This is a genomic window from Streptomyces sp. NPDC086077 (assembly GCF_040686175.1).
GTDB lineage: Bacteria > Actinomycetota > Actinomycetes > Streptomycetales > Streptomycetaceae > Streptomyces.
This window is the reverse complement of the sequence record NZ_JBFBJT010000047.1, coordinates 1-48,710: the sequence shown is the minus strand read 5'-3', so window position 1 is coordinate 48,710 and position 48,710 is coordinate 1. Positions and strand designations below refer to the sequence as shown.

At 71.4% G+C, this 48,710-nt stretch carries 35 protein-coding genes, 1 tRNA gene and 2 pseudogenes; 27 read left to right on the top strand and 11 right to left on the bottom strand.

Going from position 1 to position 48,710, the window contains the following annotated elements; genetic code table 11:
- The first annotated feature begins 7 nt into the window (after nt 1–7).
- The 3 genes from AB0O67_RS16280 (at nt 8) to AB0O67_RS16270 (ending at nt 2,285) form a co-directional block, all read left to right on the top strand.
- Nucleotides 8–916, top strand: a complete 909-nt coding sequence (locus AB0O67_RS16280) for an NUDIX hydrolase (protein WP_365450439.1) — start codon at nt 8–10, stop codon at nt 914–916.
- On the top strand, nt 913–1,743 hold the full coding sequence (locus AB0O67_RS16275) for an MBL fold metallo-hydrolase (RefSeq protein WP_365450437.1): 831 nt from the start codon (nt 913–915) through the stop codon (nt 1,741–1,743). Before AB0O67_RS16280 ends, AB0O67_RS16275 begins: the two co-directional genes overlap by 4 nt.
- 77 nt (nt 1,744–1,820) lie before the next feature.
- Nucleotides 1,821–2,285 carry an SRPBCC family protein gene (locus AB0O67_RS16270; protein ID WP_365450435.1) on the top strand — a complete coding sequence of 155 codons (465 nt, stop codon included), beginning with the start codon at nt 1,821–1,823 and terminating at the stop codon, nt 2,283–2,285.
- On the opposite strand, the pseudogene AB0O67_RS16265 reads toward AB0O67_RS16270, so the two are convergent.
- Together AB0O67_RS16265 and AB0O67_RS16260 are read right to left on the bottom strand one after the other, a co-directional pair.
- Nucleotides 2,280–2,712: pseudogene (locus AB0O67_RS16265) on the bottom strand (nucleotidyltransferase); the annotation flags it as partial. The gene AB0O67_RS16270 and the pseudogene AB0O67_RS16265 sit on opposite strands and share 6 nt — an antisense overlap.
- A 188-nt stretch (nt 2,713–2,900) precedes the next feature.
- Nucleotides 2,901–3,575 (bottom strand): Crp/Fnr family transcriptional regulator, encoded by a 675-nt coding sequence (locus AB0O67_RS16260; protein WP_351138581.1) that lies wholly within the window; start codon nt 3,573–3,575, stop codon nt 2,901–2,903.
- Nucleotides 3,576–3,905: 330 nt separating this feature from the next.
- On the opposite strand from AB0O67_RS16260, the gene nth reads away from it, so the two are divergent.
- The 3 genes from nth (at nt 3,906) to AB0O67_RS16245 (ending at nt 6,985) form a co-directional block, all read left to right on the top strand.
- Complete coding sequence (nth, locus tag AB0O67_RS16255; RefSeq protein ID WP_365450433.1) at nt 3,906–4,931, top strand: endonuclease III; 1,026 nt, start codon at nt 3,906–3,908, stop codon at nt 4,929–4,931.
- A gap of 81 nt (nt 4,932–5,012) precedes the next feature.
- Nucleotides 5,013–5,708 carry a CoA pyrophosphatase gene (locus tag AB0O67_RS16250; protein ID WP_365450430.1) on the top strand — a complete coding sequence of 232 codons (696 nt, stop codon included), beginning with the start codon at nt 5,013–5,015 and terminating at the stop codon, nt 5,706–5,708.
- Nucleotides 5,709–5,785: 77 nt separating this feature from the next.
- Entirely contained in the window at nt 5,786–6,985 is a 1,200-nt protein-coding gene (locus AB0O67_RS16245) for a MarP family serine protease (protein ID WP_365450427.1), read from the top strand.
- A 36-nt stretch (nt 6,986–7,021) separates the two neighbouring features.
- Here the strand turns inward: AB0O67_RS16245 and AB0O67_RS16240 are convergent, their stop codons facing one another.
- The 6 genes from AB0O67_RS16240 to AB0O67_RS16215 all read right to left on the bottom strand — a co-directional run bounded on the left by AB0O67_RS16240 (nt 7,022) and on the right by AB0O67_RS16215 (nt 16,242).
- Nucleotides 7,022–7,201 (bottom strand): hypothetical protein, encoded by a 180-nt coding sequence (locus tag AB0O67_RS16240; RefSeq protein ID WP_365450424.1) that lies wholly within the window; start codon nt 7,199–7,201, stop codon nt 7,022–7,024.
- 187 nt (nt 7,202–7,388) lie between these two features.
- Complete coding sequence (locus tag AB0O67_RS16235) at nt 7,389–8,327, bottom strand: alpha/beta hydrolase (RefSeq protein WP_365450422.1); 939 nt, start codon at nt 8,325–8,327, stop codon at nt 7,389–7,391.
- Nucleotides 8,324–8,830: a phage holin family protein gene (locus AB0O67_RS16230; protein ID WP_365450420.1), complete on the bottom strand. Its 507-nt coding sequence runs from the start codon at nt 8,828–8,830 to the stop codon at nt 8,324–8,326. The genes AB0O67_RS16235 and AB0O67_RS16230 overlap by 4 nt, the downstream gene beginning before the upstream one ends.
- Nucleotides 8,831–8,919: 89 nt before the next feature.
- Nucleotides 8,920–10,341 carry a Na+/H+ antiporter NhaA gene (nhaA, locus tag AB0O67_RS16225; protein WP_365450417.1) on the bottom strand — a complete coding sequence of 474 codons (1,422 nt, stop codon included), beginning with the start codon at nt 10,339–10,341 and terminating at the stop codon, nt 8,920–8,922.
- A gap of 216 nt (nt 10,342–10,557) precedes the next feature.
- A complete protein-coding gene (gene acs / locus AB0O67_RS16220; protein ID WP_365450415.1) occupies nt 10,558–12,516 on the bottom strand; it encodes an acetate--CoA ligase in 1,959 nt (652 codons plus the stop codon).
- A 321-nt stretch (nt 12,517–12,837) separates the two neighbouring features.
- Nucleotides 12,838–16,242 (bottom strand): SulP family inorganic anion transporter, encoded by a 3,405-nt coding sequence (locus AB0O67_RS16215; protein ID WP_365450413.1) that lies wholly within the window; start codon nt 16,240–16,242, stop codon nt 12,838–12,840.
- A 296-nt stretch (nt 16,243–16,538) separates the two neighbouring features.
- Here AB0O67_RS16215 and AB0O67_RS16210 point away from each other — a divergent pair, with 296 nt between their 5' ends.
- The gene (locus AB0O67_RS16210; protein WP_365450411.1) at nt 16,539–17,801 is read left to right on the top strand and encodes a hypothetical protein; all 1,263 of its coding nucleotides are present in this window, start codon (nt 16,539–16,541) and stop codon (nt 17,799–17,801) included.
- A gap of 5 nt (nt 17,802–17,806) precedes the next feature.
- Here the strand turns inward: AB0O67_RS16210 and AB0O67_RS16205 are convergent, their stop codons facing one another.
- Nucleotides 17,807–18,787: an ATP-binding protein gene (locus AB0O67_RS16205; protein WP_365450409.1), complete on the bottom strand. Its 981-nt coding sequence runs from the start codon at nt 18,785–18,787 to the stop codon at nt 17,807–17,809.
- Between the two features lie 101 nt (nt 18,788–18,888).
- On the opposite strand from AB0O67_RS16205, the gene AB0O67_RS16200 reads away from it, so the two are divergent.
- On the top strand, nt 18,889–19,713 hold the full coding sequence (locus AB0O67_RS16200) for an oxidoreductase (RefSeq protein ID WP_365450407.1): 825 nt from the start codon (nt 18,889–18,891) through the stop codon (nt 19,711–19,713).
- Between the two features lie 357 nt (nt 19,714–20,070).
- Here the strand turns inward: AB0O67_RS16200 and AB0O67_RS16195 are convergent, their stop codons facing one another.
- Complete coding sequence (locus AB0O67_RS16195) at nt 20,071–20,904, bottom strand: HAD family hydrolase (protein WP_365450405.1); 834 nt, start codon at nt 20,902–20,904, stop codon at nt 20,071–20,073.
- A gap of 591 nt (nt 20,905–21,495) precedes the next feature.
- Here AB0O67_RS16195 and ssd point away from each other — a divergent pair.
- The 7 genes and pseudogenes from ssd to AB0O67_RS16160 all read left to right on the top strand — a co-directional run.
- Nucleotides 21,496–22,599, top strand: coding sequence for a septum site-determining protein Ssd (ssd, locus tag AB0O67_RS16190; protein ID WP_365450403.1), 1,104 nt, complete (start codon nt 21,496–21,498; stop codon nt 22,597–22,599).
- The gene (locus AB0O67_RS16185; protein ID WP_365450401.1) at nt 22,596–23,840 is read left to right on the top strand and encodes a TadA family conjugal transfer-associated ATPase; all 1,245 of its coding nucleotides are present in this window, start codon (nt 22,596–22,598) and stop codon (nt 23,838–23,840) included. Before ssd ends, AB0O67_RS16185 begins: the two co-directional genes overlap by 4 nt.
- Nucleotides 23,833–24,693 (top strand): type II secretion system F family protein, encoded by an 861-nt coding sequence (locus AB0O67_RS16180; RefSeq protein WP_365450399.1) that lies wholly within the window; start codon nt 23,833–23,835, stop codon nt 24,691–24,693. Before AB0O67_RS16185 ends, AB0O67_RS16180 begins: the two co-directional genes overlap by 8 nt.
- Complete coding sequence (locus AB0O67_RS16175; RefSeq protein WP_365450398.1) at nt 24,690–25,478, top strand: type II secretion system F family protein; 789 nt, start codon at nt 24,690–24,692, stop codon at nt 25,476–25,478. Before AB0O67_RS16180 ends, AB0O67_RS16175 begins: the two co-directional genes overlap by 4 nt.
- 124 nt (nt 25,479–25,602) lie before the next feature.
- Nucleotides 25,603–25,812 carry a DUF4244 domain-containing protein gene (locus AB0O67_RS16170; RefSeq protein WP_365450396.1) on the top strand — a complete coding sequence of 70 codons (210 nt, stop codon included), beginning with the start codon at nt 25,603–25,605 and terminating at the stop codon, nt 25,810–25,812.
- Nucleotides 25,799–26,188 (top strand): TadE family type IV pilus minor pilin, encoded by a 390-nt coding sequence (locus AB0O67_RS16165; protein ID WP_365450395.1) that lies wholly within the window; start codon nt 25,799–25,801, stop codon nt 26,186–26,188. Before AB0O67_RS16170 ends, AB0O67_RS16165 begins: the two co-directional genes overlap by 14 nt.
- Before the next feature lie 47 nt (nt 26,189–26,235).
- Nucleotides 26,236–26,607, top strand: a pseudogene (locus tag AB0O67_RS16160) (Rv3654c family TadE-like protein); the annotation flags it as partial.
- On the opposite strand, the gene AB0O67_RS16155 reads toward AB0O67_RS16160, so the two are convergent.
- Entirely contained in the window at nt 26,585–29,248 is a 2,664-nt protein-coding gene (locus AB0O67_RS16155; protein WP_365450392.1) for a DEAD/DEAH box helicase, read from the bottom strand. The pseudogene AB0O67_RS16160 and the gene AB0O67_RS16155 sit on opposite strands and share 23 nt — an antisense overlap.
- Before the next feature lie 79 nt (nt 29,249–29,327).
- Here AB0O67_RS16155 and bldG point away from each other — a divergent pair, with 79 nt between their 5' ends.
- The 12 genes from bldG to AB0O67_RS16095 all read left to right on the top strand — a co-directional run bounded on the left by bldG (nt 29,328) and on the right by AB0O67_RS16095 (nt 48,478).
- The gene (gene bldG, locus AB0O67_RS16150) at nt 29,328–29,669 is read left to right on the top strand and encodes an anti-sigma factor antagonist BldG (protein WP_024885807.1); all 342 of its coding nucleotides are present in this window, start codon (nt 29,328–29,330) and stop codon (nt 29,667–29,669) included.
- A gap of 102 nt (nt 29,670–29,771) precedes the next feature.
- Entirely contained in the window at nt 29,772–30,212 is a 441-nt protein-coding gene (locus AB0O67_RS16145; RefSeq protein WP_365450390.1) for an ATP-binding protein, read from the top strand.
- 312 nt (nt 30,213–30,524) lie between these two features.
- Entirely contained in the window at nt 30,525–32,939 is a 2,415-nt protein-coding gene (locus AB0O67_RS16140; protein WP_365450388.1) for a sodium-translocating pyrophosphatase, read from the top strand.
- A gap of 191 nt (nt 32,940–33,130) precedes the next feature.
- Nucleotides 33,131–33,721, top strand: a complete 591-nt coding sequence (locus AB0O67_RS16135) for a small secreted protein (protein WP_365450386.1) — start codon at nt 33,131–33,133, stop codon at nt 33,719–33,721.
- Nucleotides 33,722–33,751: 30 nt separating this feature from the next.
- Entirely contained in the window at nt 33,752–35,281 is a 1,530-nt protein-coding gene (locus AB0O67_RS16130) for a methyltransferase (RefSeq protein ID WP_365450384.1), read from the top strand.
- 594 nt (nt 35,282–35,875) lie between these two features.
- Entirely contained in the window at nt 35,876–36,073 is a 198-nt protein-coding gene (locus AB0O67_RS16125; RefSeq protein WP_365450382.1) for a hypothetical protein, read from the top strand.
- Nucleotides 36,074–36,339: 266 nt separating this feature from the next.
- On the top strand, nt 36,340–39,162 hold the full coding sequence (topA, locus tag AB0O67_RS16120; RefSeq protein ID WP_365450379.1) for a type I DNA topoisomerase: 2,823 nt from the start codon (nt 36,340–36,342) through the stop codon (nt 39,160–39,162).
- A 172-nt stretch (nt 39,163–39,334) separates the two neighbouring features.
- On the top strand, nt 39,335–42,568 hold the full coding sequence (gene tmk, locus AB0O67_RS16115) for a dTMP kinase (protein ID WP_365450377.1): 3,234 nt from the start codon (nt 39,335–39,337) through the stop codon (nt 42,566–42,568).
- A gap of 109 nt (nt 42,569–42,677) precedes the next feature.
- Nucleotides 42,678–43,883: a DNA polymerase III subunit delta' gene (locus AB0O67_RS16110; protein ID WP_365450374.1), complete on the top strand. Its 1,206-nt coding sequence runs from the start codon at nt 42,678–42,680 to the stop codon at nt 43,881–43,883.
- A 167-nt stretch (nt 43,884–44,050) separates the two neighbouring features.
- Complete coding sequence (locus AB0O67_RS16105) at nt 44,051–45,658, top strand: alpha/beta hydrolase (RefSeq protein WP_365450371.1); 1,608 nt, start codon at nt 44,051–44,053, stop codon at nt 45,656–45,658.
- A 107-nt stretch (nt 45,659–45,765) separates the two neighbouring features.
- Nucleotides 45,766–45,839, top strand: a tRNA-Thr gene (locus tag AB0O67_RS16100).
- 1,760 nt (nt 45,840–47,599) lie between these two features.
- Complete coding sequence (locus AB0O67_RS16095; protein WP_365450369.1) at nt 47,600–48,478, top strand: RimK family alpha-L-glutamate ligase; 879 nt, start codon at nt 47,600–47,602, stop codon at nt 48,476–48,478.
- Nucleotides 48,479–48,710: the final 232 nt, after the last annotated feature.

Sequence of the window (48,710 nt, the reverse complement as noted above, 5' to 3'; positions counted from 1 at the left end):
CGCGCCCATGGCGAACGGTCAGTGGTACCCCCCGGAGTGGCCGGACCGGATCCGCGCGCTGGCGGCGGGCTCGCTCACGCCGGTGACCCCCAAGCGCGCGGCCACGGTCATGCTGCTCAAGGACACCGGCTCGGGCCCCGTCGTCCACATGCTGCGCCGCCGTGCCTCCATGGCCTTCGCGGCGGGCGCCTACGCGTACCCGGGCGGCGGAGTCGACCCACGGGACGGGGGCTTCTCCCTGCCCGAGCGGAGCCGCGAGGCCGGGGCAGAGCGCCACGTCGGCTGGGCGGGCCCCACGCGCGCGTGGTGGGCGGACCGGCTCGGCGTCGACGAGACGGCGGCCCAGGCGATCGTCTGCGCGGCCGTACGCGAGACGTACGAGGAGGCAGGCGTCCTCCTGGCCGGGCCGGACGCCGACTCGGTCGTCGGCGACACCACGGGGCCGGACTGGGAGGCGGACCGCGCCGCCCTGGTCGCGCGCGACCTCTCCCTCGCGGAGTTCCTGGACCGCCGCGGCCTGGTGCTGCGCTCCGACCTCCTGGGCGCCTGGACGCGCTGGATCACCCCCGAGTTCGAGGCCCGCCGCTACGACACCTGGTTCTTCGTCGCGGCCCTCCCCGAGGGGCAGCGCACGCGCAACGCCTCCACGGAGGCGGACCGCACGGTGTGGATCCGGCCGGCCGAGGCGGCGGCGTCCTACGACAAGGGCGAGCTGCTGATGATGCCGCCCACCATCGCGACGCTGCGGCAGCTGACGGCGTACGGGACGGCCGCGGACGCGCTCGCGGCGGCCCCGGGCCGCGATCTGACGGCCGTCCTGGCACAGGCCCGTCTGGAGGGCGACGAGCTCGTGCTCTCCTGGCCGGGGCACGACGAGTTCACCAAGCACATCCCGACCGGGGGAGCCCCCGCATGACGGACGCAAGCGCCCTGCCCGGCCAGCCACGGGGCGGGGTCCTGACCGGACCCGCCACCCCGCGCGCGGTCAACGTCCTGGCGCCCAACCCCTCGGCGATGACCCTGGACGGCACGAACACCTGGCTGCTGTCCGAGCCCGACTCGGCGGTGGCCGTCGTGGTCGACCCGGGCCCGCTGGACGAGGGGCACCTGCGCAACGTCGTCGACACCGCCGAACGGGCCGGCAAGCGTGTCGCCCTGACCCTGCTGACCCACGGTCACCCGGACCACGCGGCAGGCGCGGCCCGCTTCGCGGAGCTGACCGGCACCAAGGTACGGGCGCTGGACCCGGCGCTGCGGCTGGGCGACGAAGGGCTGGGCGCGGGCGACGTCGTCAAGGCCGGCGGCCTGGAGCTGAGGGTCGTACCGACGCCCGGCCACACCGCGGACTCGCTGAGCTTCCACCTCCCGGCCGACCGGGCGGTGCTGACGGGCGACACCGTGCTGGGCCGCGGTACGACGGTCGTGGCGCACCCCGACGGTCGCCTGGGCGACTATCTGGGCTCCCTGCGGCGCCTGAGGTCTCTCACGGTCGACGACGGCGTCCACACGGTCCTCCCGGGCCACGGGCCGGTCCTGGAGGACGCCCAGGGGGCCGTGGAGTACTACCTCGCCCATCGCGCGCACCGGCTCGCCCAGGTCGAGACGGCCGTCGAGGACGGCTACCGGACGCCGTCCGAGATCGTGGCCCATGTGTACGCCGACGTGGACCGCTCCCTGTGGCCGGCGGCGGAACTGTCGGTACGGGCCCAGCTGGACTACCTCGTGGAGCACGGGCTCATCTGAGGCCGAGGTGCGTCCGCGCCGCGCCGCCCGCACCCTGGAGGACATGTCCTGCGTCCTGCGGAAGGAGCGTGGCCGGCGTGGCCCGTAACCGCCGTCTGATCCCCACCTCGCCGTCGGAGGTCTGGAGCCTGCTGTCCGACGGCCGCCGCTACGGGGAGTGGGTGACGGGGACCCAGCAGATCCTCGCGACGGACCCGCACTGGCCCGAGGTGGGCGCCCGCCTCAAGGTCCGCGTCGGTGTCGGCGCCCTGACCGTCGACGACACCTGCGTCGTCCGGATCTGCGAACCCGAGCGCCGCCTCGAACTGGAGGCGCGGGCCGACCCGTTCGGCGCGGCCCGCATCGCCATGACCCTGCTCCCCTGGGGCGACGCCACCCTCTTCACCATCGACTGGCACCCCCTGCGGGGCCCCGGCATCCGGATGCACGGACTTCCCGTGGACTATGTCGTCAAGGTCCGCAACGGCATGATGCTGACGAAGCTGGCGCGCATCGCGGTGAGCGAGGGCCGACGCCCGCTCAGCAAGGCCTCGGCGCCTTGACCCGTGCACGCGCGCGTACTCCTCGGCGAGCCAGGGCCCGAGGTCGTCGACGTACGCCTGGAGGACGGCGCGCTCGCCGGTCGGCTCGTACCCGAGGGCGGCCGCCGCACGCATCTGCTCCGCGCGCGAGAGGCAGCGCGCGCCGAAGACCGAGGCCATCCGAGCCAGATCACTTGGCCAGCCGCCCCAGCGGGGCATCACGAGCGTGTACCCCGTCCGCACCAGGTGTCGCGGCACGAACCGCACGAGCGGCCGCCGGCAGGCATCGCTGTCCACGGCACCGGCGATCTCGCTCACGCCAGTGGGGGAGCAGCAGGGCGAGGTCGCCGTTGGTCTGACGCGTGATGAGGCTGTCGGGCCGGTAGCGCGGCAGCAGCTCGGCGAGGTCCGTCCCGGTGAGCGGCGTACTCAGGCAGGCGACAAACCATTCGCCGAACACGTCCGGAAGCCGTTCCCGGGCGGCGACGACGGGACGGAAGGGGGCCTGCACGCGCGCGAGCCCCCGCGCACGAGCAGGCTCTCGCGCACGAGCAGGCCCTCGGAGTCGAGGCCCTTGGCGGGCGTTGTCAACGCGGTGCCGGTTTCTCGGACCCGGTTCCTCGGTCCTGGCAGCCCTCAGCGCGAGCGCTTCGCGAGGCGCTCCACGTCCAGGAGGATCACCGCGCGGGCCTCCAGCCGCAGCCAGCCGCGCTGGGCGAAGTCGGCCAGTGCCTTGTTGACCGTTTCGCGGGACGCGCCGACCAGCTGGGCCAGCTCCTCCTGCGTGAGGTCGTGGACGACGTGGATGCCCTCCTCGGACTGCACGCCGAACCGGCGGGACAGGTCCAGCAGGGCGCGCGCGACACGGCCGGGCACGTCCGAGAAGACGAGGTCGGACATCGCGTCGTTGGTCTTGCGCAGCCGCCGGGCTACGGCACGCAGCAGCGCGGTGGCGACCTCGGGGCGGGCGTTGAGCCAGGGCTGGAGGTCACCGTGGCCGAGACCGAGCATCTTGACCTCGGTCAGCGCGGTGGCGGTCGCCGTACGCGGGCCCGGGTCGAAGAGCGACAGCTCACCGATGAGCTCGCTGGGACCGACCACGGCCAGCATGTTCTCGCGGCCGTCCGGCGAAGTGCGGTGCAGCTTCACCTTGCCCTCGGTGACCACGTAGAGCCGGTCACCCGGGTCGCCCTCGTGGAAGAGGGAGTCACCTCGCGCGAGGGTCACCTCACTCATGGAGGCGCGCAGCTCCGCGGCCTGCTCATCGTCGAGCGCCGCGAAGAGCGGATTGCGCCGCAGAACGTCGTCCACGAGTTCTCTCCTTGTCGACCTGCTCAGGGGATCTTTCTCCCCCGGTGCACCAAGGCACCCTGGTGCCCATTTTGCCGGACCGTCCAAACAGTGTGATCTGTCACAAGGATGCCGCACCGGTGTCCAGTGGTAAGCGGCAGGGGTCCAATTGGGCGCTGATCTTCAGGGTCCGGGGCGGATGTCGGTGCCGGGGCTTAGGCTGGCCGGGTGTCCAAAACGCCGGTGAGAGCACAGGCCTAGGGGGCTGCGCGGGTGGTTGTACGTCGAGATTCCGCTGTGGGCGAACAGGATTCCGGCGGCGGAGAGAAAGCGACAAAGGCGGCAGGACGGGTGGCTTCGAAGGAGGCCGTTCCGGCCGAACGGCCCGCTGCGAAGAAGGCCGCCCCCGCGAAGTCGTCGACTGCCGGGAAGGCCCCCGCGAAGAGTGCCGCCCCCGCCAGGAAGGCCACCGCCAAGAGCGCCGGCCCGGTCAAGAAGGCCACCCTCGGCCGTAAGAAGCCCGCCGTCGCCCCCAAGAAGACCTCCGCTCCCGTGAAGAAGGCCGCGCCCGCCAGGACGGTGACCACCCCGCAGGCGCCGAGCGGCGAGTCCCGTACCGCCCTGGTCCGCCGCGCCCGCCGGATCAACCGTGAACTCGCCGAGGTATATCCGTACGCCCACCCGGAACTCGACTTCGAGAACCCCTTCCAGCTCCTGGTCGCCACGGTCCTCTCGGCCCAGACCACCGACCTGCGCGTCAACCAGACCACCCCCTCGCTCTTCGCGAAGTACCCGACGCCCGAGGACCTGGCCGCCGCCAACCCCGAGGCGGTCGAGGAGATCCTCCGGCCGTGCGGCTTCTTCCGGGCCAAGACCAAGTCGGTGATCGGGCTGTCCAAGGCCCTCACGGAGGACTTCGGCGGCGAGGTCCCGGGCCGCCTCGAAGACCTCGTCAAGCTGCCCGGCGTCGGCCGCAAGACCGCCTTCGTCGTGCTCGGCAACGCCTTCGGCCGCCCCGGCATCACCGTGGACACGCACTTCCAGCGGCTGGTCCGGCGCTGGCGGTGGACCGAGGAGACCGACCCCGACAAGATCGAGGCCGCCGTCGGCACGCTGTTCCCGAAGAGCGACTGGACCGACCTCTCGCACCACGTGATCTGGCACGGCCGCCGCATCTGCCACGCCCGCAAGCCCGCCTGCGGCGCCTGCCCCATCGCCCCGCTCTGCCCGGCGTACGGCGAGGGCGAGACGGACCCCGAGAAGGCGAAGAAGCTGCTCAAGTACGAGAAGGGGGGCTTCCCCGGCCAGCGTCTGAAGCCTCCGCAGGCCTACCTGGACGCGGGCGGCAAGCCGGCCCCGCCGCTGGGGTCCGGATGACGGAAGCAGTGAGGCGTACGCCCCGCCCGGAACGATCTCGGTGCCGTGCCGCGTTGGACCATCAGGACGACGGGGGTGGCGATGGCACGGGCGAGTGAGACACGCGGTGGCTCGGTGGCGCTCAGCAGGGACGGGCTGCCCGACTGGCTGGACTCCGTGGTGCGCGCCGTCGAGACGGTCGAGCCGCGCCAGCTGAGCCGTTTCCTGCCGCCGAAGGACGGCGCCGGCCGTCAGTCGGCCGTGCTCATCCTGTTCGGCGAGGGCGAGCGCGGACCCGAGCTGCTGCTGATGGAGCGGGCGAGCTCGCTGCGCTCGCACGCCGGGCAGCCCTCCTTCCCCGGCGGCGCCCTGGACCCGGAGGACGGCGACCCCAAGGCCGACGGCCCGCTGTGGGCGGCTCTTCGCGAGGCCGAGGAGGAGACGGGCCTGGACCCGGCCGGTGTGCAGTTGTTCGGCGTGCTCCCCAAGCTCTACATCCCGGTGAGCGGCTTCGTGGTGACGCCCGTGCTCGGCTGGTGGCGGGAGCCGAGTCCGGTGGGCGTCGTCGACCCGAACGAGACGGCCCGCGTCTTCACGGTCCCCGTGGCGGATCTCACGGACCCCGCCAACCGCGCCACGGCCCTGCATCCCAGCGGCCACCGAGGTCCGGCATTCCTGGTCGAATCGGCCCTCGTCTGGGGCTTCACGGCCGGGATCATCGACCGGCTGATGCACTACGCGGGCTGGGAGAGACCGTGGGACCGCGACAAGCAGGTCCCGCTCGACTGGCGGTCATGACAGGGTGACCTAGTGCTGTTGCCGGGTCCCCGGCCGACCAGGTGTGATCGCGGAGTGATGAGGCGAGGCTTGAAGCGGTGAACGTGCTGGACATCCTGTTGCTGGTCGCCGCCGTGTGGTTCGCGATCGTGGGCTACCGCCAGGGCTTCGTGGTCGGCATCCTGTCGGTGATCGGATTTCTCGGCGGTGGCCTCGTCGCCGTCTACTCACTGCCCGTCATCTGGGACGCGGTGACCGCCAACGCGGAGGTGAGCACCACCGCCGCCGTCGTCGCGGTGGTCGTGGTGATCGTCTGCGCCTCCGTGGGCCAGGCTCTGACGACCCATCTGGGCAACAAGCTGCGCCGGTACATCACCTGGTCCCCGGCCCGCGCCCTGGACGCGACCGGCGGCGCCCTCGTCAACGTCGTCGCCATGCTTTTGGTGGCGTGGCTGATCGGCTCGGCACTGGCCGGCACCACCCTGCCGACGCTCGGCAAGGAGGTGCGCAGCTCCAAGGTGCTGCTCGGCGTCTCCCGGGCGTTGCCCACGCAGGCCGACACCTGGTTCGCGGACTTCTCCGCCGTCCTCGCGCAGAACGGCTTCCCGCAGGTCTTCAGTCCGTTCGCCAACGAGCCCATCACCGACGTGAAGCCGCCCGACCCGGCGCTCGCGGGCAGCGCCGTGGCCGCCCGGGCGCAGCGCTCCATCGTCAAGGTGATGGGCACCGCGCAGAGTTGCGGCAAGGTTCTGGAGGGCACCGGCTTCGTCTTCGGCGAGCGCCGCGTGATGACCAACGCGCACGTGGTGGGCGGCGTCGACGAACCCACCGTCCAGATAGGCGGAGAGGGCCGGCGCTACGACGCGACGGTCGTCCTGTACGACTGGCAGCGCGACATCGCGGTACTCGACGTACCCGATCTGGACGCGCCCGTCCTGAAGTTCGCCGGCGAGGACGCGGTGAGCGGCGACAGCGCGATCGTCGCGGGCTTCCCGGAGAACGGCGCGTACGACGTGCGCTCCGCGCGCGTGCGGGGGCGCATCACGGCGAACGGCCCGGACATCTACCACCGGGGCACGGTCCGCCGCGACGTCTACTCCCTGTACGCGACCGTCCGCCAGGGCAACTCCGGCGGCCCACTGCTGACTCCCGACGGCGAGGTCTACGGTGTGGTCTTCGCGAAGTCCCTCGACGACGCCGAGACGGGATACGCGCTGACCGTGGACGAGATCCGCGAGGACATCACCAAGGGGCGTACGGCGAACCAGCAGGTGGGCAGCGACAGCTGCGCCCTGTAGCTCGTGGGAGTGCCCGGCCGTGGGGCCGCCGGGGTATCAGCCGCGCGGGTGACGCAGCCGTACCGAGACCCAGCGGGCCCGGCGGCGCAGAATGCGCGGGATGCCCACCCGTGGATCCGTGGCCGCCAGTTGGGGGGTTCCCCGGCGGTGGGTGCCCGGACCGTTGGCCGAGCGGCGAGTGCGTGCTGCGTCACTGTAGTCGTGCGTCCAGCCCATACCCCGACGTCTGCCCCGTCCCAAGGTCCATAACCGCCCCCGCGGCCCCCAATTGGCTTATGCGCCAGGCAATTGGCAGTTCGTAGTACAGGCGTACCGCTCGGCATACCGGGCGCATCGGTTCGCCGCGCCGCCGGTCCGGAACCCTTCGCCGGGACGGGTGTGGCCCAGGCCCGCTCAGGAGGCCTCAGCGGTCCGGCTCGGGGTCCTTCAGCCAGCTGATCAGCTCGTGGGAGAACGCCACCGGGTCCTCCTCGTGCGGGAAATGGCCCAGACCGTCGAACAGGCGCCAGCGGTAGGGGGCTTCGACGTATTCGCCGGAGCCGGCCGCGCTGCGCGTGCGCATCACCGGGTCGAGGGAGCCGTGCAGATGCAGGGTCGGCACCCGGACCGGACGCTTCATCCGGCGGTTGAACTGGATGCCGTCAGGACGCGCCAGCGAGCGGACCAGCCATCGGTACGGCTCGACCGAGCAGTGCGCCGTGGACGGGATGCACATCGCGCGCCGGTACGTCTCCACCGTCTCGTCCTCCGGCAGCCGCGGCCCGGCCCAGTCCCGGATCAGCCGGCCCACCAGCGCCCCGTCGTCCGCGACGAGCTGCCGCTCCGGGATCCACGGCCGCTGGAACCCCCAGATGTGCGAACTGGCCGCCGTCTGCCGCGCGTCGGCGAGCATCGCCGAGCGCCAGCGCCGGGGATGCGGCATCGACGACACCGCCAGGCGGCGTACCAGCTTCGGCCGCATCACGGCCGCCGTCCAGGCCAGATAGCCCCCGAGGTCGTGCCCGACCAGCGCCGCGTCCGGCTCGCCCAGCGAGCGGACCACGCCGGTGATGTCGAGGGCGAGGTTGGCCGGGTCGTAGCCGCGAGGCGTGCGGTCGCTGCCGCCGACGCCCCGGAGATCCATGGCGACGGCCCGGAAACCGGCATCGGCGAGCGCGACCATCTGGTGCCGCCAGGCCCACCAGAACTGCGGGAAGCCGTGCACCAGCATCACCAGTGGCCCGTCGCCCAGCTCCGCGATGTGGAAGCGCGCGCCGTTCGCCGCCACGTCCCGGTGCGTCCAGGGGCCTTCGGGCCGGACGACCGAGGCGGGATGCGCCGAAGGGGTGTCGGGTTCCGTCATGACGACGAGCGTGCCACAGCCTCGATGGCTTGCGGTGCGCGGTCCCGGGGAAGCGCGGGCTGCTCGGTCCGCTCGGGACGAGGGTGCGGCTTGGCCTTCTGCAGGACGACCGCCGACTCCTTCACCGACGCGGCGACCTTCTGCGGGCCCTTGCTCTTCTTGGCCTTCTTCGCGAACACCACACCGATCAGCGCCAGCACGAGGGCGATCAGGACGTTGGCCGCGAACGACAGCAGGAAGCAGACCGCGAGGTTCCACCCGCTCCAGGTCCGGATGCCGTACGCCAGCGCGAAGTTGAGCATCGGCAGGGAGAACAGGAGCAGCCCGCCGGCCGCCGTGAACGCGCCACCGCTCGTCGCACCGCGCTTGACGTCCTGCCTCAGTTGGGCCTTGGCCAGCGCGATCTCGTCGTGCACCAGCGCCGACATGTCGGCCGTCGCCGAGGCGAACAGCTGGCCGATGCTGCGTTCGGCGCCGACCGGGCTGCCGTCGGGTGCGCTCATCGCGGTCTCCCTCTTCTGCGTACTGCTGTGTACGGGGTCCGTCGGTGTCTGACTGTGTACGGTCCCGTCTTTTGTACCGTCTCGTCAGATCATGCCGGACCGTCGCCCTCATCGCCTGCCCCGCCGCCCACTTCGGCAAGCTCGGCTGCCCTGATTTCGGCGAGCTGGCGGTGCTCGGCGGCCTTGCGGTCGTGGATCTCCGCCATCCGCAGGTGGTAGGCCGGGTCGTGCTCCTCGTAGATGTCCGGGATGCCGTCGAGGTCGTCGTCGCGCTCCTCGTCCTCGCAGAGCCTGCGGTACTTGACGTTCCGCAGCTTCAGCAGCACCGTCGCGATCAGCGCCGCGATCAGCGAGCCTGCCAGTACGGCGGCCTTGATCTCGTCCGTCAGCGCCGCGTCGCCCTCGAACGCCAGCTCGCCGATGAGAAGCGAGACGGTGAACCCGATGCCGGCGAGCGAGGCGACGGCGAAGACGTCCGCCCACTCCAGGTCCTCGCTCAGGGAGGCGCGGGTGAAGCGGGCGGTCAGCCAGGTGCCGCCGAAGATGCCGACGGTCTTGCCGACCACGAGACCGAGGACGACGCCCAGCGTCTCCGGCTTGGTGAACACGTCCCCCAGGACACTGCCCGAGACCGAGACGCCTGCGCTGAACAGGGCGAACAGCGGTACCGCGAGGCCCGCCGACAGGGGGCGCACCAGATGCTCGACGTGCTGGCCGGGCGAGTGCTCCTCGCCCTTGTGGGTGGTGCAGCGCAGCATCAGGCCCATCGCGACGCCGGCGATCGTGGCGTGCACGCCGCTGTTGTACATCAGCGCCCAGATCACCAGCGCCAGCGGGACGTAGACGTACCAGCCGCGGACGCCCTTGTGCAGCAGCCACCAGAAGACGACGAGCCCGACGAGTGCGCCGCCGAGCGCGGCGAAGTTGAGGGAGCTGGTGAAGAAGGCCGCGATGATCAGGATCGCGAACAGGTCGTCCACGACGGCGAGCGTCAGCAGGAAGGCGCGCAGGGCGCTCGGCAACGACGTACCGATGACAGCGAGCACGGCGAGCGCGAAGGCGATGTCTGTGGCCGTGGGCACCGCCCAGCCCGCCAGGGAGCCACCGCCGAGACCGTTGGTGAGGGTGTAGACCAGCGCCGGTACGGCCATCCCGCACAGGGCGGCGACCACCGGCAGGACGGCCGCCCTGGGGTCACGCAGATCGCCGGCGACCAGCTCACGTTTGAGTTCGATACCGGCGACGAAGAAGAAGACCGCCAGCAGACCGTCGGCGGCCCAGTGCGCGATCGACAGGTCGAGGCCGAGGGCGGCGGGGCCCATGTGGAAGCCCGCGACGGTCTCGTAGCTGTCCCCGAGACCGGGTATGTTCGCCCAGATCAGCGCGGTGACCGCGGCGACGAGGAGCAGCACACCGCCGACCGTCTCGGTGCGCAGCGCGTCCGCGACGAAGTTCCGCTCGGGCAGGGACAGCCGGGCGAAAACCTTGCGGGCGGGGCGGGCGACGGTCACGGGAAGACCTCCGGTCGGTGGGCAGCACGAACGACATGCCGACCAGACTTCCCGGCGCACCTTTGACCACTGTCGCGTTGTTGACGCTTTCCTTAGCTTACCTAAGATGCGGCGGGCCGGTCAGGTGATCTTCACGTTACGTGCAAAAGGGGCACCCGGCACGACCGTCGCCCGCCTCGCGCGCGCCAGTCGCCGGATGCCCCTTGCCTGCCGGGCTCAGTCCTCGCCGGACGCCGTCGGGAGCTTCGCCTGGATCAGGTCCATGACCGTGGAGTCGGTCAGCGTGGTGACGTCACCGAGCTGGCGGTTCTCCGCGACGTCGCGCAGCAGACGGCGCATGATCTTGCCGGAGCGGGTCTTCGGCAGCTCCGCCACCGGCAGGATCCGCTGGGGCTTGGCGATCGGGCCGAGGGTGGCGCCGACGTGGCCCCGCAGCTCGGCGACCAGGTCCTCGGTCTCCGCCGCGCTGCCCCGCAGGATCACGAAGGCGACGATGGCCTGCCCGGTCGTCTCGTCCGCCGCGCCCACCACGGCCGCCTCGGCGACCGAGGGATGGGAGACGAGCGCGGACTCGACCTCAGTGGTGGAGATGTTGTGACCCGAGACGAGCATGACGTCGTCGACGCGGCCGAGCAGCCAGATGTCGCCGTCGTCGTCCTTCTTCGCGCCGTCACCGGCGAAGTACTTGCCCTCGAAGCGCGACCAGTACGTGTCGAGGAACCGCTGGTCGTCGCCCCAGATCGTGCGCAGCATCGACGGCCACGGCTCGGTGAGGACCAGATAGCCACCGCCGCCGTCGGGCACCTCGTTCGCCTCGTCGTCCACGACGGTGGCGGCGATGCCGGGCAGCGGCGTCTGCGCCGAACCGGGCTTGGTCTCGGTGACGCCGGGCAGCGGCGAGATCATCATCGCGCCGGTCTCGGTCTGCCACCAGGTGTCCACGACCGGGGTGCGGTCGGCGCCGATGTGCTTGCGGTACCAGATCCAGGCCTCGGGGTTGATCGGCTCACCGACCGAGCCCAGCACCCGCAGGCTGGAGAGGTCGAACTTCGCGGGGATGTCGTCGCCCCACTTCATGAACGTACGGATCGCGGTCGGCGCGGTGTAGAGGATCGTGACCTTGTACTTCTGCACGATCTCCCAGAAGCGGCCCTGGTGCGGGGTGTCCGGGGTGCCCTCGTACATCACCTGGGTCGCGCCGTTGGCGAGCGGGCCGTACACGATGTATGAGTGCCCGGTCACCCAGCCGACGTCGGCCGTGCACCAGTACACGTCCGTCTCCGGCTTGAGGTCGAAGACCGCGTGGTGGGTGTACGACGTCTGGGTCAGGTAGCCGCCGGAGGTGTGCAGGATGCCCTTCGGCTTACCCGTCGTACCGGACGTGTAGAGGATGAACAGCGGGTGCTCCGCCCCGAACGCCTCCGGGGTGTGCTCGGCGGACTGACCGTCGACGATGTCGTGCCACCACACGTCCCGGCCCTCGGTCCAGGCGACCTCCTGGCCGGTCCGGCGCACGACGAGGACGTGCTCGACGTTGCCCGCCTTGTCGGCCGCCTCGTCCACGGCCGGCTTCAGGGCTGAGGGCTTGCCGCGCCGGTAGCCGCCGTCGGAGGTGATGACGACCTTGGCGTCCGCGTCCTGGATACGGGTCGCGAGCGCGTCGGCCGAGAAGCCGCCGAAGACCACGGAGTGCGCGGCGCCGATCCGGGCGCAGGCCAGCATCGCGACCGCGGTCTCGGGGATCATCGGCATGTAGACGGCGACCCGGTCGCCCTTGCGAACGCCCAGCTCCAACAGGGCGTTGGCGGCCTTGGAGACCTCGTCCTTGAGCTCGGCGTAGGTGAGGGCGCGGGTGTCGCCGGGCTCGCCCTCGAAGTGGATGGCCACGCGGTCGCCGTGCCCGGCCTCGACATGCCGGTCCACGCAGTTGTACGCGACGTTGAGCTCGCCGTCCTCGAACCACTTGGCGAACGGCGGGTTCGACCAGTTCAGCGTCTGTGTCGGCTCCTTGGCCCAGGTCAGGCGGCGGGCCTGCTCGGCCCAGAAGCCGAGCCTGTCAGCCTTGGCCTGTTCGTACGCCTCCGCCGTGACATTGGCGTTGGCGGCCAGGTCGGCGGGTGGCGCGAACCTGCGCTCTTCTTTGAGCAGGTTGGAGAGGGAAGGATTCTCGCTCACTGTCCCATCTCCTCGCTCAGCAGGTTGGCCAGGCTCTCGTTGCTCACGACATCTCCCTCTCGAAGGGTGTCCGTTGTGTCCCAGGCCACAGCTCATCAGACCTGGTGGCCCGATGACAAGGGTCGACGGAATATTGGTTTAGACCTGTCGAAGGGCTGGTCATGGCATGCCCCGGCGTGGCCAGGCGGGCTCCGGACCGTTTACGTCACCCGGTCACCCCTTCCCACGGACCGCGCTCGGAGCCGGTTCAGCCGTGTCGCACCCCTCACATCCCGGACCGCCCACCCGTGCACGCTCACGGATGGGCGGTCCGGGTTCCGCTCAGGCGGACAGGCCCGCCGCACGGACGGTGTCGAACACGAGCCCGTCAGCCGTGTCGGTGAGCAGATACGACTGCGCCTCCCCGACGTGGAAGTACATCCCGTGCAGCTCCAGCGCGTCCTCGCGCAGCGCCCGGGACACCGACTCGTGAGCGCGCAGGTGCTCCAGTTGTTGCACGACGTTGGTCAGGCACAGCTGCTCGGCCACGTCGGCGGGCGGGCGGCCGGCCAGCCGGGGCCAGGACCGGCCGTCACCGGCGATGCGCTCCAGGCTGGGCTGTCCGTGCCGCAGCCATCGGCGCAGGGGCGTGCGGGCGGTGCCCGGCTCGGAGTCGAGCAGCGCCTGCATGGCTCCGCATCCCGAGTGGCCGCACACGGTGATGGACCGTACCTTCAGCACGTCCACCGCGTACTCGATCGCCGCCGCCACCGAGTCGTCGCCGCTCTCCTCGCCCGGCCGTGGCACCAGGTTGCCGACGTTGCGCACCACGAACAGGTCGCCCGGACCACTGGAAGTGATCATCGAGGTGACCAGGCGGGAGTCCGCGCAGGTGAGGAACAGCTGATCAGGACGCTGCCCCTCGCGGGCCAGCCGCGCGAGTTCGCCTCTGACCAGCGGGGCCGTGTTGCTCTGGAACGCGCTGATTCCTCGGGCCAGTTGGTGGTTGCCGGAAGTGTCGGTGAGGGGGTCGGTGGGGGTGTGGGGGTTGGCTGGGGTGGTGGTGGGTTGGGCGGGGGTGAGGGGGGCGCCCGAGGCGCCGGGGGCGTTCGAGCTGCCGTGATTGGTGGCGCCGTGGGAGCCGACGGTGTCGTACGAGTCCTGCGGGCCGGCCAGGCCCGTGGAGCCCGCCGGGCTCTTCGTGCCCTTGGAGAGGATTGGGCTTGCGTAGCCCGTCGAAGCCTCCCAGCTCATCGGGATGTCGGAGCCGTCCGGGGCTGTGGAGCCGGTCGGGCTTGCGGGGCCGTCCGGATTCGCGGGGCTGCGGGGGTTTGCGGGGCCGTCCGGGTTTGCGGGGCCCTCCGGGGCCGCGGAGCCCTCTGGACCTGCGAAACCCTCGGGAGCGGTAAAGCCCTCGGGTGCAGTGGAGCAGGCGTATGGGCCTGCGGAGCCTTGGGGGGCAGCGGAGTCGTTCGGTCCTGCGAAGCCCCCTGGGCCTGCGGAGCCCTCTGGGCCTGCGGAGGCCCCTGGGCCTGCGGAGCCTTTTGGACCTGCGAAGCCCTCGGGTGCAGTGGAGCCGTATGGACCTGCGAAGCCCTCCGGAGCCGCGAAGCCGCCCGGACCTGCGGAGTTCTGCGGAGCCGCAATGCCGCCCAGACCTGCGGAGTCCTGCGGACCCGCGAAGCCGCCCAGGCCTGACATGCCCTCTCGGACCGCGGAGCCCTCTGGGACCGCGGAGCCCTCCGGCCCCACGGAACCGTTCCAGCTCACCGAACCGTTCCAGCTGACGGGGCTCAGGGGGCCCTCCGTGTGCGCGGACCTCTTCCAGCCCACGAAGGCCTTGGCGCCCTCGCTGCTCGCGGAGGCCTTCCAGCTCGCGAGCCCCTTGGAGTGCTCGGTGCTCGCGGAGGCCTTCCAGCTCGCGAGCCCCTTGGAGTGCTCGGCGCTCGCGGACGCCTTCCAGCCCACGAAGCCCTTGGCGCGTTCCGAGCTCACCGAGCCCGTGGCAAGCGCCGGGCCACCGGAACTGTCCGGCTCTCCGTGCCTCCGGGCACCCATCGGTGCCTCGAGCAGCGTCGGCTGCACCTCGCACTGGTGGTTGCGCCACGGTGTCCACGGGCTGCAGCGGCAACCGGCGGCGGGGTCCGGGTCATCGGCCCAGACGTCCCCGTGGTGACCGGGGATGCCCATGGGCTCGGCGATGCGGACACCGGCGCGGCGGCCCGTCAGCTCGACGGCGCCGCCCGTCGCGGTGTGGGTGTTCTGCCAGTCCTGCAGGGTCTCGTAGGCCGCGTGGTCCATGAACGAGCCGTCCAGCTCGACCAGGACGTCGGCCCCTTGGGGCACGAGATGCAGGGCCCGGCTGAGCCGTGGCACCGCGAGGAAGGTCAACTGGCCTCGTACCTGTACGTGATGGACTCCCTCCGTCACTTCATGGGTGATCCGGGTGCGGGTGAGGCGGTGCAGGGCGACGCCGACGGCCACGGCGATCCCGAGCGCCACGCCCTCCAGGACGCCGAGGATCACCACGCCGAGGGTGGTGACCACGTAGACCAGCACCTCACGGTGGCGGGTCACCGTGCGGATGTGGTTCAGCGACACCATCTGGATGCCGACGGCCATCACCAGGGCGGCCAGCGAGGCGAGGGGGATGAGCTCTAGGATCGACACCATCAGCAGCGCGGCGATCACTACGAGAACGCCGTGCAGCATCGTGGAGTTCCGGCTCATGGCGCCGGCTTGCACGTTCGCGGAACTGCGCACCGCCACGCCCGCGACCGGCAGCCCGCCGAGCCCGCCGGAGACGATGTTGGCGGCGCCCTGACCGAGCAGTTCGCGGTCCAGGTCGGAACGCGGGACGCGGGCGGCCAGGCCGGGCCGGGCGGCGGCCATCTTGTCGACGGCGACCGCGCCGAGCAGCGACTGCACGCTGCACACCAGCGTGGTGGTGAGGACGGCCGCGACCAGGCCGAGCACGGGGCCCTCGGGCAGCCCGGCCAGGGCGTGGCTGCTCCAGTTGGGCAGCTCGACCTTGGGCAGGGTGAGGCCGACCACCGAGGCCGCCGCGGTGGCGCCGGCGACGGCGACGAGCGCGGCCGGCGCCTTGCGCAGCAGGCGGCCCGCCCGGCCGGGCAGCCGGGGCCACGCCAGCAACAGGGCGAGAGTGAGCGCGCTCGTCGTGACGGCGGCCGGATGCAGGTGGGCCAGTTGTGCGGGCAGCGCGCGCAAATTGTCCAGGACGGCGCTCTGCGGGGTGCCGCCGAGCACGATGTGCAACTGGGCGACGGCGATGGTGACACCGATACCGGCCAGCATGCCGTGGACGATCGCGGGGCTGACGGCGAGCGCGGAGCGGGCCACGCGCAGGCAGCCCAGCCCGAGCTGGGCGAGCCCGGCGAGGACGGTGATCGCGCAGGTCGTACGCCATCCGTAGCGATGGATGAGGTCGGCGGTGACGACCGTGAGGCCGGCCGCCGGGCCGCTCACCTGGAGCGGGCAGCCGCCGAGCCGGCCGGCGACCAGACCGCCCACGGCCGCGGCGACGAGCCCGGCCTGGAGCGGTGCGCCGGTGGCGAGCGCGATGCCCAGGGACAGCGGCAGTGCGATCAGGAAGACGGAGATGGAGGCCGACACGTCGGCGCCGGCGATACGGAACCGGAAGCGCCGGTCGGGCGGCGGACTGTGGGGCGGGTGGACTTGCTTGGGTCGGTGGGGGTCGGGGGCGCGAGTGGGGACGCAGGCTGACATGTTTTCCCGTCTCCTCCGGGGCAGCGCGGTCGCGGGGACAAGTGGTCCCCCGCCGGGGCGGGGTGGGGGGTCGCGGCCGTGGGTCACGGCGTGCAGCGGCGGGATCAGCAACTTTCAGTAAACGAATCGTAATGCAGAGTAAAGGACGAGCATGGATTTTCCGGGCAAATGGGTTAACCAATCACTCCGGAGTGTGATGTGAGCATTTCATCGGCTTGTCGTACTAATTCCTTCTCGGTCCCGTGCGACCTTGACGGCGCTGCCGACTCATCGACTGGAGAAGGAAGGTGGGCGGGATGGCCGCCACCCAGAGGATCGCCGCGGGCGCCATGGGCGCCGCGGTCTGCGCCCTGTCACTCGCCGGCTGCGGGACCGGCTCCGACCGTTCGGAAGGAGGGGTCTCCGGCCCGCAGGGTGCGCCGGCACCCAAGAGCGCGGTCCGGCTGATCGGGGACGGCTCCACCGCGTTCACCGGCGCGCAGCCCCATCTGTCCCGCCCGGAGCGGCTGAAGCCCGGTCAGAGACCGCCCCAGTTCGTGGTGTTCTCCTGGGACGGGGCGGGCGAGGACAGCCAGCGGCTGTTCTCCCACTTCCGCGAGGTGGCCAAGGCCAACAACGCCACCATGACGTACTTCCTCAGCGGTGTGTATCTGCTGCCCGAGGAGAAGCGCGACCTCTACAGGCCGCCGCAGCACTCACCGGGCCGCTCCGACATCGGCTTCAACGACCGGCAGGGCATCGCCGACACCGTGAAGCAACTGCGGCTGGCGTGGCTGGAGGGCAATGAGGTCGGCACCCACTTCAACGGCCACTTCTGCGGCCCCGAGGGCGGTGTCGGGCAGTGGTCGGTGGCGGAGTGGAAGGACGAGATCACCCAGGCCAAGCAGTTCGTGAAGTCCTGGAAGACCAACAGCGGCATGACGGACGCCGCCCCGCTGCCCTTCGACTACGACCGGGAACTCATCGGCGCCCGCACTCCCTGCCTGGAGGGTCAGGCCAACTTCCGCAAGGCCGCCCGGGAGCTGGGCTTCCGCTACGACACGAGCGGCGTCAACAACCAGGTGTGGCCCGGCAAGAAGGAGGGCCTGTGGGATCTGTCCATGCAGCTGGTGCCCTTCCCCGGGCACAACTACGAGCAGCTGACCATGGACTACAACTTCATGGTCAACCAGTCGGGCACCAACACCCAGGGCGACCCCGACAAGTACGAGTACTGGGGCAACCAGATGCGTGACGGCCTGCTCCAGGGCTTCCAGCGGGCGTACGACGGCAACCGCGCGCCGCTGATCATCGGCAACCACTTCGAGTCCTGGAACGGCGGCACCTACATGCGCGCCGTCGAGGACGTGGTGGAGCAGGTGTGCACCAAGCCCGAGGTGCGCTGCGTGTCGTTCCGCCAGTTGGTCGACTGGCTGGACGCCCAGGACCCGAAGATCCTCGCGAAGATGCGCACGCTGAAGGTCGGCGAGGCTCCGAAGCAGGGCTGGGAGTCCTACCTGTCCGCCCGCCCCGCCCCGGCCCCGAAGGGTGCGCCCGGGGCGCCGGCGGACCGACTGTAGGCCTGTCAGGCGGGGGCGACGACTCCCTCGCCGAGAACGAAGTCGGGGTCGACCTGGGCCGCCAGGTCGGCCCCGTGCCGTTCGTTGGCCCAGGACTGGGCGTTCTTCAGGTGGAAGTGGACCATCTGGCGGGTGTAGCGCTCCCAGTCGCGTCGTTCGTACGTCGCGTCCGCGGTCGTCCGCAGCACGTCCAGGGCACGGCGGTTGACGTCCTCCAACTGCTCGAACCGGGGTGGCCGGCCCTTCTCCATGGCGCGTACCCAGTCGGAATGCCCGACCGTCACGAGCAGGTCGTCCCCGACTTCGGCGCGGAGGTAGTCGAGGTCGTCCCGACCCTGCACCTTGTTGCCGACGACCTTCAGCTCGACGCCGAAGTCGCGGGCGTACTCCTTGTACTGGCGGTAGACGGAGATCCCCTTCCGGGTCGGCTCGGCGACGAGGAACGTGACGTCGAAGCGGGTGAACATGCCGGAGGCGAAGGAGTCGGAACCCGCCGTCATGTCCACCACGACGTACTCGTCGGGCCCGTCCACCAGGTGGTTCAGGCACAGCTCCACCGCTCCGGTCTTGGAGTGGTAGCAGGCGACCCCGAGGTCGGCGTCCGTGAAGGGGCCGGTGACCATCAAGCGGACGGTCCCGCCGTCGAGTTCCACCGGCCGGGCGCAGGCGTCGTAGACCGGGTTGTCCTCGCGCACCCGCAGGAGCCGTGAGCCCTCACCGGGGGGCGTGGTCTTGATCATCGACTCGGCGGAGTCGATGCGCGGGTTGGTGCCGCGCAGGTAGTCCTTGATCAGCGCCAGCCGGTCGCCCATCGCGGGCAGCCCGGCGGACTCCGGCTCGTCGAGGCCGAGCGCGGTGCCCAGATGCTGGTTGATGTCGGCGTCGATCGCGACGACCGGGGCGCCGACGGCCGCGAGATGGCGGATGAACAGGGAGGACAGGGTCGTCTTTCCGCTGCCGCCCTTGCCGACGAAAGCAATTTTCATGTTCATCAAGCGTAGTGGTGCTCCGGGTACGGGACCTTGCTTTGCGTGAAGAAGACCACTCCTTCGTGGGGTTTCCACGGTGGGTGCGTAGGGTCGTACTCATGAGTACGACAGGCGCGACCGCCGATCCGCTCGCCGCCCTGGGCTCGCTGCCCGGTGTGGCCGAGTCCGTGGAGTCCGTGCGCAAGGCCGTGGACCGGGTCTACGGTCACCGGATCATGCGCCGGCGCAGCAACGAGATCACCTCCGAGGCGGCGCTGCGCGCGGCCCGTGGTTCCGCCGCGCTGTCCGGTGCGGACTGGGCCCTCGAAGAGGTGCGCCGGCGCACCGACTTCAGCGGCGACGACGGGGCGCGGACCGTGGGTGCCGCGCTCCGGCTCAGCGCCGAGGCGGGCCAGTTGCTGTCGATCTGGCGGCAGTCACCGCTGCGGGTGCTGGCCCGGCTGCATCTGGTGGCCGCGGCGGACAGGGCCGACCAGGTGGGGCGGCCCCGGCAGCAGGGTGAACCGGTCGAGGAGCCGCTGGTCGACCAGCCGCTGCCGGGCGCCGACGAGGTGTCCGGGCGGCTGGAGGGGCTGTCCGAGCTGATCATCGCGGGAAGCTCGGCGCCCGCGCTGGTCATGGCCGCCGTCGTGCACGGCGAGCTGCTCGCGCTGCGCCCCTTCGTCTCCCACAACGGCCTGGTGGCACGTACGGCCGAGCGGATCGTGCTGGTCGGCAGCGGCCTAGACCCGAAGTCGGTCTGCCCGGCCGAGGTGGGGCACGCCGAACTGGGCCGCACGGCCTATCTGGCGGCGTTCGAGGGCTATCTCTCCGGCACTCCCGAGGGCATGGCGACGTGGATCGCGCACTGCGGCCGGGCGGTGGAGCTGGGGGCGCGCGAGTCGACGGCGGTGTGCGAGGCGCTTCAGCGCGGGGCGGCCTGAACAGGGTTGCGGCGGTACGAGTTGTCGTACCGCCGCTGGCATGCGCACCCGGTTACCAAGCGTCCTCGAAGTGTTGCCCATCAGGTGGGGATCTTTGCCCGTCACCTGGTGCGGCTGGCCCGTAATCGACGGGTCGACGTCGCGTGGGTGCCTGGTGTTCATGCTCGGTCCGTGTGGCCGAATGCGTTTAAAAGGTGATCCTTTCGGATGTCCCTGGTCTCGCGGGCCGTTGTCTCCTTTGTACTCCAAGTGAGGGACAAGCGGAAGCGCTGGCCCTACTTCTTTACTTGTGAATTCAACGATGTGGGGAGCGGCTGCCGAAATTCCGAAGCGGTTCGGGCATCCAGGTGCAGCAGGTCAAGCGGTCGCCACCCGGCGCCGATTCGCGTACCAGACCAGGCCGGCGGTGGCCGCCGCGGCACCTATGGCCGCCGCCGCGACCAGAGCCGGACGCGGCGGTACGGAGAACGCGGGCAACCGCTGCTTGAGTCTGACAGGACGGTGGAAATCAAGAATCGGCCACCCGCGCGCGAGTGCCTCACGGCGCAGTGTGCGATCGGGATTCACCGCGTGCGGATTTCCCACCGACTCCAGCATCGGAAGATCTGTCGCCGAATCGCTGTAGGCGTAGCAGCGTGAAAGGTCGTATCCCTCGGACTCGGCCAGCTCCAGGATCGCCTCCGCCTTCGTGGGGCCGTAGGCGTAGTACTCCACCTCACCCGTGAAGCAGCCGTCGTCACCGACGACCATGCGGGTCGCGACCACGCGGTCCGCGCCGAGCAGTTCGCCGATCGGCTCGACCACTTCTGCGCCTGACGTGGACACAATCACCACGTCACGGCCGGCGATGTGGTGCTCCTCGATGAGGGAAGCGGCCTCGTCGTAGATGATCGGGTCGATGATGTCGTGCAGCGTCTCGGCGACGATCTCCTTGACCTGCTGGACGTTCCACCCGCGGCACAGTGCCGACAGGTACGCGCGCATGCGTTCGATCTGCTCGTGGTCGGAGCCACCCGCGAGGAAGACGAACTGGGCATACGCGGTGCGCAGCACGGCGCGGCGGTTGATCAGACCACCCTGGTAGAACGACTTGCTGAAGGTGAGCGTGCTCGACTTCGCAATGACCGTCTTGTCCAGGTCAAAGAAGGCCGCTGTGCGGGGCATCGAGTGGTTTTCCACGACCCTGAGCATAGGGGCAGCCCATTCGGCGTAAGCTCGGGCGTGTGGGTTTGCCTGAGAGGGCTCTCGGGTACACCATGGAAGTCACGGATCGTTCGCGACCGTGCTAACCCGGTCCGACTCCTCCCCCCCCGAGTCGGCCGTGGGGACGACCCCCGCTCTCCCCCCCGGCGGGGGTCGTCGCATGTCCGGGTGGGTTTTTCCCTTCTTTTCGCGGCCGTGAAGCCGCATCGAGGCGGCTGCGGTCGCCTCTTTGGCATGCTCCGATTCGTCACGGTGCGTAGTCGTCGGACTGCTCTGCGGAAGTCGCACAGGAGACGGGGCAGGGGTCACCGCTATGAGTGACAGCGATATTCACAACCATCGAGTTGTCCACAGTTATCGACCAAGATCCACACGATTTCCTGGATCGCTGCACCGTGATTCCTGCGCGGTCCGCTCGCGGCGAGTTCCTGGCCGGTTCCGATTGCCGGGCGCGCATGGCCGGATTGCGTCGGCCGTTCATATGGAGGCCGGTCGCCGGTTCTTCACATGTATGCGAATCGCGAGGCCCCAGGGGGCTGCGCGAGCGCAAGGCACAAGCAGCGAAGGGGGAAGCAAACCGTGGCCGGAACCATCACACACGATCCGCAGTCCGCCGCCGGAGGGCGGCAGAGCCGACCGCTGATCGTCACCGAGGACGCCGAACTGCTCGACGACCTGCTGCGCCTGTGCGCGGCGGCCGGAGCCACACCGGAGGTCCATCACACCGTGCCGGACCGCAGCGGGGGCTGGGAGGCCGCGCCGCTGGTCATGGTCGGCGACGACGCCGCACGGCGCGTGCGCGGGGCCGCGCGCAGAGGAGGAGTGGTGCTGGTCGGCCGCGACCAGGACGACCCCGGGGTGTGGAAACGCGCCGTCCAGATCGGCGCCGATCACGTCCTGATGCTGCCCGACGGCGAGCAGTGGCTGGTCGACCGGATCGCCGACGTCGCCGAGGGGGTGGGCCGGCCCGCGCTCACCGTCGGCGTGATCGGCGGCCGGGGCGGCGCCGGTGCGTCCACGCTGGCCTGCGCGCTCGCCGTCACCTCCGCGCGTGAGGGACTGCGCACCCTGCTCGTGGACGCCGATCCGCTGGGCGGCGGACTGGACGTGCTCCTCGGCGGCGAGAGCGCGGAGGGCCTGCGCTGGCCCGCCTTCGCGGCCTCCCGCGGCCGGGTCGGCAGCGGCGCCCTGGAGGAGTCCCTCCCCGAGCTGCACTCCCTGAGGGTGCTCAGCTGGGACCGCGGCGACTGCGTCGCCGTCCCGCCCCAGGCCGTACGGGCGGTGCTGGCCGCCGCGCGGCGCCGGGGCGGCGCGGTCGTGGTCGACCTGCCGCGTCGGATCGACGACGGGAGCGCCGAGGCCCTCGCCCAGATCGACATCGGACTCCTCGTGGTCCCCGCCGAACTGCGCGCGGTCGCGGCGGCCGGGCGGGTGGCGTCCGCGGCCGGCATGGTCGTGCGCGATCTGCGCGTGGCGGTACGCGGGCCGTACGCGCCCGGTCTCGACGACCGCGAGGTGGCCCGGCTGCTCGGCCTGCCCCTGGCAGGCGAGCTGCCCGTGGAGTCCGGGTTGCAGCGCCCGGCCGAGGGCCGGACGCCGCCCGGTGGGGGCGGGCGCGGTCCGCTGGCCCGGTTCTGCCGGGAGTTCTGGGACCGGGCGCTGGTCGAGGCGGGTGCGGCATGAGCACCTTCGCGGGGCCCCTGCTGGACGGCGTGCGGCAGTGGCTGGCGGAGAGCGGCGCCGAGCCCACACCCGCGCGCGTGGCCCAGGCGCTGCGGGAGCAGGGCCGGGTGCTGGGCGACGCGGAAGTCCTGGGCGCGGCCGAGCAGTTGCGGTCCGAGCTGGTCGGGAGCGGGCCACTGGAGCCGCTGCTGGCCGATCCGTCGGTGACCGACGTGCTGGTCCCGGCGCCGGACCGGGTGTGGGTGGACCGGGGCGGCGGCCTGGAGCTGACGTCCGTGTCCTTCCCGGACGCGGCGGCCGTACGGCGCCTCGCGCAGCGCCTGGCCGCCGTCGCCGGACGGCGCCTGGACGACGCCCGGCCCTGGGTCGACGCCAGGCTGCCGGACGGCACCCGGCTGCACGCGGTGCTACCACCCGTCGCCGTCGGCAGCACCTGCCTGTCGCTGCGCGTCGTACGGCCCCGCGCGTTCACACTCGGCGAGCTGGTGGCGGCGGGCACGGTCCCGCCGGGCGGGGACCGGGTGCTCCGGGCGCTGCTGCGGGCGCGGTTGTCCTTCCTGATCAGCGGGGGCACCGGCACCGGCAAGACGACCTTGCTGAGTGCGCTGCTGGGGCTGGTCGGGCCGGACGAGCGGATCGTGCTCGCGGAGGACTCGGCGGAGCTGCGCCCCGACCATCCGCACGTGGTGCGCCTGGAGACCCGGCCCGCCAACCAGGAGGGCGCCGGGCTCGTGACGCTGGAGGACCTGGTCCGGCAGGCGTTGCGGATGCGGCCCGACCGGCTGGTGGTCGGTGAGGTGCGCGGCGCGGAGGTGGTGCATCTGCTGGCCGCCCTGAACACCGGTCACGAAGGCGGCTGCGGGACCGTCCACGCCAACGCCGCCGCGGACGTCCCCGCCCGCCTGGAGGCCCTCGGTACGGCGGCCGGGCTCGACCGGGCGGCCCTGCACAGCCAGTTGGCGGCGGCGCTGTCGGTCGTGCTGCACCTGGTGCGGGACCGGAACGGGCGGCGGCGGATCGCGGAGGTGCATGTGCTGGAGCGGGATACCTCGGGGCTGGTGCGGACGGTGCCGGCCCTGCGGTGGGGCACGGAGGCGTTCGTGCGGGAGCGGGGATGGGGGCGGTTGCGGGCATTGCTCTGCGGTGGGGGCGAGGCGGGTCCGGACGCGGTCGAGGACGAGCACGGGTGTGTGGAGGACGAGCGGCGACTGCCGCGGGGGAGTGGTGAGCGGAATGGGTGAGACGGCGATGAGCGCGGCCCTGGTGTGTGCCGGGGCGGCCGCTTGGCTCATGGGCGGGTGGCACTCGGGCGCCCGGCGGGCGCAACTGCTGCTGGCCGGAGGCGCGGTGGTGGGCAGTGGGCCTCCCGCTTGGCGGCGCTGGACCGGTGAGTTACGGCGGATCCGTCGGCGGTTGCGGGCCGAGTGGTGGGCGCCGGTCGCCGGGGTGGTGCTCGGGTTGCTGGGGTCGTCGGTGCTGCCGGTCGTCGCGGGGGCGGCCGGGATGCCGGTGCTGCGGCGGGTGCGGCTGGCCGGGGAGGCACGGCGGGCGCGGGAGCGGCGAGGCGACGCGGTGATCGCGCTGTGCTCGGCGCTCGCCGGGGAGGTACGGCCCGGACGGCAACCGGGAGAGGCCCTGCTGCGCGCCGCGCGGGACGCCGGAGGGCTCGGTGAGGCACAGGCGTCGGTGCTGGCGGCGGCGCGGTTCGGCGGTGATGTGCCGGAAGCGCTCGCGGTGGCGGCACGGCAGCCGGGCGCCGACGGGCTGCTGGGGCTCGCGGCGTGCTGGCGGGTCGCGGTCGACCGGGGCGCGGGCCTCGCGGCCGGCCTCGACCGGCTGGAGGCGGCCCTGCGGGCGGAGCGCGACCAGCGTGCGGAGTTCCGGGCCCAGTTGGCCGGCTCGCGCTCCACGGCCGTCATGCTCGCCACGCTTCCGGCCCTGGGGATCCTCCTCGGCACCGCGCTCGGCGCCGACCCGCTGCATGTGCTGCTGCATACCGGCGCGGGGTTGGGCTGCCTGCTGGTCGGCGGGGTGCTGGAGGGCGTGGGGCTGTGGTGGGCGCTGCGGATCATGAGGGGAGCTGAGGCGGCGTGAGCGCGGAAGTTGTCCACAGGCTGGGGGTGGCCCTGGGTGTTGCGCTCGCCCTGGCGTGGCTCGTGCACGGGGCGGTCGGCCTACGGCGGGAACGCCGGGCGCGGAAGCGGCTGGCCGAGTTGCTGGGCCGTCGCACGATTGCGGAGGGGCCGCGCTTCGAGGTCGCGGAGGTGGTACGGCGCTGGTGGCCGACGGTCGCCGTGGTCGGCGCCGGGTGGGTGCTCGTCGGCGGCGGCGTGGGTCTCGTCCTGGGCCTGGCCGCCGCGGTCGGACTGTGGCGTCGGAGCCGGCGGCAGTCGGCCGTGGCGGCCGCGGGTGAGGCACCCGAACTGCGGGAGGCGGCCCGGCAACTGCCGCTCGCCGCCGATCTCGTGGCTGCCTGCATCGCGGCCGGCGCCGGTCCTGTGATCGCCGCGCAGGCGGTGGGCGAGGCCTTGGGCGGTCCGGTGGGAGAGGCGCTGGCGCGCGGGGCGGCGGAAGTACGGCTGGGCGGTGAACCGGCGGCGGCATGGCGCGGGTTGGCCGCCGCACCGGGCGCCGACGCGCTGGCGCGACTGCTGGAACGCGCCGACGTGTCCGGGCTTCCCGCGGCCGCACCGGTCGCGCGGATCGCCGCGGACGCCCGCGCCGACTGGGCCCGCGCCGCCACCGCACGGGCACGGCGAGCGGCGGTGTTGGTCACGGCGCCCGTGGGCCTGTGCTTTCTGCCCGCCTTCATCGCGGTCGGTGTACTGCCCGTGGTGATCGGACTGGCGGGAGGGGTGCTGGGAGGGGGTGGCGGCTGAGGAGCGGCCGAGGGCGCGCGAGCGCGGTTGGCACGGGGAACGAACGGTTTGAGGCGAACGGCTATGGGTGAACGGCTTGAGGCCGACCAACGGACGGACGGAACGAAACCTCACGGGGGTTGAGATGTGCAAGGCGGTACGGGCACGCGCGCGTGCTCTGGTGTGGCGGATGCGCGGCACGCGGAAGGAGGCCGGGATGGTCACCTCCGAGTACGCGGTGGGGATCGTCGCGGCGGCGGCCTTCGCGGTGCTGCTCTACAAGGTCGTGACGAGCGGGCAGGTCAGCGCTGAGCTGCAGAGCATCGTGAAGGAAGCCCTCGATGCGCGGATGTAGGTGGTGGGGGCGGGGCGCGGACCGTGGGTTCGTGACGGCGGAGGCGGCGCTGGTGCTGCCCGTGCTGGTGACGTTCGCGATGGGGCTGGTCTGGGCGCTGCTCGTGGTGGCCGCGCAGATCCAGTGCGTGGACGCGGCCCGGACGGGCGCCCGCGCGGCGGCCCGTCAGGACCCGCACGACGCGGTGGTGGAGGTAACCCAGGAGGTGGCCCCGCGCGGCGCGAAGGTCACGCTCGACCGGGAGGGCGATCGGGTCCGGGTCGTCGTCGTGGCCAGGGCACCTGCGTTGGGCCGGCTCTCGTACGAGCTGCGGGAGGAGGCCGTCGCGCTCGCCGAGGAGACGGTGGCGACGGGGCAGGGGGAGGCGGGCCGGTGACGGGAGGTGACGGGCACGGTGGCGGTGCGCCAGGTGGGGGCGGGCCGGTGAGGGGCGGAGCCGGTTGGTCCGGTGGGGGCGGGCGGACGAGGGGCGCTGACGGGGACCGCGGATCCGCCACCGTGTGGAGCGTCGGTGCGATCGCCGTCCTGTGTGTCGTGTTCGGCGTCCTGCTCGCCCTGGGACAGGCCGCCGTGTCCCGGCACCGCGCGGCAGGCGGCGCGGACCTCGCGGCGCTCGCGGCGGCGGACCAGTGGGCGGAGGGCGCAGGGGCGGCCTGCGTCCGGGCAGAACGGGCGGCACGGGACCAGGGCACGCGCCTGGTGCGGTGCGCGATCGTGGGCGAGGTCTCCGACGTGACGGCCGCGTCGGGAAGGGGGCCGTTCACGGTGGAGGTCAGGGCGCGGGCGGGCCCTGCGGAGGCAGTGGCTCTGATTCCTCCCGCGGCCCCTCGGGCTCCTCTCGGGGCTGCTGCTCCGGGGCTCGCGGGGTCACCTCGGGTTCCACCAGACGCCCCTCTGACCGCGGCTGGACCTCCTCCGGCTCCTCCACGGCCCCCTCAGGGTCCCCTTCCGCCCCCTCAGAGTCCCCCTCCGTACTCGCCGGCTTCTCCTCCGGCGCCCCCCGCAACAGCACCGTGAGCAGCCGCACGGCTCCCCGCTTGTGCAGCGGCTCGTTGCCGTTGCCGCACTTGGGGGACTGGATGCAGGACGGGCAGCCGCTGTCGCACTCGCAGGACGCGATCGCCTCACGCGTGGCGGTGAGCCAGGCCCTGGCGGTGTGGAAGGCGCGTTCCGCGAAGCCCGCGCCGCCCGGGTGGCCGTCGTACACGAAGACGGTCGGGAGGAGCGTGTCGGGGTGCAGCGGGATCGACACGCCGCCGATGTCCCAGCGGTCGCAGGTCGCGAAGAGGGGCAGCATGCCGATCGACGCGTGCTCGGCGGCGTGCAGGGCGCCGCCGAGGATCTCCGGGCTGATGCGGGCCTCGTCCAGCTGGTCCTCGGTGACCGTCCACCACACCGCGCGCGTGCGCAGCGTCCGGGGAGGGAGGTCGAGTTTGGTCTCGCCCAGTACCTCGCCGGTGATGAGGCGGCGGCGCAGGAAGGAGACGACCTGGTTGGTGACCTCCACGGAGCCGTAGCAGAGGCGGCCGTGGCCCCAGGGCACTTCGACGTCCGTCTCCAGGACGGAGATCGACGTGGTGTCGCGGGCCACCGTGGAGTACGGCGGGCTGGCCTCCTCGACCAGGGCGACCGAGTCGTCCAGGTCGAGGGAGCGCACGAGGTACGTGCGGCCCTGGTGGAGGTGGACCGCGCCCTCGTGGACGGACGTGTGCGCGGCGCCCGCGTCGACCGTGCCCAGGAGGCGTCCGGTGCCGGCCTCGACGATCTGGATCGGCCGGCCGCCCTCGCCCCGGATGTCGGCCAGGTCGGCGGCCCGCTCCCGGCGGGTCCAGTGCCAGGCCTTCGTGCGCCGGCGCAGCAGCTTCGCGGCCTCCAGCTGCGGGAGCAGCTCCGCGCTGGCGGGGCCGAACAACTCCAGGTCGTCCTCGACCAGGGGAAGCTCCTCGGCGGCCGCGCAGAGGTGGGGCGCGAGGACGTACGGGTTGTCGGGATCGAGGACGGTCGACTCCACCGGCTGGTCGAACAGGGCCTCGGGATGGTGGACCAGGAAGGTGTCCAGCGGGTCGTCACGGGCCACCAGGACGGCCAGCGCGCCCTGACCGGAGCGGCCGGCCCGGCCCGCCTGCTGCCACAGGGACGCGCGCGTTCCCGGGTATCCGGCGATGACGACCGCGTCCAGGCCGGAGACGTCGACGCCCAGCTCCAGGGCGGTGGTGGCGGCCAGCGCGAGGAGTTCGCCGGAGTGCAGGGCCCGTTCCAGGGCGCGGCGCTCCTCGGGGAGGTAGCCGCCGCGATAGGCGGCGACGCGCCGGGGCAGGGAGCGGTCGATCTCCGCGAGCCGTTCCTGGGTGATCACCGAGATCAGCTCGGCGGCACGCCGGGAGCGCACGAAGGCGACCGTACGGACGTTCTGGAGGGTGAGGTCGGTCAGGAGGTCGGCGGTCTCGGCGGTGGCGGTGCGGCGGACAGGGGCGCCCTTCTCGCCCTGGAGTTCGGTGAGCGGGGGCTCCCAGAGGGCGAAGACCAGTTCCCCGCGCGGGGAGGCGTCGTCGGCGACCTCCACGACTGGCAGGCCGGTGAGGCGGCGCGCGGCGACGGCGGGCTCGGCGGCGGTCGCGGAGGCCAGCAGGAAGACCGGGGAGGAGCCGTAGCGGGCGCAGAGGCGGCGCAGGCGGCGCAGTACCTGGGCGACGTGCGAGCCGAAGACGCCGCGGTAGGTGTGGCACTCGTCGATGACGACGTACTTCAGCGACTTCAGGAAGGAGGCCCAGCGGGGGTGGGACGGCAATATGCCCCGGTGCAGCATGTCTGGGTTGGTCAGGACGTACGTGGCGTACTGGCGGATCCACTCGCGCTCTTCGAACGGAGTGTCGCCGTCGTAGACCGCCGGCCTCACCGATTGGCCCAGCGGATGTGAAAGTTCCTTCACCGCTCGGCACTGGTCGGCCGCGAGGGCCTTGGTGGGGGCCAGGTACAGGGCGGTGGCGCCACGCCCGTTCGGGGCCTCGGCGCCGTCCATCAGCGTCGAGAAGACCGGGACCAGATACGCCAAGGACTTGCCGGACGCCGTGCCGGTGGCGACGACGACGGACTGGCCGTCCAACGCGTGTTCGGCGGCCCGTGCCTGATGGGCCCAGGGGTGTTCGATGCCGGCGGCCTGTACCGCGGCGATGACCTCGGATCGGATCCGGTCCGGCCAGACTGCATGCCGACCGGCGCGCGGGGGCAAGTGCTCCGTATGAGTGATGCGCGAAGCCCTGTTCGGCCCCGAGGCGAGCCGGTCCAGGACCGTGCCCGGAGCGGGGCGGGATGCGGTGTCCGTCGGGGATCGATCGGATCGGTGATTCTTGGCCATCGGCACCGAGTGTGTCACCGGCTTGACGGACAATGGGACCAAGGCGTCGTGCACGCCTGCCGGTAAGTGATTGAATGCCATCGCGGCTGGCGAACCGTCCAGGGGGATCTGCCGAGATGTCCCAAGGACGACCGCTCGATAGCAAGGTGCTGGAGGATCCGTGGACCTGTCTCTGTCGACCGAGACCATCGGCGATCGCACGATCGTCAGGGTCGGTGGCGAAATCGACGTATATACCGCGCCAAAGCTGCGCGAGCAGCTGGTCGAGCTGGTGAACGACGGCAGTTTCCACCTCGTCGTCGACATGGAGGGCGTGGACTTCCTCGACTCCACCGGGCTCGGCGTCCTGGTCGGCGGACTGAAGCGGGTGCGTGCCCATGAGGGCTCGCTGCGCCTGGTCTGCAACCAGGAGCGCATTTTGAAGATCTTCCGCATCACCGGCCTCACCAAGGTGTTCCCGATTCACACCTCGGTCGAGGAAGCGGTGGCGGCCACCGACTGATCACCGCGCCCGGGCCCTGTGCCCGGGGCGGCAGATTCGTAGAGGGGGTCCGGGCTTTCGGGGGCCCGGACCCCGAGCACGCCCGTAGTCAGAGGGGGATGCATGGCCACCGTCGAACTCCGCTTCAGCGCGCTGCCCGAGCACGTCAGGACCGCCCGGCTGGTGGCGGCGGCGGTGGCACGCAGGGCCGGGGTGGACGAGTCCGTCCTCGACGAGGTCCGGCTCGCCGTCGGTGAGGCCTGCTCGCGTGCCGTGGGGCTGCACCAGCTCAGCGGCATCACGGCGCCGGTGAAGGTGGCGCTGATCGAGGAGGAGAAACAGTTCTCCATCGAGGTCGGCGACGAGGCGCCGCACGCTCCGACCGGGGTCCGGACATCCGGCGCAGCCGCCGACGACCTCGACGCGGAGGCCGAGGAGGACGAGATGGGCCTCGCTGTCATCAGCGGCCTCGTCGACGACGTCGAGGTGACCGCCGGGCAGCACGGCGGCCTCATCCGCATGACCTGGCCGACCACGCCGCAGCCGACCGCGGTGCTGCCCTGACGTCACCCCATCGGAGTAATCACAGCGAGGGCCCCGCTCGGCGGGGCCCTCGCTGTTTTACGCGTGAAACGACCCAGAATTCGTGAAGGAATTCACGATCTGTGTGGATCAATCGGCTGATCAGCGACGCCGCAATTCGATCAAGCGTGCACACTTCTGGGGCATTACCACTTTCGAGTTCGCGACCTTCCTGCGATCATTTGCGGTGAGCACGGGACGACTAATTCCGCTTGCCGCGCCCTGTTTTGATCAGGAGCGGCTCCCTACAATCCGTCCACATCTTGAGCTCAGCCCAAGCGTCAAGGAGGACGAATGGCGGGGCTTTCTACCCCTCATCGGTTGGACCATCTGGACCACTCCACAACCTTCGCAGCCGCAGTGCTGACCGACGGCAACCGCGTCATGGTGATGGTCATCGCGGCCGTCGCCCTGGCCGCCCTGGTCGTCGCCGGCGTGCTGTTGCGTCAGGTGCTCGCGGCAGGCGAGGGCACCGACAGCATGAAGGAGATCGCGGCGGCCGTGCAGGAAGGCGCCAACGCCTATCTGGCCCGGCAGTTGCGCACGCTCGGCGTATTCGCCGTCGTCGTGTTCTTCCTGCTCATGCTGCTGCCCGCGGACGACTGGAATCAGCGCGCCGGAAGATCGGTGTTCTTCTTGATCGGCGCGGGGTTCTCGGCGGCCACCGGCTATATCGGCATGTGGCTCGCCGTGCGCAGCAATGTCCGGGTCGCCGCGGCCGCCCGGGAAGCGACTCCGGCGCAGGGTGAGCCGGAAAAGGATCTCACCCTCGTCTCCCACAAAGCCATGAAGATCGCTTTCCGTACGGGCGGCGTCGTCGGCATGTTCACGGTGGGCCTCGGTCTGCTGGGCGCCTCCTGCGTGGTGCTGGTCTACACGGCCGACGCGCCGAAGGTGCTGGAGGGATTCGGCCTCGGGGCCGCCCTCATCGCGATGTTCATGAGGGTGGGCGGTGGCATCTTCACCAAGGCCGCCGACGTCGGCGCCGACCTGGTCGGCAAGGTCGAGCAGGGCATTCCGGAGGACGATCCGCGCAATGCCGCGACCATCGCCGACAACGTGGGCGACAACGTCGGCGACTGCGCGGGCATGGCGGCCGACCTGTTCGAGTCGTACGCCGTGACCCTGGTCGCCGCGCTGATCCTGGGCACGGCGGCCTTCGGCGACTTCGGGCTGGCGTTCCCGCTGCTGGTCCCGGCGATCGGTGTGATCACCGCGATGATCGGCATCTTCGCCGTGGCCCCGCGGCGCGCCGACCGCAGCGGGATGAGCGCGATCAACCGTGGGTTCTTCATCTCCGCGGTGATCTCCCTCGCCCTGGTGGCGATCGCCGCCTTCGTCTACCTGCCCTCGTCCTACGCCGAGCTCGACGGCGTCACCGATGCCGCGATCCTGGCCAAGGGCGGCGACCCGCGGATTTTCGCGCTCGTCGCGGTGGCCATCGGTATCCTGCTCGCCGCCGTGATCCAGCAGCTCACCGGCTACTTCACGGAGACCAACCGGCGCCCGGTGCGGGACATCGGGAAGTCCTCGCTCACCGGCCCCGCCACCGTCGTCCTCGCCGGTATCTCCGTCGGCCTCGAATCGGCCGTCTACACCGCCCTGTTGATCGGCCTCAGCGTCTACGGGGCCTTCCTGCTCGGCGGTACGTCGATCATGCTCGCCCTGTTCGCGGTCGCGCTGGCCGGTACGGGGCTGCTGACCACGGTCGGTGTGATCGTCGCCATGGACACCTTCGGGCCGGTCTCCGACAACGCGCAGGGCATCGCCGAGATGTCCGGCGACGTGGAGGGCGCGGGTGCGCAGGTGCTCACCAACCTGGACGCCGTCGGCAACACCACCAAGGCCATCACCAAGGGCATCGCCATCGCCACCGCCGTCCTCGCGGCCGCGGCGCTCTTCGGGTCGTACCGGGACGCGATCACCATCGGCGCGCGGGACGTCGGCGAGAAGCTCAGCGGTGAGGGCGCGCCGATGACCCTGGCGATGGACATCTCGCAGCCCAACAACCTCGTCGGCCTCATCGCGGGCGCGGCGGTCGTCTTCCTCTTCTCCGGACTGGCGATCAACGCGGTCTCACGGTCGGCGGGTTCGGTGGTGTACGAGGTACGGCGGCAGTTCCGCGAGCGGCCCGGGATCATGAACTACACAGAGAAACCGGAGTACGGGAAAGTCGTCGACATCTGTACGAGGGACGCGCTACGGGAGCTGGCCACGCCAGGTCTGCTCGCGGTGATGGCGCCGATCTTCATCGGGTTCACGCTCGGCGTCGGCGCGCTCGGCGCGTATCTGGCGGGCGCGATCGGGACCGGCACCCTCATGGCGGTGTTCCTCGCCAACTCCGGCGGTGCCTGGGACAACGCCAAGAAGCTCGTGGAGGACGGTCACCACGGCGGCAAGGGCAGCGAGGCCCACGCCGCGACGGTGATCGGCGACACGGTCGGTGACCCCTTCAAGGACACCGCCGGCCCGGCGATCAACCCGCTGCTGAAGGTGATGAACCTGGTCGCGCTGCTCATCGCGCCCGCGGTGATCAAGTTCAGCTACGGGGACGACGCGAGCCTCGGCATACGGATCCTGATCGCCGTACTGTCCCTGGTCGTGATCGTCGTGGCGGTGTACGTCTCCAAGCGGCGCGGCATCGCCATGGGCGATGACGACGACGCCGAGCCGACGGCCAAGTCGGCTGATCCGGCGGTGGTTTCGTAGCTCGTCGCATCCGGCTCGACCCAAGGGGCGGGCGGGCGGCGCGTATTGACGCGTCGCCCGCCCGCCCCGTTGTGCGCGCCCGCGCCGTGAGCCTTCTCTCCCTTGGTGCAAATGGTTGCAATAAGGTGAATATAGGACCTAGGTCATGCGTTTGCTGTGCGCTTGGCGTGTATGTTCCGGGGCCGAGAGCCATGGAAGGGGCCAAACCGGTGAACAAGAAGCTCGCGGCCGCACTGTCCGGCGGTGCGGTACTGGTGCTGGCGCTGTCGGGATGCAGCAGCGACGACGGCAACGAGAAGCTGGACGCGTGGGCCAAGCAGGTCTGTGACGACCTGCAGCCGCAGGCCAAGAAGATCGCGGCCGCCAACTCCGCGATCCAGAAGGAGACCTCGGACAACAGCACGCCGGAAGAGGTCCAGAAGACCGACGCGGCGGCCTTCCAGGACATGTCCGACGCCTACAAGGCGATCGGCGCCGCCGTGAGCAAGGCCGGCGCGCCCGACGTCGAGAACGGCGACAAGAAGCAGCAGGACGCGGTCAAGGAGCTCAACACCATCTCCTCGTCCTACGCCTCCCTGCGCAAGCAGGTCGACGACCTCGACACGAAGGACCAGGCGAAGTTCGCCGACGGTCTCAAGGAGATCGCCACGGAACTGGACAAGCTCAGCCAGAGCGGCAACGACGCGCTGACGACCCTGGAGGAGGGTGAGGTCGGCCAGGCGATGGCCAAGCAGGACACCTGCAAGAGCGCGTCGTCCACGCCGTCGGCCACCCAGGGCTGACGTTCGCGGCGGCCGTGCCGCACGGTCACAATGGGGGGCGTGAGCAACGCCAGCCTCTCCGCCCTGCCCGCCACCGACCGCCCCGACGTCACCGCGCGACTGCGGGAGGCCCTCCTGGGGGCCGCCTTCACCGCCGACGGACTGCTCGAACTGCTCGGCGCGCCCGCCTACGCGGCGCTGGCGCGCAGTGAGGTCGTCCCCGCGCTCCGGGCGACGCGCGGGGACACACCGCTGGAGGTGCTCGTACGGCTGTTCCTCCTGCAGCAGCCCGTGCCGTACGCGCGCGTGGAGGGCGTTCTGCCCGTCGACGCGTGCCTGGAGAGCGGGTGGCTGACGCGTGTCGGCGGTGCCGAGGTCGCCGCGGCCGTGGACGTCCGGCCCTACGGCGGGCTCGACGGCGAGGACTGGTTCATCGTGTCCGACCTGGGCTGCGCGGTCGGTGGCGCCGGTGGCATCGGAAGCCGGGACGAAGGCGTCGTGCTGGGCGTCGGCGGCGCGTCGACGACGCTGGCCGGGATCACGGTCCGTACGCCCGTCTCCGCGGCCCTCGACCTCGGCACCGGGTCAGGCATCCAGGCGCTGCACGCCGCACAGCACGCCACACGCGTGACGGCGACCGACGTCAACCCGCGCGCGCTGCACATCACCGCGCTCACCCTCGCGCTGTCCGGCGCACCGGCCGCGGAACTGCGCGAGGGCTCGCTCTTCGCGCCGCTCGCGGACGACGCGACGTTCGACCTGATCGTGTCGAACCCGCCCTTCGTGATCTCCCCCGGCGCCCGGCTGACCTATCGCGACGGCGGTATGGGCGGGGACGATCTGTGCCGCACGCTCGTTCAGCGAGCGGGGGAGCGGCTGAACGAGGGCGGCTTCGCGCAGTTCCTCGCCAACTGGCAGCACGTCGAGGGGGAGGACTGGCAGGAGCGGCTGAGGTCCTGGGTGCCGCGTGGCTGCGACGCGTGGATCGTGCAGCGGGAGGTGCAGGACGTCACGCAGTACGCCGAGCTGTGGCTGCGCGACGCGGGCGACCACCGGGGCGACGTGGCCGAGTACCAGGCGCGGTACGACGCCTGGCTGGACGAGTTCGAGGCGCGCAAGGTGCGGGCGGTCGGGTTCGGGTGGATCACCCTGCGCAAGCGGGGGGCGGCGGTGCCCTCGATCACCGTGGAGGAGTGGCCGCATCCGGTCGAGCAGCCGCTCGGCGAGACGGTCCGGGCGCACTTCGAGCGGCTCGACTATCTGCGGTCGCGGGACGACGCGGCTCTGCTGGAGGAGCGCTTCCGGCTGGCCGTCGAGGTGGTGCAGGAGCAGGTCGGGCTGCCCGGGGCGGAGGACCCGGAGCATCTCGTGCTGCGGCAGAACCGCGGGATGCGGCGCGCCACCACGGTGGACACGGTGGGCGCCGGGTTCGCCGGCGTGTGCGACGGGTCGCTGACCGCGGGGCGGATCCTGGACGCCATCGCCCAACTGGTCGGTGAGGATCCGGTGTTGCTGCGGGACCGGACACCGGCGCAGATTCGGTTGCTGGTGGAGCAGGGGTTCCTGGAGCCCGCGGGGTGAGGTGAGGCCGTAGCGCGCGGGTGGGGCCGGAGCCCGTGGTGTGAGGCCGGGCGCGCGGGGGGCGGGGTGTGTCGCGCCGGAGTGGTGGCTGATGTGGGGGCCTGTACGCCGGAGCGGACGCCGGGAAGAGGCGCGGTACGCCAGGGGAGGCGCCCGTGGAGGGGGCACGCGCTGGGGTGCGGGGCGCTGAGACGGGGTCGCGCGCCGGTTTGCTCGGAAGAGACGCCGATCAGGACAGGACGTCGGCGAGCTCGCGCGCCGCGCCGTCGATCTTCGGACGGACGTACCGGAATCCCGGTACCGCTGCCGCCCGCGCAGGATGTGAAACCGGCCAACCATGGAACGAGAGCCGGCGGGGATCATGCGGCGAGGTCACCCTGATCATGGCCGGGGACCGTCCGAGGAAGCGGCGGCCGAAAACCGTTGAAAAAACTTTCGTAGGCCGTGACGTGATGAAGTCAGGCCTGGCCGAAAGTGGACGCACGGCCCCGTCGACCCCCCCGTTCACGTCAGGTTCGCCTGGACGCAGCCCGTGCGTGTCAACCTCCCGGGAATTGAACACCCGCCGACGGGAAAAAAGGGGCACGCGGAGCCATGGAGAGTGGACCGGCGATCTTCGCGGGATTGGTGTTCGCCCTGTTCGGAGGCGGCCTGCTGGTGTGGACGGCGACTCGGGTGCGCCGTCGCGAGCGGGTCGCCCACGGTGTGAACCCCGTCGCATCGGCGACCCTCGCGACCGTCGCCGCGGTGATCGCGCTGACCCTCGGAGCGTGGTGCTTCACCCAGCTCTGACAGCCCGCGAGGCGTTCCACCTGGGGTAATCGGTAGGACACGCTCCGGATGGAACCGGTCGGCTCGGCGGACACTCCGGGCGGCAGGAATGGCGGTAGTCGGGTTACCGTTCGAGTGGCCGTTGCGGGCTTTTCCCGTTTGACACGGGGGCGGGATGTACCGTCACACTCCGCAGCGTCACCAGCGAGTGAGCCATGAAAGGTGCCCTGACCCCGGGAGTGCAAGGCCTGGGGAGGCCCCAGCGTCGACCGGAGAGAAGAGCGAAGTTGTCCCCGACCAGCGAGACCGCACAGGGCGGCCGCCGACTCGTCATCGTCGAGTCGCCTGCCAAGGCGAAGACGATCAAGGGCTACCTCGGCCCCGGCTACGTCGTCGAAGCGAGCGTCGGGCACATCCGCGACCTCCCCAACGGCGCGGCGGAGGTGCCGGAGAAGTACACCGGCGAGGTCCGCCGCCTAGGCGTGGACGTCGAGCACGACTTCCAGCCCATTTATGTGATCAACGCCGACAAGAAGGCGCAGGTCAAGAAGCTCAAGGATCTGCTGAAGGATTCCGACGAGCTCTTCCTCGCCACAGATGAGGACCGGGAGGGCGAGGCGATCGCCTGGCACCTCCAGGAAGTCCTCAAGCCCAAGGTCCCGGTCAAGCGGATGGTCTTCCACGAGATCACCAAGGCCGCGATCCAGGCCGCCGTGGCCAACCCGCGCCAGCTCAACCAGAAGCTCGTCGACGCCCAGGAGACCCGCCGCATCCTCGACCGCCTCTACGGCTACGAGGTCTCGCCGGTGCTGTGGAAGAAGGTCATGCCGAGGCTGTCGGCGGGCCGCGTCCAGTCGGTGGCCACCCGGCTCGTGGTCGAGCGGGAACGCGAGCGCATCGCGTTTCGTTCGGCTGAGTACTGGGACCTGACGGGCACCTTCGCGACCGGCCGCGCGGGAGATTCGTCGGACCCGTCGTCGCTGGTCGCCCGCCTCCAGACCGTCGACGGCAGGCGGGTCGCGCAGGGCCGCGACTTCGACTCCCTGGGACAACTGAAGAGCGCGAACACCCTCCACCTCGACGAGGCGAACGCCCGCGCCCTCGCCGCCGCCCTGGAGGACACCCGGTTCTCCGTCCGCTCGGTCGAGTCCAAGCCCTACCGTCGCTCGCCGTACGCCCCGTTCCGTACGACGACGCTCCAGCAGGAGGCCAGCCGCAAGCTCGGCTTCGGCGCGAAGGCGACCATGCAGGTCGCGCAGAAGCTGTACGAGAACGGCTACATCACGTACATGCGTACGGACTCCACGACCCTGAGCGACACGGCGGTGTCCGCCGCCCGTGCCCAGGTGACGCAGCTGTACGGCGCCGGCTACCTGCCGGACCGGCCGCGGACGTACGCCGGCAAGGTCAAGAACGCGCAGGAGGCGCACGAGGCGATCCGGCCCTCGGGTGATCGTTTCCGCACGCCCGCCGAGACGGGCCTGACCGGCGACCAGTTCAAGCTCTACGAGCTGATCTGGAAGCGGACGGTCGCCTCCCAGATGAAGGACGCGACCGGGAACAGCGTGACGGTGAAGATCGCCGGCACCGCCGCCGACGGCCGGGACGTCGAGTTCAGCGCGTCCGGCAAGACGATCACGTTCCACGGCTTCCTGAAGGCCTACGTCGAGGGCGCCGACGACCCGAACGCAGAGCTGGACGACCGCGAGCGCCGGCTCCCGCAGGTGGGCGAGGGCGACCCGCTGTCGGCCGAGGAGATCACGGTCGACGGCCACGCCACCAAGCCGCCGGCCCGCTACACCGAGGCCTCGCTGGTCAAGGAGCTGGAAGAGCGCGAGATCGGCCGCCCGTCGACGTACGCGTCGATCATCGGCACGATCCTCGACCGCGGCTATGTGTTCAAGAAGGGCACGGCGCTCGTCCCCTCCTTCCTTAGCTTCGCCGTGGTCAACCTGCTGGAGAAGCACTTCGGCCGGCTCGTCGACTACGACTTCACCGCCAGGATGGAGGACGACCTCGACCGCATCGCGCGCGGTGAGGCACAGGCGGTGCCGTGGCTGAAGCGGTTCTACTTCGGCGAGGGCACCGTCGCGGCCGTCGCCGCGGACGCCGGCAACGGCGACGGGGACCACCTCGGTGGCCTCAAGGAACTGGTGACCGACCTGGGCGCGATCGACGCGCGCGAGGTCTCGTCGTTCCCCGTGGGCGGCGGCATCGTGCTCCGCGTCGGGCGCTACGGCCCGTACATCGAGCGTGGCGAGAAGGACACCGAGCAGCACCAGCGCGCCGACATCCCGGCCGACCTGGCGCCGGACGAGCTGTCCGTCGAGCTCGCGGAGGAACTGCTCGCCAAGCCGAGCGGCGACTTCGAGCTGGGCACCGACCCGTCCACCGGCCACACGATCGTCGCCAAGGACGGCCGCTACGGCCCCTACGTCACCGAGGTCCTGCCCGAGGGCACTCCGAAGACCGGAAAGAACGCCGTGAAGCCGCGGACGGCCTCGCTGTTCAAGTCGATGGCGCTGGACACGGTGACGCTGGAGGACGCCCTCAAGCTGATGTCGCTGCCGCGTGTCGTCGGCAAGGACGCGGAGGGCGTCGAGATCACCGCGCAGAACGGACGCTACGGGCCGTATCTGAAGAAGGGGACGGACTCGCGGTCGCTGCAGACCGAGGACCAGCTTTTCACGATCACGCTGGAGGAGGCCAACGCGATCTACGCCCAGCCGAAGCAGCGTGGCCGCGCCGCCGCCAAGCCGCCGCTGAAGGAGCTGGGTGACGACCCGGTCAGCGCCAAGCCGGTGGTCGTCAAGGACGGTCGCTTCGGTCCGTATGTCACGGACGGCGAGACCAACGCGACCCTGCGGTCCGGTGACAGCGTCGAGACGATCACGCCGGAGCGCGGCTTCGAACTGCTCGCCGAGAAGCGCGCGAAGGGCCCCGTCAAGAAGACGGCGAAGAAGGCCCCCGCCAAGAAGGCTCCGGCGAAGAAGGCCACGGCGGCGAAGAAGACGGCCGCCAAGAAGACCACGGCGGCGAAGAAGACGACGACCGCGAAGAAGACGGCCGCGAAGAAGGCGACCGCCTCCAAGACGACGTCGGAGGAGTGAGCGGGCGGGGTCCGGCGCTTCGAGCGGCCGGACGAACCCGCCTCGGCCGGCAACGGCCCTTCCTTCACGCAACGTTCGCGAGACGCACGCCCCGGCACCACATCGGTGCCGGGGTGTGCGGACGTTCGGGCGGGCGCACTGGAGTGTCGGTCCGGCCCGATAGGCTGAAAGCATGACGCGAGCCGAGCAGCCAACGGCCCATCACCCGGCCCCCGACGACGCCCTGGTCGCGGACTCCCGCGAGCGTGCCGTGCGCGCGCTGTTGCGCCGGCCACAGCTGAAGAGGCTGTGGAGCGCACAGCTCGTCAGCGGCATCGGCGACATGCTGGCGCTTCTGGTGCTGGTCCTCCTCGTCCTCCAGGCGGCGATCGCCGAGGGGTCGTTCGGTGGCGGGTACCGGGGCGTGGCGTTCGCCGTGGCGGCGGTCTTCGGGGTGCGCGTCCTCGCGACGCTGCTCTTCGGTGCCGTACTCCTCGGGCCGCTCTGCGCGCTCACCTCGCAGGACGGCCCGCTCGACCGCCGCTGGACCATGGTCGGCGCGGACGGTCTGCGGGTCGCGCTGCTGATCATCGCGCCGCTGTGGATCGACTGGACGCCGAACGACGCGCTCGCCCTGCTGCTGGTGACCGTGTTCGTCACGGGTGTCGCCGAGCGGTTCTGGACGGTGTGCCGCGAGAGTGCCGCGCCCGCGCTGCTGCCCGCGCCACCGCCGGAGGGCGCGACGGTACGGCCGCTGCCGGACCACATGGACGCGCTGCGCCGCCTGTCGCTGCGTACGGCCTTCGTGACCGTGCCCCTCGCGGCTGCCGCACTGATCGTCGCGGGATTGTTCAACAATCTGCTGGGTGCCGGGATCGACTGGTTCGGCCAGCACCAGGCAGCCCTCGCCTCGTACGTCGCGGCGGGCCTGTTCGCCGCGTCCCTGTCCGTGCTGACCTTCCTCGAAGTGCCCGGCACACGCACCCCGCGCGCGCGGTCCCCGCTGGAGGGGCTGCGCCGTCCCCGCACGGCCGAGGGCGGCGACAAGGGCCGCACGGGCGCGATGCCGCTGCTGGTGCTCGCCTGCGCGGCCGTCGCCGGCGCGGTGGCCGCCGTCGTCGCGGTGGCCGTGCTGCACGCCAAGGACCTGGGTGGCGGCCCGGTGACGTACGGGCTGCTGGTGGGCCTGCTCACCGGCGGTGTCGTCGTCGGTATCCGTACGGCGCCGAAGGTGCTCATGTCGCTGTCGCGGCGCCGGCTGCTGGCGCTGGCGATCGCTTTCACCGGCGTCGCGCTGCTGGCCGCCGGGCTCGTCCCGGACGTCGCCACCGTGCTGCTGATCGTCGCGCTGGCGGGTGCCGGCGCGGGTGTGGCCGCCAACACCGGGCACACGCTGCTCGACCAGGAGGCCGAGGACTTCCGGCGGGCACGCACGACCGAGCACCTGCACGCGATGGTGCGGGTCTTCGTGGCGCTCGGCGCGCTGATCGCGCCCCTGGTGGCGGCGCTGATCGGGCCGCACCGGCTGGAGAACGGCAAGTTCGTGTTCGCGCACGGCGGGGCGGCGTTCACGCTGATGCTGGTCGGCGCGCTGCTGCTGCCGGTGGCCGCGCTGGTGCTGGCCAAGCTCGACGACCGCTCCGGGGTGCCGCTGCGCCAGGACGTGCGCCACGCGCTGCTCGGCGGCGACGACCCGGAGCCGACGCCGGCCGCCACCGGGTTCTTCATCGCCCTGGAGGGCGGCGACGGCGCCGGCAAGTCGACCCAGGCCGAGGCGCTCGCCGAGTGGATCAGGGCCAAGGGCCACGAGGTCGTGCTGACCCGCGAGCCGGGGGCTACCCCAGTGGGCAAGCGACTGCGCTCGATCCTGCTGGACGTCTCCAGCGCCGGGCTCTCGCACCGCGCCGAGGCGCTGCTGTACGCGGCGGATCGTGCCGAGCACGTGGACACGGTGGTGCGGCCCGCCCTGGAGCGCGGCGCGGTCGTGATCTCCGACCGGTACATCGACTCCTCGGTGGCCTACCAGGGAGCGGGCCGCGACCTGTCCCCGACCGAGATCGCCCGCATCAACCGCTGGGCGACCCACGGTCTCGTCCCGCATCTGACCGTCCTGCTGGACGTCTCGCCGGAGGCCGCGCGCGAGCGGTTCACGGAGGCGCCCGACCGGCTGGAGTCGGAGCCGGCCGAGTTCCACGCGCGCGTGCGCTCCGGCTTCCTGACGCTGGCCGCGGCCGACGCCGGGCGGTATCTGGTGGTGGACGCCGGGCAGGAGCCCGAGGCGGTCACGACCGTGATCCGGCACCGGCTCGACCAGCTGCTGCCGCTGTCCGAGGCCGAGGTGAAGGCCCAGGAGGAGGCGCGCCGCAAGGCCGAGGAGGAGGCCCGCCGCAAGGCGGAGGAGGAGGCCGCCCGCAAGGCCGAGGAGGAGCGCCTGGAGCGGGAGCGCCAGGAGCAGCTCGCCCGGCTGCGCGCCGAGGAGGAGGAGCGCAAGCGGCGCGAGCTGGAGGAGGCGCAGCGACGCGAGGCCGAGCGGCAGGCGGAGGAGGCCCGGCAGCGGGCCGAGGAGGCGCGCCGCCGCGCCGAGGAGGAGCGGGTCCGGCTGCTCGTCGAGGAGCAGGCGCGCGCCGAGGAGGAGGCCCGCCGCAAGGCCGAGGAGGACCGGCGCCGGCAGCAGGCCGAGGAGGAGGCACGGCTGCGCGCCGAGGCCGAGGAGCGCCGCCTGGAGAAGCAGCGCAAGGCCGAGGAGGCGCTGCTGCGGGCCGAGGAGGCACGCCGGGCTGCCGAGGAGGCCGCGTCGGCGGCAGCGGCGGGTCCCCGGCCGGCGGCTCCCGTGACGCCCGTGGTGCCGACCGACGCGGCGACCGTGCCGACGCCGGTGGTGACGCCGACCAACGCTTCCGGCGGGCCCGTGGAGGACACGGCGGTACTGCGGCCGGTGCGGCCCGCGGCCGAGGAGCCGCAGGCACGGGCCGACGCCGGTCGGTCCGGGTCCGACGCCGAGGTGACGGCGGAGCTGCCGCAGCCGGGGACTACCCCGGGTGCGGCCGACGAGACGGCCGTGCTGCCGCCGGTCCGGCCGTCGGGTGCGGCCGACGAGACCGCCGTGTTGCCGCCCGTCGTGCCCGGTGCCGCCGACGAGACCGCGGTGCTGCCGCCCGTGCGGGGCGAGGATCCTGCCGACCGGGTGCCGCCGGGGTTCTTCCGGGACGAGCACCAGGGCACGGGACCTGACGGGACCGAGGACCGCACGCGGGAGCTGCCCCAGGTCGACGCCGACGGCAGGCCGCAGCCGCGGCCGCGTCCGGACTGGGCCGAGGAGACCCCGCTGGACGACCTGCCGTCGCTGGCGGACGAGCTGCTCGGGTCGCATGACGACGGGTACGACGACGAGCAGGACGGGCGTCGCGGGATGGGACGCGGGCGCTGACGCAGGCGGCCGGGCAGGGTCGGGGCAGCCGGGGCCGTCCGTCGTTGTCAGTGGTCGCCCGCACAATGGAGGGCGTACCGCGCAGTGTGACGGAAGGGCGGCGTGACCCATGAGCGTCTGGGACGACCTCGTCGGGCAGGAGAGGGTGAGCGAGCAGCTCACCGCCGCTGCCCGTGATGCCGACGCCCTGGTCACCGCCGCCACGGCCGGCACCCCGCCGCCCGAGGCGTCCAAGATGACGCACGCGTGGCTGTTCACCGGACCGCCCGGCGCGGGACGCATCCAGACCGCGCGGGCGTTCGCGGCGGCGCTGCAGTGCGTCAGCCCGGACCGGGCGCTGGGCGGCGCACCGGGGTGCGGGTTCTGCGACGGGTGCCATACGGCGCTGGTCGGCACGCACGCCGACGTCTCCACGGTCGTCGCGGTCGGCGCGCAGATCCTGGTCGACGACATGCGGGACACGGTCCGCAAGTCGTTCACCTCGCCGGCGAACGGCCGCTGGCAGGTCATCCTCGTCGAGGACGCCGAGCGGCTGAACGAGAAGTCCGCCAACGCCGTCCTCAAGGCCGTCGAGGAGCCCGCTCCGCGTACGGTCTGGCTGCTGTGCGCCCCCTCCATCGAGGACGTCCTGCCCACCATCCGCTCCCGCTGCCGCCACCTGAATCTGAGCACGCCCTCGGTCGACGCCATCGCGGACATGCTCGTACGCCGCGAGGGCGTCGAGCCCGCCGTGGCCGCCGCGGCCGCCCGCGCCACGCAGGGGCACGTCGACCGGGCCCGCCGCCTCGCCACCGACCCGGCGGCGCGGGAGCGCCGGGCGGCCGTGCTGAAGCTGCCGTTGCGCGTCGACGACGTCGGCGGCTGCCTGAGGGCGGCGCAGGAGCTGGTGGACGCGGCCGCGGAGGACGCCAAACAGCTCGCCGAGGAGGTCGACGGCAAGGAGACCGAGGAGCTGAAGGCGGCGCTGGGCGCGGTTCAGGGGGGCCGGATGCCGCGGGGTACGGCCGGCGTGATGAAGGACCTGGAGGACAAGCAGAAGCGTCGGCGCACCCGTACGCAGCGCGACAGTCTCGACCTCGCCCTCACCGACCTCACCGCCTTCTACCGGGACGTCCTCGCCCTCCAGCTCGGCTCCCGCGTCGCGCTCGCCAACACGGACGCCGAGGACGCGCTGGAGCGGCTCGCGCGAAGCAGCGCACCCGAATCCACACTGCGCCGCATCGAGGCGATCGCCGCGTGCCGGGACGCGCTCGACCGGAATGTGGCGCCGTTGCTCGCGGTGGAGGCGATGACCATGGCACTCAGGGCGGGTTGACCGGTCCCACCGGGCACAGCGGGTTGCGCCGGGCCACGGCTTCACACCCACGCTCGTCGTTGACGGTGTACCTCGTCCGTGGGACATCCGTGGGACAGCCTGCACTCGTCCGAGGCACAAGGCGCACGCAGGGCATTTAGAACATCGCGCAGCGTTACTCTCGCGGGATGCACACAAGGCGCACCCACCGCAGGTCCAGGACCGTGTTCAGCGTCAGGTCCCGCACCGGAGCCACCTTCCTCGCCCTCGCGGCACTGGTCGCATCCGCCTGCTCCTCCGGGAGCTCGACGAGTTCCGCCAGTTCGTCCGCGGCCCAGGCGGCGGCGCTCGCGGCGCTGCCGGAGGCGGCCTCCTCCGCGCTGGCGTCGTACTACGGGCAGAAGCCCGGCTGGCGTTCCTGCGGTGTCCCCGGCTTCGAGTGCGCCACGCTGCGGGTGCCGCTCGACTACGCCCGGACCGACGCCGGCGACGTGCGGCTCGCGGTGGCCCGGAAGAAGGCCGCGGGGCCGGGCAAGCGGCTGGGCTCGCTGCTGGTGAACCCGGGCGGGCCGGGCGGTTCGGCGGTCGGGTACCTCCAGTCGTACGCCGGGATCGGCTACCCGCAGGAGGTGCGTGCCCAGTACGACATGGTCGCGGTCGATCCACGCGGAGTCGCCCGCAGCGAGCCCGTCGAGTGCCTCGACGGGCGGGAGATGGACGCGTACACGCAGACCGACATCACGCCCGACGACGGGCGCGAGGTCGACGGGCTGGTGGCGGCGTACAAGGGCTTCGCCGAGGGGTGCGGGGCGGACGCGCCCGATCTGCTGCGGCATGTCTCGACGGTCGAGGCGGCCCGGGACATGGACATCGTGCGGGCGGCGCTGGGGGACCGGAAGCTGACGTACGTGGGGGCGTCGTACGGGACGTTGCTCGGCGCGACGTACGCCGGGCTCTTCCCGAAGCAGGTCGGGCGGCTGGTGCTGGACGGCGCGATGGACCCCACGCTGTCGGCCCGCAGGCTGAACCTGGACCAGACCGCCGGGTTCGAGACGGCGTTCAAGGCGTTCGCCAAGGATTGCGTACGGCATGCGGACTGCGCCCTCGGCGGGCGGGGGGCGAAGCCGGAGCAGGTCGGCCGGAACCTGAAGGCGTTCTTCGACAGGATCGACGCGAAGTCGCTGCCCACGGGTGACGGGGCCGGGCGCCGCCTCACCGAGTCCCTGGCCACCACCGGGGTGATCGCGGCGATGTACGACGAGGCGGCCTGGCCGCAGTTGCGCGAGGCGCTGACCGCGGCCGTGAAGAAGAACGACGGCGCGAGGCTGCTCGCCCTGTCCGACGGCTACTACGAGCGGGACGCCGACGGCCGCTACTCGAACCTGATGTACGCCAACGCCGCCGTGAACTGCCTGGACCTCCCTCCCTCCTTCGACACCCCGGACGACGTACGCAAGTCGCTGCCCGCGTTCGAGAAGGCGTCCCCGGTCTTCGGTGAGTCCCTCGGCTGGGCCGCCCTGAACTGCGCGTACTGGCCGGTCGCGCCCACGGGCGAGCCGCACCGCATCGAGGCGAGGGGCGCGGCGCCGATCGTCGTGGTCGGCACCACCCGCGACCCGGCGACGCCGTACCACTGGGCGCGCAGCCTGTCCCGCCAGCTCGCCTCCGGCCGCCTCCTCACCTACGACGGCGACGGCCACACCGCGTACGGGCGCGGCAGCGCGTGCGTCGACCGTACGATCAACGCGTACCTCCTCCGCGGCACGGCGCCCACGGACGGAAAGCGCTGCTCCTAGAGCCGCCCCCAGCCCCGGAGCCGCGCGCTCCGGGGCCGGTACGGAGCACCCCCGGAAACTGTGTAGACTTACCGACGTTGCTGATCGCACCATAGTGCGGACAGCGCGCCGCCTTAGCTCAGATGGCCAGAGCAACGCACTCGTAATGCGTAGGTCTCGGGTTCGAATCCCGAAGGCGGCTCCGTGGTGAGCCCCAGGTCAGGCCTCTGTCCTGGGGTTTCTCTTTCGTTGACCTTGAGATTCGGGTAAATCAGGCATCTGTGGTCTGTGCATCGCAATGCGCAGGTCGGGGGTGTGACCTCGGTGACGAGAATCCAGTTATAAGCCTCTGAACTGGTCTTTTGTGATTTCGTGTCGTGGGCTCCGCCTCGGATCGCGCGTCTCCGGTGGACATGCGGTGGACAGCCGTGCAGCAAGCGGGTGCAGTCCTGCCAGGGCGCGACGAGGACGGCTGTTCTCGTTGGTTTCCGACAGGAGTGGGGCAGTGCGCCCCTACGAGGCTGGGCAACTCGCTCCGGTGGATATGGACTCCAGCCCGAGCGTGTGGATGAGATCTGCGACGCCGTCAGCAAGATCATCCGAACCCGACCGCAGACCGTAGCCTTCGGCTTCACACCTCCGACCCAGCCGGTAGGTCAGGCCATCGTCGATGTCGCCGAGCGCACGGCCGACCAGCCAGCGCGGGAGCTCAGATCATCCCGTACGGCCGGCCCGCAGGGCTACCGCTTCAGCCGGACAACGGACTGGAACCGCCCGGCGGCCGCCGCGATCGTCCAGGCGGCCCCCCTTACGTCCACCGACCGGTGGACACCGTTTCGGAGCAGGACGAGGATGGAGCGGGGGATCCGGGTGGTGCCGCCGCGTCCACGCTGACCCGGCGCAGGGTTTCGGCGAGCCGGTTCAAGGCGTCGACCATGCCATGTGCCGGGCGCCGCGTTCGCGCGGTGAATTGCCGAACACCAAGGGGGAACCACAGGAGTTGTCGACTGCGACCAGGCGAAGGTCGCTCGTGTATCTGCGGCCCGCGGAGTCCCGTAGCCACAGCTGGTCGGCCGTCGGAAGCATCTCGGAGAGGGGGACGCGCTCGTCCGTGGTCCCCGGGGCGCGCGGTAGCGCCATCGCGAACAGCCCGACCAGAAAGGGATTGTCGAAGTCCAGGTATGCGGGCTTGGGCTCCTAGGGGACGCGCCAGAAGGCGTTGGCAGACGAAGAGGTGGGTCGCACGCTGGGCCAAGAACTCGCCCACAACCTCCAGCAGCGGTGTACCTGGCTGTCCGTCGGCACAGGCTCCGGCTCCACGGACCACGACGAGTCCCTCGGCCGAGGACCGCACGGCCAGTTCGTCGACGGGCACTGTACGCTCGGGCGGCGCCGAACGGGCGCCGCAGCGTTCTGCCGCGCTGCAGCTGGATCGTAGTCAAGGATCTTGCGTCAGCGGTCCTGAAAGTCCGCGACCACGGGAGCCTCGGCTCTGCTGCACTCTGTCTCCGGTATCAGCAGGGCCAGCAGATGGGACAGCGGGATGTTGGCCCTGCTGCCCGCCGAGTGCCGCGAAGAGACTTTCCATCACCTCGGTGCAGACGGTTCCGAGCTGTGGCATCAGCCAGCGGGCGCTGTCCAGCAGAAGCCCCAACGCGGCTCCCGTCTCCTGCGGGAAACGGGAGCCGAGCGTGACGTCGACGTCCCGACGTCGCTCTGCCGCGCTCGTACGGGACGGGCTGAACCGGGACACCTCTTCTGCGACAGCGCTAATGACGGGACAGACCCAGACCGCCGGGTAATCGGAGCTTGCAGCCGTACGGGGGTGGGTCAGCGGGGTGTGTCCTGGTGATTGAACTTGTTGCGGACGCTCGGGGGGTCGGTGTGCTCGTAGCTTCTTTTCCATGCGGCAGGTCGGTTGTGCCGTCCGGGGTTAGTCAGTGGTCCTAGTACGGAGGTCACGTGTCAGCGACACCAGAGCGCCCGGGTGGCTGCGGGATCGCGGTGCTTGCGAGCAGGGTCGGTGCGGACGAGAAGAGGCTGTTTGACGCATTCGACCGACGCGGGATCCGTTTCGAGCACGTGGATACGCGGCGTCAGTGGTTTGTGGCCGGTGGGCGTGGCTTGCCCTGGGGTCTCGCGTTGAACCGGGAGATCGGTCAGGTCCGCGCGGTGTACGCGGCCCGCTGTCTCACCGCGGCGGGAGTCGATGTGGTCAACAGTGCGGATGCGACCGAGGTGTGCGGTGACAAATGGCGTTCCACTGTGGCCTTGGAGGCGGCGGGGGTGGCGACACCGCGTACTGCGCTCGCTCTCACTCCGCAGGCCGCGCTGGCCGCTCTGGATTCGATCGGGTATCCGGCTCTGATCAAGCCGCTGGTCGGTTCGTGGGGCCGGCTGGTGGTTCGTCTGGCTGACCGGGCTGGTGCGGAGGGTGTACTTGAGTACGTTGCCGCGCTGCCTGGGCCGCAGTCTCATCTCGGGTATCTGCAGGAGCTGATCGACAAGCCCGGTCGGGACATCAGGGTGATTGTGGTCGGTGGTCAGGTGCTGGGGGCCGTGTACCGGACGGGTGAGTCCTTGCGTACGAACGTGGCGCTCGGTGGGCAGGCCCGGCCGTGCGAGGTGACTCCGGAGATCGGCAAGCTCTCTGTCGACGCGGCCGCTGCCGTCGGCGCTGATATCGCCGGTGTCGATCTGATCGAGGACCGGGATGGCCGGCTGCTGGTCCTGGAGGTCAATCACCGGGTCGAGTTCACCGGTTTCCAGTCCGCGCTTGCCGATCGGGTGGATGTGGCGGATTGCATCGTGGGCCATCTGCTGGATCGGGTGCGGCGATGAAGGGGGCTTTTACTTCGTCGGGGTATGTGACCGAGACGTGTGCGGCGGGGTTGCTTCGGGCGATGCTGGAGATTCCTTCTCCGTCGTATCAGGAGCGTGCGCTGGGTGATTATCTGGTCCGGGCGATGACGGATCTGGGTTTTCGGGCGCATATCGATGGTGTGGGCAATGCGGTGGGTGTGATCGGGCGTGGTGACGGTCCGACGCTGATGCTTCTTGGGCATATGGACAC

Bases quoted from the DNA above. Each gene is read 5' to 3' on its own strand.
- AB0O67_RS16280 (WP_365450439.1), top strand. From the start codon at position 8: ATGGCGAACGGTCAGTGGTACCCCCCGGAGTGGCCGGACCGGATCCGC.
- AB0O67_RS16275 (WP_365450437.1), top strand. From the start codon at position 913: ATGACGGACGCAAGCGCCCTGCCCGGCCAGCCACGGGGCGGGGTCCTG.
- AB0O67_RS16250 (WP_365450430.1), top strand. From the start codon at position 5,013: ATGGCACGGGCGAGTGAGACACGCGGTGGCTCGGTGGCGCTCAGCAGG.
- AB0O67_RS16240 (WP_365450424.1), bottom strand. From the start codon at position 7,201: ATGGGCTGGACGCACGACTACAGTGACGCAGCACGCACTCGCCGCTCG.
- AB0O67_RS16235 (WP_365450422.1), bottom strand. From the start codon at position 8,327: ATGACGGAACCCGACACCCCTTCGGCGCATCCCGCCTCGGTCGTCCGG.
- AB0O67_RS16230 (WP_365450420.1), bottom strand. From the start codon at position 8,830: ATGAGCGCACCCGACGGCAGCCCGGTCGGCGCCGAACGCAGCATCGGC.
- AB0O67_RS16215 (WP_365450413.1), bottom strand. From the start codon at position 16,242: ATGTCAGCCTGCGTCCCCACTCGCGCCCCCGACCCCCACCGACCCAAG.
- AB0O67_RS16210 (WP_365450411.1), top strand. From the start codon at position 16,539: ATGGCCGCCACCCAGAGGATCGCCGCGGGCGCCATGGGCGCCGCGGTC.
- AB0O67_RS16205 (WP_365450409.1), bottom strand. From the start codon at position 18,787: ATGAAAATTGCTTTCGTCGGCAAGGGCGGCAGCGGAAAGACGACCCTG.
- AB0O67_RS16200 (WP_365450407.1), top strand. From the start codon at position 18,889: ATGAGTACGACAGGCGCGACCGCCGATCCGCTCGCCGCCCTGGGCTCG.
- AB0O67_RS16195 (WP_365450405.1), bottom strand. From the start codon at position 20,904: ATGCTCAGGGTCGTGGAAAACCACTCGATGCCCCGCACAGCGGCCTTC.
- AB0O67_RS16185 (WP_365450401.1), top strand. From the start codon at position 22,596: ATGAGCACCTTCGCGGGGCCCCTGCTGGACGGCGTGCGGCAGTGGCTG.
- AB0O67_RS16180 (WP_365450399.1), top strand. From the start codon at position 23,833: ATGGGTGAGACGGCGATGAGCGCGGCCCTGGTGTGTGCCGGGGCGGCC.
- AB0O67_RS16170 (WP_365450396.1), top strand. From the start codon at position 25,603: ATGTGCAAGGCGGTACGGGCACGCGCGCGTGCTCTGGTGTGGCGGATG.
- AB0O67_RS16165 (WP_365450395.1), top strand. From the start codon at position 25,799: ATGCGCGGATGTAGGTGGTGGGGGCGGGGCGCGGACCGTGGGTTCGTG.
- AB0O67_RS16155 (WP_365450392.1), bottom strand. From the start codon at position 29,248: ATGGCATTCAATCACTTACCGGCAGGCGTGCACGACGCCTTGGTCCCA.
- AB0O67_RS16145 (WP_365450390.1), top strand. From the start codon at position 29,772: ATGGCCACCGTCGAACTCCGCTTCAGCGCGCTGCCCGAGCACGTCAGG.
- AB0O67_RS16140 (WP_365450388.1), top strand. From the start codon at position 30,525: ATGGCGGGGCTTTCTACCCCTCATCGGTTGGACCATCTGGACCACTCC.
- AB0O67_RS16135 (WP_365450386.1), top strand. From the start codon at position 33,131: ATGGAAGGGGCCAAACCGGTGAACAAGAAGCTCGCGGCCGCACTGTCC.
- AB0O67_RS16130 (WP_365450384.1), top strand. From the start codon at position 33,752: ATGGGGGGCGTGAGCAACGCCAGCCTCTCCGCCCTGCCCGCCACCGAC.
- AB0O67_RS16125 (WP_365450382.1), top strand. From the start codon at position 35,876: ATGGAGAGTGGACCGGCGATCTTCGCGGGATTGGTGTTCGCCCTGTTC.
- tmk (WP_365450377.1), top strand. From the start codon at position 39,335: ATGACGCGAGCCGAGCAGCCAACGGCCCATCACCCGGCCCCCGACGAC.
- AB0O67_RS16110 (WP_365450374.1), top strand. From the start codon at position 42,678: ATGAGCGTCTGGGACGACCTCGTCGGGCAGGAGAGGGTGAGCGAGCAG.
- AB0O67_RS16105 (WP_365450371.1), top strand. From the start codon at position 44,051: ATGCACACAAGGCGCACCCACCGCAGGTCCAGGACCGTGTTCAGCGTC.